Below are 57,671 nucleotides of genomic sequence, written 5' to 3'. Positions count from 1 at the left end.
AGAAGATAAAGCAATGGACAGAGACGCCAAAGTTTTTAGCGCTGCAGTAGCTATTGGAGTATGCGTTGGTTTGGCTGCATCTGTATTGGCAACAACAGAGTACCGGGAAAGGGCTGGATAAGTGAAAATGAATGGGAAAGGTGGCGCTCCGAAAGAAGAACCATAGCTGATGATCCGCCAATCGTCGAGGAACCACCCAACTGTTTTCCGTGGAGAAATACCAAACGAGTAGGAGATGACCACTGACAGGCATGCTTCATGTTCTTATCAGTTTAGTGATTCTAAGAAAACGACATAGAAGAAAGAATACCCGACAAACGTAGCTTGGGGATCAGATGAAAAAGAGAGGAACGTTCTTAATAAGGATAATCCCCCCTCTTTTTTTACCGTTATTTTATTGTGGCTTTTATATAATGGAGAACTGCAGGTGCTTTGGAAACTGATATATGATTTTTCTATGGTAACAAGCATTTTGGTAGATGTTAAGGATTTCTCGCTTTAGCCAGATTCTATGGTGAATTATTTATTTAAAACGGGGGTTTGTTTTTTTATTTAGGCATAGATTTCATCAGCCAGTGAATTTATTGATTTTTCCCGCATCACAAAGATAGCTATAATGAAGTATATCGAGGATAAAAACCAGCGTTTTTGGAAGCCAACTGAAACAAAGACCAATCGACTTTGTTCAAGGTTAACGTCTAAGTAAAGGTGTCTAAAAAAGGGTGGTTTTTAGGCTTGATGATGTCAAAAAGGGGGAGGGAGAATGAAAAGAGCGAGGGGGAATTTTTGGGTCAAACTGATGATCTTCGCTGCTTTTTTTCAAGTGATCAGTGCTTCGACGATTTTAGTTTCGGCACAAGAAGAGCGTTCCGTCGATACAGAAGGCTCAGTCCAGTTCACGGGTGTCTATGAACCAGACAAACCAGAACCTTCACCACCGACCGGACCGACACAACCTGGCGGGGATGGGGGACGTTTGCCGCAGACAAATACCCGAAAAAGTTCCAGTGCCACGGCACTCGGATCATTGCTGCTATTGATCGCTGGCTATTCAACAGTGAAGAAGACACGCAGGTACCAAAAAGAACGAACAACCTCAAGAACACAAGAAAAGTTGAGTAATAGAGAATAAGGGAATGATCTTATGAGATTTTTGCGATTTGCAACGAGCACCGTACTTACCGCAACCCTTTTGACTGGTGGGATCCAAGGGACCGCCGCTGAAGTAAGAGTCGCTGAAACCGATGGGCAAGTCAGTTTTGTGCCCAATGATCGAGACCCGACGGAAGTGTTACCGCCTGATCCAGGCCCCGATGGCCCCGATGTGGAGATACCGCCGATCGGACCAGATGGACAAACAGGACCATTGACGATCGCTTATGCGCCGACTTTGGATTTTGGTACCCAAGAAATCTCCAACCGAGATGCCGTCTATTCGATGGTGGCAGAAAAGCAACAATTAGCGGATACCCAAGGGGAAGAAAACCAAGTACCGTATGTTTCCTTCGCCCAAGTACAAGATACCCGTGGGTCAAATGCTGGCTGGCGTTTGACTGTAGCACTAAGTGCGTTTGAATCAGGGACGCAACACAACGAACTGCGAGGGGCACAAATCATCTTTGCCTCACGAGAAGTTGACTACAATAGCCACAATCAAGAAAACGCACCGGACGCACATGAAGCCGGCTTGCGTTTGGATGCCAATGGTTCAGCACAAGCTGTTCTGACTGCTGATGCCGGCAAAGGGGCAGGCACTTCATCCGTCGTTTGGGGCTACCAAGATGAGTTGAATGCGCAGGTCCAAGCCCAGGCGCCGGTGGTTCGCAATGAGGCGATCCAATTGTTCGTCCCGGGAGCGACTGCTAAAGATGCAGCCTTGTATGTGGCGACTTTGACGTGGCAATTGACGACCACTACCTCGCAATCAGGAGAAACAGTTCCAACGGCGCAAGCCGATGAAACAAACTAAAAGAAAAGAAAGAAGGAATAAAAATGAAATGGATTCGATTAGCAACAGTCGCAGCACTGACCTCTACAATTTTCGCAGGCGGTGTACAAGTAGTAGCAGAGGAAGAAAATAATCAACCAAAAACACCACTTTTTGAAGTAGAGACACCAAATGAGGTTAACTTTATCGAAGGGGAAGAAGACATTGATGACGTTGAAAACCCACTTGAATACCCACCCGTTATCATTGATCCGCTTCCAGTAAAAGGTCCATTAACGATCGTTTACGTGCCAGAAAAATTCGATTTTGGTCAACAAGCCATTACTTCATCTGCAGCTGAATATTCTTTGATTGCTGAAATGCAAAACGTAGATGAAAACCATCCTCTTGCGGCCGGACTTCCAGACACAGTTCCTTACGTTTCCTTGGCACAAGTCAGTGATACACGAGGAAACAGTGCGGCAGATTGGACATTAAGTCTTGCTTTGACAGAGTTTGTCGGTCAAGATACAGGGGATATCCTTTATGGCGCCCAACTTCACTTTATTGATCCGCAGATCAAACACAATGATGGTACCGGGCCTGCTGAAGAAGCGCCTGTAGCACCAGTAACTGAAACTGGTGGCGATCGTGTGATTTTAAATGCTAATACGGATTTAGCATCGAGCATTCCAGTCATGACCGCAGGACCCAACCAAGGACAAGGACGCTCCTCTGTCTTCTGGGGAGACCAAGACAAAATGATGGAGCAGTTTAATGAAGATGATTTTAACGACACGATTCTGAATGATCGTATTCAGCTACATCTTCCATCAGCTGCGACGCCGCAACAAGACACCTATACAGCAACCTTGACCTGGACACTATCTACCACAGTTAGTGCAGATGGTGAAAATGGTGGCAATGGCGGCGATGAAGACGACAACGTTTTAAATCCAGAAGAATAATCTTCAAAGCAACGCAACAATAATGTGAAACAACTGGCAGGAGTAGACCGTTATTCCTGCCTTTTTTGGAAGGAGAAACAACAGTGATTGAACAACCAACAAACCAACGCTGGTTGCGGCTTTTGACTGCAATGATCGTGCTATGCTCATTGATTGCTTGGCCGACACCAGTACGAGCAAATGATGACATTGAATCAGAGTTGAATTTTTTTGTAACCCCGATATTCCCTGACAGTCAGATCGAAGGCGGTGCTAGCGGTTATTTTGATCTGAATTTAGGCGCAGGGGAACAAGAAGAATTGCAGCTGCGCATCCAAAATACATCGGAAGAAACCATCGAGGTCGAAGTATCCGCTCATACTGCTTTCACGAATGTCAATGGGGTAGTAGAATACGGTCGTGATGCCGAAGCTCCTGACCCGACATTGCCTGCCTCGATTGCCGAATTGATTGAAGCACCAGGGGTCATCACCTTAGAAGCCCAAGAAGAACGGATCCTTACACTGCCTCTGACGATGCCTGAGGAAGAATTTGAAGGGATTTTGGCTGGGTCGATTCGGGTAGAAGAGGTCCGCGATGCTACGGCAGCAGAGTCGGAAACAGAAGGCATCGGGATTCGTAATGAGTTTGCCTTTATTTTAGGAGTCGTCGTAAGCAATAACCGCTCGTCAACGGATCCGGGACTTGAATTGCTGGACGTTTTTGCCAGTCAAGTCAATTATCGGAACGTGATCAGTGCCAAGATTCAAAATTATACACCGACTTTCGTCAACCACATAGAAATTGATGCCGAGGTTCGTGCCAGCGGTAGCGACACCGTCTTGTATGAAACACAGCGCACAAGTATGCAGATGGCACCAAATTCGCAGATGGATTTTCCGATCCCTCTAAATGGCGAGCGTTTCCGTCCGGGAGACTATGTCCTGACTCTGACGGCCCGTTCACAAGGAGAGGAATGGCATTGGGAAGAGCCCTTCACGATTGCGGCTGCTGATGCGAGACGTTTAAATGAGGAAGACGTGACATTGGAACCAGAAACCAATTGGTGGCTGATTGGCGGAATCGCCGCACTTGTTTTGTTATTGATCATCGTTGTTGTTTTAATCATTAACAAGAAAAAAAAGGCAAAGGAAGGTGGGGATCAGTAAAATGAAAAAGAAAACACTAAAGATAGTACTATCGCTTATGGTAGGACTATTTAGTGTTTACTTGTTTTTTCCGTCTATTCGTGTGTTCTTTTTTGAACCACTACATGCATGGCAAGGAAGAGAAGGTACGTTAGGCGAGGTGTTCACTGGATCTTCTTTTGAAGAATCTTTAGAGGATCAAGAGGAGTTGGTGGTTTCTTTTCTGGAAGAAATCCAGCAAGCTTATGTTGGAGAAGTGTTTCCGATCATGTTTTTAACAAACCTCCCACTAACAAGCATCGATATCCAGCTGCCTGCAGCCACGATCATAGAAGAAACATTTTTAATGGAAGAAATAGTGATCACCCAAACCGAAGATCCCGAGCAATGGCTTCTGAACTCCGAAGTGCCGTTGACGTCGTTTAGTCTACCACTGATGATAGAATCCGTAGGTACTTATGAAATAACGGTAGCAGAGACAGTGCTTACCTTGAACGTGGAAGAAAGAAAATCCGGAGATGAGGGGGAGAGGCCCCCTATGGAAACGGACGACCACCCGAGTGGCACTAACTTAGCAGCGGATCCTGTCACATCAGATGGTTCATTTTTTGATGACATCGAGGTGGATGAAGGCAATCTTGATCTTTTGGAAGATAGGCGAAGAGAACAAGAAGTAGGCTCCTGGCTAGAATTTTTAGAAGCTGTCATGGACCCAGAGGTGAATCATATAAAGTTGATTGACAGCTTTGAATCTAGTGATAATCCGATTGAAGGTATAGCTTCAGGCGTATCAGGAAGTACAATTAATATTACGAGTGGAGAATCTTATGTCTATATCAGCCAACCGGAAATCTCAAGAACTCTTATTATTGATGGACAAGGAAAATACCAAATTGATTTTCGTGCGGTTGCTGTTGGCTTCTTGGATAGTACGATGGTACCAGAATCCCCTTGGGATATTTCGTATCAAAATATTACCCTTTATCATGGGAATTTTTACGGACCTATGAACGTTACTACTTTGGATGCTAATAATCAAGCCATATCCACCATGCGGTACCATAATGTTGAAAACATTGGGAATCAGCTTTTGCATTCCCCGGGTACAACCGCAGTGCTTTCAGGAAAGGTTACCTCACATCAAGCACGAAGCTACCGTTCGACTTTTAATGAAAATTGGCAGATCAATGCTTGGAATCAAGCAAATTTTGAAGTCCATCGACTTTTGATTAGTCCCAATGCAGAAGTAGAATTGTCGACGATCAGTTCAGGAAATTTATTTTATCATGGTTTTAATCATCCAGAACTGATTATTGGAGAGAATGCCAAAGTTTCCATGAAAGCAAACTTTGAGGGGAGTAGAGGGGAAGCCGATGGTGTGAATGTCTATTTTGGAAATAGTGGTGGGAATCTGACTGTTGGCAAGGGAGCCGAATTAAAACTTGACACTCAGATCAACGCCTCTGCGATTTCCACACTTCATGGAAACCATACCATTGATCTCTTGGAAGACAGCAAGGTGCATATCCAATCCTTAGAGAATCGAAGCCACACGAATGGATGGAATTGGAATATTCTTTCATTTCAAGGAGGCAACACCCATATCAATCTAAAGGAACGTAGCATGTTAAAAATTGATGCGGAAAATCAACCCAACTTATCGGCACATGTTGTTGGCTTCTGGGAACCTCAAAACAGTATCACTGTTGGTAAAGATGCTGTTTTAGATATTCGTTCGGACAGTCGCAATGATTCTCAAAATTTGATCTTTTTTGGAAATCTTTCGAAGTTGACGTTCAATGAGGCCCGAAAGGTCAATTTAGAACGAACGGCGCCGCTTTCTTTTAATAACGGAAGTTTGATCAACTTAAATGGAACCAATGAACTGGAAATCGAATTTCAAGGAATCAAACAATGGCAATACGGTGAGTTTGATGAGGTGCAGTCTACCCATGAGTGGATGCCTTTGATTCATATGAGTACCAACCTTACTTGGATCAATCCAACAATCAACAGTGTCGTAACTTTGGATCCAACAGTGGAACAAGGGGTACGTAGTCATTTTTCGACTCATAGCCAACGATTGCTTTTCGAGCAAGTTTCTGAAGTTGAAATAGAGTTGAATCCATTAACGGAAGATCCAACCTTATCAAATTCTCGGATCATCTCTGGAAGAGCAAATCCCAATAGCTATATTCGTTTTGAGCGGGAAGCATTTATGCCCGAACCAAATCCTTCCCTTGGTACTGTAACGGATCCAGATGGACGCAGAGAATTCTTTCACGTCCAAGCTGATGAAGAGGGAAACTTTCAGTTTGATTTATCCGAATTTCCAAACTTCCAACATTTTCGTCACGAAGAGCTAGTGACAGCCGAGGCGTTTTTGAATGGGAGATGGGGAAAGGATTCGGTGATTGTAGAGAAAATCGACATTGTGGACCCGCGGGATCCTTTTCGCCCGGATGAAACGGTCGATCCTGTGAATCCTCCTGTTTTGCCAGAAAACCAGGGATTTGTCAGCATCGACTTTATTTCTCAATTCGATTTTGGAGAAGTACCAATTCTTTCAAGTACCACTCGATATCCAGCAAAGCCGCAGGCGTTGCGGGAAGTTTATGAGGATGTGCATGAAGGGGACCGCCCCAATTATATCCAAGTATCGGATCGGAGGGTCGCTACTACTGGTTGGACACTGAGTGCTCGCTTATCTGAAGAGGGTTTTGTGGGTACGCATGATGAAAGGCAACGACTAAGAGGGGCAAGCGTTTATTTGTCAAATATCCATATGGTAACCACTGGTTCGAATGAGTCGGAGACGCCAGACTATCAAGAAGCCATTGAACTTATTGCAGGTCAAAGTAAAACCTTGGCTTCGGCTCAAGAGAATCGTGGTGGAGGGACGTGGATCCAACATTACGGCTCAAGTGAAACCATGGAAAACAGTGTGGAACTGGAAGTCCCGCTTGGTGCCAACCCCCAAGCAACTGCCTATCGCGGCACGATTTATTGGGAATTAAGCTTTGTTCCTGGACCTGAGTCATAAAAGTTTGAATAAGAAGGAAGCAGAAGCTGCTGGAAGTCGCCTGCAGCTTCTCTTCTTTCGAATGTGTGGGGAGGTGAAACGATGAGAAACAAGCCGTCTTTATTGATGAACAGTTTATTTTCAATGACGTGCAAACGGCAATTGACGATTTTGCGGCAGTTGGAATGTTGCGGTCCTTTAAGCGGGCAACAGCTGGCACATGCTTGCGGCGCTTCTCGGCGGACGATTATTTCAGACATTGAGGAACTGCGCCAACTCTTTGGGGCTTCGACGATCCTCACATCTGCCAGCAATGGCTATGAATTGGTGATCCAAGAATTGGCAGAGTATCAGGAAAAAAAGCGAGCATTGTTGGCGGATGACCCAAATCTGTTGTTTCTGCATTTCTTGTGTCAGCAAGAACCGGGGATACCTGAAAAACTGGCTGCCATCACCGGGTTAGGCAATCAAACTTTTTTGAAACAATGCCGCCAGCTTCAGACCTTGTTCGCTGCTTATGAGCTGACTTTGAATAAAAAGCAGTGGTGCCTAGAAGGGGCAGAAGGAAATATACGGTATTTTTATAAAGCCTTTTATTTTGCGGAAGAGGAACAGCCCCACCAACTCTTTGAGCAGCTGGCTGAGACGTTGACACTGCGGTATCGTCCGTCCTTGCCAATCGATCCAGTGGTTTCGCTACAGTGGATGAAGGTCTTTCTTTTGCGGGCGCAACAAGGTGGGCGCTTGGAGGAAAATTGGGAAATGGCTGACTTTTGTCGGTTGTTTCTAGAAAAAACGGGCTTTGTCATCGAAGGCTTGGAGGTCTGCAGGTCCTTGTCGCAGCAAGAACGGTGTGTCCTATTGTTTTTGATGATGGCAGATGAAGGGGTACTTTCGTTTTTATTGAAACATCCGTGGGTCGAAGAAACGGTGCCCTTTGATCCAATCGATAGCTTGCGAGAGACGTTTCCTAAGCAAGCAGAGACATTGAGAGAAGATCGCGTATTCGTGCAAGTGACGTTAGCAGTCATGTTACTGGATCGGCTCTTCCATGTGCCACCTCCTTTACAGCGGGATCGTCAAAAGCCAGCAGTGTCTGGTATTGGAAAGTCTACGGCACTTTCTAGCGCTGCTTCTCACTATTTGGTGACATTGGGGGAGACGTATTTAAACAAGCAGCAGTTAAAAAACAAACAGCTGATGATCACCTATCACTTGAGTGGAAATGAGAAAATCAAAGGCTGGATCAAGCAACGTCTGAGGGATTGGCTGGTTGCACAAGGAGTAGATGTCGTCGTCGAGGCTACGAGTGAGCTGTCGATTTTCACCGCCCGCCAGGTGTTGGTCACTGATCAACCGCTCTTTTTGCTAGAATTGGAACAGCCCATCTATCGGTTGGAACGACCGATTGAGCCAAACTCCATCGAACGCCTCGGCAAGGCAATTTTAGCTGATTTTCTTGGTTCATGTGAAGGCTCGATTCCTAGTGAAGAGCTTCCAGCAGCATCTGCTGTTCGCTAAAAGCGGTAGAGTCAACGGTAGAATCAGTCAAAGGCTACGTACGACGTAAAATTATGGTAGAGGAGCAACAGGTATCATGGGTCGATTCCAAAAGCAATGGGCACTTCGTGTGTTGGGAATAGGTTGTCTGCTACTGCTGCTGTTCTTTTTCTTTTCAAACTACAAAATTGCTCGGGTCAGCGGTGAGTCGATGGTCCCCATCATTCAAAACAACGAGTTAGTCCTTATTCAAAAGAATCAGCTGCCCCATCGCTATGATCTCGTGGCTTTTGAGCATGAAGGGCGGCTGATCGTAAAGCGAGTGATCGGGGTTCCTGGCGATTCTTATGCTCGCAGTGGCAATCGCTTGCTATTGGGTGCCTCGGGTTCCTATTATGATTTTTCCTATACTTTTACGCTGACGCAAGAAACGGCGAGGGAACTGCCAATCGGAGGCATCTTGCAACCAGGTGAGTATTTCGTCGTCGGGGATGCGATCATGCACTCGATCGATAGTCGTGAATTTGGGATGGTGACGAGCGAGGCGCTTCGTGGAATCGTCTTGAATTTATTTTAAGGGTTCAACGAGGTCAGTCAGCGTGTCGGATTGAAAATCGAGACTTATTTAGAGACCGAAAGCTGGAAAGGGGGATGTCCGTGAAGATGGTTTATGGCAGTATACTGTTGCTTTGTTTTGTGGCGATCGGGGTACTTGCTCAACGGGGATACCTCGAAATCTTTGTTCGAAGGCTTGAGCGGCAAACAAACATGACGGAGTTGGAAAAAAGAAAACTGGCTTTTTTTAAGCATAAGATTCGTAATGAACATCCGTTAGCGTTGCTAATGGTCAGTGGTCTGTTTCTTTTAAGTCTGCTGCTTTTTACCTTTCCCCATTTTTCCTTACAGACGCAAGTTCGTAGGATTGAAAAGGAAAGCCAGCAGCTGAAACAGGAAATCTTACATTTACAAAAAGAACAGATGGAAGGGATGCAACAATCGTTATCGGTGTACCCGTCTGCGGGGCTCCCTTTTGAAAGCCTTGCTTGGCAGACGCTGCTGATGGCGGATGATCGAGAAGCACGTTTTCAGCTAGAAGAAGAATTTGGGGCGCAAGTGACGCCCTTTTTAGGACCGACAGTCGTGCTGATCCATATTGATCAACCGCTGCAAGAAATCACCTTAACGAGTGCCAGTCATTTGCACTCGGTTGCCGATTTTTCCACTTGGGAGGCCAACTTGGAACGAATCATCGATGATCTATCACAGGCACAAGGCGTGCAACGGTGCCATTTCGTTTTACAAGTAGCAGATACGCCCAATACGTCATTTGAACAAACGATCGTCCGCGATGCCCAGGGACAGTGGCAAGTACTCAACCGAAAAGAGCTTGCTCAAGCTTCAGACACGGGCGCTTAGAAAGAAACAATCAAAAGAGTTATTGATGAAAGGGAGGGATTCATGGGATGAGTAAGAAGAAGGGGCGTGGGTGGTTTTCTGCTCAGACGCTATTCGATGAAATGAACCAAGTATCATTGAAAGAATTAAAAGGATTTGAAGAAACGTATGAGAAAGACAACGGATCCGCTGAGGCAGCTGTTGCCAGTGGACCAGCCAAAGAAATGATCGCCGATACCTCAAAAAAGAAGGCTACGAGTAACGATCAAGGGATAACGGATACCAGTAGTAAACCCCAAAAAGGCAAAAAGCAGGGGCAACGAAGCGGGCAGGCGCTGGCACCGTCTGCCTCAGCACAAGCAGGGCTAGAGGAACGATCGGCGCCAGAAGAATCGCCTAAGCACTCTGTGCAATCTTGGTCGTCAGAAACGGGCATGCCACATCCGACAAGCAGTAAAGGGAAGAAAAAGCGTAAAAGCACCAAAAAGCGCAATGACACCGTCAATGCGCCCTTACATGGCTATCAAGAAAAACGCTCCTTTGAAGAGTTTAGCACAGAAGCCAACAAGGAGCAGTTGGAGCTGGAGCCTGACCTACCAGCAGATATGAGCTTTGAACAAACCCATCAAGAGTTAGCATTGGCACGAACGAGAATCACAGAACTTGAAAAGCGGCTCCATGCAGAAACCTTGCATCGCTCTCAGTCGGATATCCAGCAAGTGAAAGAAAAAGCGATTTTTGAACGCTTGGATTGGGCAAGAGAAAAACAATGGTATGAAAGCAAAGCCCAAGAACAAAAACAGCTGCTGCTCCAAAAAGAAGAAGTCATCACAAATCTGGCGAACCAACTCGCTGAAAAAGAAGCACAGCTGGAGGAGCAGGCTCGAAGCCCTCAGGAAGAAGAAGCCGCTGCGCTTCGCAAAGCGGTCAATGAGCTGCAAAAAGAAAACCAAGAGTTACAAAAAGAAAATCAGCAGTTTCAAGCGGAGATGCGAGAGATCTTGCTGTTTGCTAGAAAGAAAGCAGACCGGACACTTGAAGAAGCACAGGTTGAAGCAGAACGGATGATCTACAACGCCGAAATGCGCTTGAATATCGCCCATCGTACGGCAAAAGAGATCCTTGATGAAGTGAGCGATACGAAAGAGAACATGAATACTCTCTTTGATTATTTGTATGAACAAGTCTATTCACTAGCAGACAAGCAAGTATTTGAAAAGTACCAAGAATAGGTTTGCTTCGGATCACTAGAAGCAAGCAGATAGTACTGTGAACGTTACATAACGTTAGCGATCTTCGCTTTGGGCGGTGATCGCTTGAAACTTTTCTTTGTTTCTCAACGACATTTTGATTGGGAAATGGATTTGTTCTGTACCGGCTGCGATCGCTGATTCATAATACCAGCACTTATGGTCGATCAACGCCATCGATTGCTGCAAAGCGTCTATCTGCGCTTGCAGCGCTTTTTTTTGTTCAAGAAACATTTTATGGCGTTCTTGCAGCGAGTCATCACCAAGGCGTGTCAATTGTGCATAATCTTTGATCTCTTTAATGGTCATGCCTGTTTCCTTCAGACATTCGATCAATTCCAGCATCTCAATTTCGGTATCTGAAAATAAACGGTAGCCAGATTCTTTGCGCGCTAACGTCGGCAAAAGGCCTTCTTTGTCGTAATAGCGGATGGTTGACGTGGGGATATTTAAGGCTTTCGCAACTTGGGATATCGTATAGGTCATTTTTTTCACTCCTTAACGTTGACTTTAAAGTTAACTTTAATGTTAGTATGACAGTAAGCAAAGGAAAAAGCAATGAGGAGGAAACAGAGATGACAGAAAAAAACATGAAAGCTGCTGTATTAAAAGGACCAGAAACGATCGAGGTCAAACAAGTACCTGTGCCGAAAGTGGAAGAAGGACTGATCGAGATCCAAGTTTCAGCGTGCGGCGTCTGCGGCAGTGACGTGCATATGTGGCAAGCAGGGAAAGGTTGGGGCAAAACAGGAGAGTCCGATTTTATCATGGGTCACGAGTTTTGCGGTGTCGTGACGGATGCAGGCGATAGTTCCTTTAAAATCGGCGATCGCGTTGCTTTTTGGGCAAATCTTTATTGTGGGAAATGTGATATGTGCCAAAAAGGGCAAGAGCATTTGTGTCGGGAAGTAAATGGCACCAATTATATCGGCTTTGTCTGCAATGGCGCCTATGCCGAACGGTTTGTCGGAAAAGCGTCCAATGCTTATAAATTGCCAGATACAGTTTCAGATACAGCGGCTAGCTTGATTGATCCTTTGATGGTTGCCTATCATGCCGTCCGCAAATCCAACATCAAGTTAAATGACAAAGTCTTGGTTTCTGGAAGTGGGATCATCGGGCAATTGATTGGCGAATTGGCAAAAAAAGCTGGGGCTTCTTATGTGGCGATGTCCAAAATCAACGATACAAAAATAGAGAAAGCCAAGGAATTGGGAATCTTTGACGATTACTTTGACGCCAAGGATCCAAACCGTGGGGAAGTATTGAAAGACGCGTCTGCTGGTGGGTTCGATTTGATTTTTGAAGCAGTCGGTTCCAGCAGTTCCTTAGCGACGTGCATTGAGGCTGCTCGTCCTGGTGCAACGATCGTGGCGATCGGAAATTCCGTTGCTCCCGAAATTCCTTTTTCATTAAATCGGTTGGTCTTGCAAGAAATCAAGCTCATCGGCAGCGTTTCATGCACCCGCCAAGAATTTGAACAAACGATCGACTTGATTGCTAGTGGCATGATCGATCCCACAAAATATATCACGGATGAATACCCATTGGAAAAACTGCAAGAGGTGCTAGAACGCCAAACGTTAGAAGATGATCCGTTGGTCAAAGCGGTTATGAGGTTTTAAATCCGATCCAGAGAAGAATGCCAAATGAAAATCGGGCACCGAGTATTGAACAAACATAGAATGATAGCTGATTCTGCTTAACATCTACGAGGTGTTAAGCTTTTTTATTTGAATCTGCAATAGAAAATCTGTTGCGCACAGGCAAAAGGTTGTGTGTATACATGGGTGTCAGCACTTTTCTTATTTGTCGCGTGTCGCAGTGCTATCATTTGATCCAGGAAAAGAATGGTGCTTGCCTTGCTACGGATTGAAAGAAAGCCCGCAGCAAGTTCAAAAAAGCGAAAGCGAACTTTTCTAACAATGGATGTTTCGTGCCACATCTTATGTTTTCAGAAAGAAGTTCATTTGACGTAGCGAAGAAAGGGGTTTCTGTTGTATGGTAGAATGAATAGAGCCAAGTCAGAAAAGGAAATGAGTGAAGAGATGGCATGAGGGAACTTCAGATGTCTTTTATTACAAGCCCGAGTACAAAGCGTTGGATGCAAATATTAACGATTATTGAACGAGAACAAGTTTTTAAAGTTGGGGTTCTTTCTGAGCGATTGGCTATTTCTCAGCGGACATTGGTGAAAGACATACGCTTGATCAAAGAGCATTTTGGCGAATGCATTGAATTGGTATCAAGCAATAGCGGATTTCATTTCGAAGAACGAAATCGTGTTCTTTTTAAAGAAAAAAAAGAGCAGCTATTAAATCAGGAAATTTTATTTGAGATCATTGGGAATATTTTTTATGGAGAAGTAGTTGATCTGAATGAATTGGCCTATCGATACAATTATGCGGAAACAACTTTACGGCGGTTTATTGCACGTGTGCAACCAGCCTTAAAAGAGTATGGACTTTCTCTAAGTTTCACACCGGTTACTTTGGTAGGCGATGAAGCAAGTATTCGTAAATTCTTTTTTGATTTTTACTATGTAGGTGAGCCTACCCCTTATACGATCAGACCACCAGAAGGTCTGCATCATATGATTCTCAAGGGACTTTCTGATAAATTGGGAAAATATGAAGTAGGGACTGGTTTGACGATCTCAGCTTTTTATTCGTTGCTGTATATAACGATTGTACGGGCGCAAAAAGAGCACTATGTTTCGATTCCTGAATGGGCAAAAGAGCTTGTCTATCAAGAAAATGATTTTAAATTGCTTGAGATTCTAAAAGAAGTTATTTTCAAAGAGTATGGGGTATCTTTACCCAAAGAAGAACTTGCTTGGCTTCACTACATGATTATATGTACGCGAACAATCAATCAATACGATCGAGAAAAAACTTTTCTAGCTCGATTTAATTTCTGGCCAGAAGTAAAGCCAATCGCAAAAGCATATTTTGCTGGTGTGGAATTTAAGGGCTGGGATCAGTCACTGCTAGAAGATTATTTAACCTCCTTTCTGGTGTCTAGAAAACTCAATGAAGTGATTTGTCCATCTTTGAACAAGCGACAAGCTGAAGAAGTCACCTCAATAAAAACATACCATCAAGAGTCCTACTACAAAAATAAAGCATTTTTGGAAAAGTACAAAGAAGAGTTAGCTTTTGCAACAGAATTTATGGAAGATATTGCTATCAGTTTTACAACGGTAAGTGACTTACTGCTCGACTATTATCAACCAAAAAAAAATATTTTATTTCTTATAGAAGGGGACTCAATGGTCGTTCAAATGATTCGACTACAAGCAATTCGGCTCTTTGCAAACAAGTATCAAGTCATTTTTCTTTCATTGCACGAATTAACAGGAGAACGATTAAAAGCGGACCAGAAGGTTTTGATCGTCACAAATTATCGCCCCTATGTCCTGGATTATGGTTTGACGGATGATTATATCTTGTTAAGTAGCATACCAACGAAGAAAGACTGGGAGCGAGTGATTTATCGATTACATCCTCAAACTAAAAAGTGCCCTCTGTGAAGTGATCCAAGTGAAGCAATAGGGAATGGGAAGTTAGGGAGTATTTTTAAGAATAGATTGACCGCTCTTGTCATTCAGCCAAGTGCGGTTTTTTTATCCTTTATTTATCTAACGTTTCAATCGCCTGATGAATCGCTAGCAAATCAGGGACGGTGATTTGCGCATTGATCAACAGGACGGGTCCTTTTTCAAAGGTTTCAGACAATGGAGTGGTGCTTAGACAGAGATCGTAGTCGTCGTCGACAAACTGATCACGAATATCAAGGTTGTAGAACCCTTGAAATGGCGCTTTGATCAGTTCTCTGATGGTCAGTGAAATCGCCAGCGGCAAGTCTGTTTCCAGTTTGATCTTGATTTTTTGCTGAAAATCAGCTGGCGGCAAAATCAACGTCCACGCCGTAGCGACATAAAGAGAAAAGCCACTGCGTTTCAGCGGATCTGCTTGGTAGAACGAAGTTTTCGTCACTAGCTTTTCGGCTTGCTTTTGTAAATCAGGAAAATGTTCGGTTAAAAACTGTGCAGTATTATAGCCAGCTAATGTATGGTCGACTGGCCCAAACAATTCGATCGTTAAAAGCCCATTCAAGAGGGTATTCACGATCCTACTTTTGCAAGGACGGGTCAACTTGGATTTTGGTGCGAAAGCGGTCATCGACAAGAGCAGTTTTTGGATGCTGGTCGTTGGTTTTTTTGGGGAAAACGCAGCGTCCAGTTGCGCATCGGCAAACGTTCGATCGAGATTGGATGCCAGCCATAGAAAACAAAAGCGGCATTCATTTGCATCAAGAAGGAAGTGTTCCGCTAGTTCTGACGATAAATGGCTGTAAATAGCGGTCTCTTCATCAATCAGAGGGTGAAACAGGGAAAGATCTGACCCAATCAAGGGCGGTTTGATCGCCACTGCTTCTGGCGAAATCCGTTGTCCTTTGCGAAACCGCAAAATAGTGACGGCCAAAATGTACGTGGTCATTTTCAATTCGATCGGGTTAAAGGGAATCTGGTTGTTTTGGTAAAAGTCTTGAGCGATGGTTTCGCATTTTTTCTGGGAAAGACCAGTAAAGGGCCAATGCAGACCAGCAAATGTTCGCCAAAAGAAGACCATCATAAAGTAGCGGATACGGGCTTCACTGCCTACGAGCCGAACGGTCCCTTTTTGCTTTTGCAGCTGAAATCCCAATGGAGCAAGCAGTTTTTGCAACGCATAGATTCGTTTGCGAACGGTTGATTCGGAGAAGTAATGATCAGCGGCGAATTGGATCAAATTGATCTCATTTTGCAGCAAAAGAGTTTCCAGCAAATAAAAAAAGGGATTCGCTTCCAGCAACTGCCGACTCAATCGCTTGTAGTCTCGCTTGGTTCCAATAAATGATAACCCCAAGCCGTGTTTGGCAACCAAAAGCGGTGAGGGATCGTCTTGCAAGGAAAGCGAGCGTTTGCTTAAAGTATCGAAGCTTTTTTGGATGGAGCGGCGATCCAAAGCCAACGCTTGACTGATCTCTTCAATGGGAACAAAACGTTTTTGAAGATACAAAAACCGCAGCAAGTCGATATCTCTCTTGAGGGTGTGTCCAAAAAATGGATAAAAGCGTTCCATAATCCAAGCTCCATTCTAAAGGTTTCTCTATGTACTCGATTCTTTTATGATAGCACAAAAAACGTGATTTTTTTGCAAATGAAATCGGCATTTTTTTGTCTCCTTTTCGCAGCAAAACCTTCTATACTGTTTTCTGATAAAGACTCGCTTTCCTCCTCAAGGATTTTTGTGAGGAAAGCAGTGCGGAAATAAAGGAGCGAAAGCGATGAAACACAAAAGAGGTTGGCAAAAGCATGCAGGGATTTTTTTCCTGTTGTTGATGGGGTTTCTTATAGGCAGTCTGACTGTAAACAGTGAAACCACCACGTATGATTTTGACTATCAAACCGATGCGACCGGGCAGTATTTGACAAATGGAACGGCGCAAGGAGATACGTACAATTACAAGTATGGACAGGCGCCGGGGGTTGCTTTTGATGAAGAGAACTATGTCAATTATGCAGATGAAGCGTATCTGAAAAAGAGTGTCAAAGAAGCAGCGGGTCAAGGACTATTTGATGTAACGTTAGCTGTCAAAGGCAACCAGACCAGTACCCCTGTTGATCTGGTCATGGTGATCGATTATTCTTCCTCTATGACGGGAGAAAAATTGACCAACGCCTTGTTGGGGCTGCAGCAGTTTGGAAATGAATTGGCTGATTCGCTGGCGAATGGTTCCATTCGGATCGGGATCGTTGCCTACAATCGGGAAATCTACACCACCAATGGTTTTTCTACCGATATCGCCTACTTAGAACAATTTCTGCGGGAGACGGCCGAAACCCATTCTGGCACCTTCATGCAAAAGGGCTTGCTGGCAGGGCAACAGCTATTACTGGAAGAAAGTCGACCAGAAGCGGAAAAGCTGTTTATCCATATTGGTGATGACAGTGCCAATCGTAGTTATTTGCCAGCAGATGATGCAACAGTTTATCAAAATACTGGCGCAATCCGTGATTACAATGGCTATCACACGGAAAGCTATGTCGAGTCATTTCAAACATCGGCTACTGCTTACCATACGACAAGTAAAAATCCGTCAGATTCGCAAGCCATTCCTGTTAGCAGTACGGTGGTGACAGACGAGACTCTTGGCACGATCGTTGCGCTTAAAAAATCTGGGTTTACCTATTATTCGGTAGCAACGGCGCCTTCCGCACGAGGGGAGTACATTGGGCGTAATCTGGCGTCTGCACCAAGCAATTACTTAACGACGGATGAAAACCTGAGTGGATTGGGTTCAGCATTGACGGAGATCGCCAATCATATCGATAAAACGATCCCTGATGGAACGATCACGGATCCGATGGGCGAGGGCATTCTTTTGCAAGGATCTGGCAAGTTTGATGCCGATCAGTATCAGTTAGTCGGGTGGCGCAAAAATGCGCAAGGAGAGTGGGTCGAGGCGCAGGAAGTTGCAACTGGAGTAACCGTTTCTGAAAAGAATCAGACCATTACGGTCAGTGGGGTAGCTTTAGGTGAAAATGAAAAACTGACGCTGACCTACCAAGTTCGTCTGAATACGGAAGCCCCAGATTTTAAAGGAGAGAAGTGGGTGTTGTGCAATGGCCGTACGACCTTAACCCCAGCAAGCGGTGATGAAGCATTAGATTTCCCAATTCCTTCCATCAAAGCACCCAGTGTTTCCCTTGCGGTTCTTAAAAAGTGGGTCAATGTTTCAGCAGATGAGATTCCCGACCAAATCGATTATCAAGTCAAAAGAACCACCACTACGGCAGCAGACAGTTGGCAGCAGTCAGACCGTTTGACCCTTGAAAAAGCCAATGATTTTCGAGCATCATTTACAAAGGTACCCGTTGCTGGTCAAATGGCAGATTTACCAAAATACAACAATCAAGGGGAAGACTTCGTGTATTGGGTTGAGGAAGTCAATGTCCCCGACGGCTTCGAAAGCAGTGTGACGACTGAGGGAGATACCCTTGTAATCACCAATACAAAAAAAGAAACCGAACCAAGCACGACGGAACCAAGTACGACGGAACCAAGCATCACGGAGCCAAGTACCACCGAACCAAGCACGACGGAACCAAGTACATCGGAATCAAGTACCACAGAATCAAGCACGACGGAGCCAAGTACGTCGGAATCAAGTACCACAGAATCAAGCACGACGGAACCAAGCACCACAGAACCAAGTACGACGGAGCCAAGTACCACAGAACCAAGCACGACGGAGCCAAGTACCACAGAACCAAGCACGACGGAGCCAAGTACCACAGAACCAAGTACGACGGAGCCAAGTACCACAGAACCAAGCACGACGGAACCAAGTACCACGGAGCCAAGTACAACGGAACCAAGTACAACGGAACCAAGTACAACGGAGCCAAGTACGTCGGAATCAAGTACCACAGAATCAAGCACGACGGAACCAAGCACCACAGAACCAAGTACGACGGAGCCAAGTACCACAGAACCAAGCACGATGGAACCAAGTACCACGGAGTCAAGTACGACGGAACCAAGCACGACGGAGTCAAGTACGTCGGAATCAAGCACGACGGAACCAAGTACCACGGAGCCAAGTACGACGGAACCAAGTACGACGACCACAAACAGTGACGGTGCCACGCTAGTAAATCCCCATGAGAGCCAGTCTACTGAAACAAGTGCTAGTAGCGAAACCACGAAATCTTCCAGTCAAGAAAAAGCAAAGGCTCTTCCTCAAACGAATGAGCAACGAGCTGCATGGCTGGTGATTCTAGGCGCAATCATGGTAGGCGGTGTGTTTACAAGCGTACTGAAAAGGAAATAGGAGTTAGCTCTAACTTATAATTCTATAAAGTCAGCTAGACAAGTGTCTAGCTGTTTTTTTGTGCCTTAGGCAGTTGAAATTGGCGCTGTTACTAAAAAAGCTGTGGCTTATTTGTGAGTATAACTAGAAATTGATAAAGGAGAAACAATAAACAAAAACGTAGCGGAACTATTTAAAATAACATTTAATATTTACCTTTGAGAGCTTGCGAAATAGATGAATATTGATAGAAACTCAATATTTTTGCACCCTCGTGTGCAAATGCTGGATAAAAAATAGGTGGTAATTTTGTTAGAATCAAACAAGAAACATTGCAACGTTTCGAAGGCAGCGCTTAAGGAGGGACCTACGATTTGATAAATAATTTATAGGAAATTTGCTAAAGGAGATTAAGCCCGTGAACAGTCTTACATTCCAATTGGTAACGAACTCAGTGAATCGAAGAAGCCTGATACTATTGGCGTACATGGAAAACGAACAGATTTTGAGTGTCAAGCAGCTCTCAGAAAAAGCGAGTATTTCTCGGCGGACGATCTTAACGGACTTAAAAGCACTACGCACATTTTTTGGTGATACGATCTCTCTTGAAGGGACCCATCACGGGATGAAGTTAGTGATCAAGGATCATGGTGAGTACTATAAAAAACGACGCTCTTTCTATGAGCGAGAACCACTGATTTTATTAGTACAAGCTTTTTATGCGGGACAAACGTTTCCTTTTCTAGCTTGGATACGAGCCATGCATATTTCAGAATCAACGGCAAACCGACTCTTAAAAAAATTGCAGCTGATTCTTGATGAATACGGTTTGGTGGTAACCAAAGCACCGATTGGGCTGGTGGGAGAAGAAATCAATCAGCGAAAGTTCTTCTGGGATTTTTATTGCGAAACGCACTATTTTGAGTTGCCAGTCATTGATCATCAGCTCCAAGAAACGCTTTTAAAAAGAATTGAACAAAACGTGGGGATCGTTTCAAGAAAGAAGCTCCTCAATATTATTCGATTGTCTTTTCAGCGTGCCACTTTTGGAACCTTGATCGTTGATCCTGAGGTCCTAGCAGTGATCCAGCAAGATCCGCTTTTTCTGACGATCAAGGAAACACTTCAAGAAAGTAGTAGTCTTCAACCCATCGCAAAAAAACGGCTCCTTCAGGAAGCGTGTTTTATTTACCTAATGCTCTATGCGCAGTGGGCGCTTCGGGGGAAAACGAGGATTCCCCTCAATACCTTTTCAAAAACGAGTAAGCGATTCGTTGAACTTTTTGTTGCTTTTTTTGAACAGCACAATTCTTACCTTGACGAACCTTGTGCAATTCAACAGGTCGTTGAAGATTTTTTAGTACGACAATATGCAAAAGTTGGTTTAGCACCTATCTACCTAAAAAATCCGGATAGTACGAATCAATTTGTGTTTTCTTTGCCTTTTGATCTGTATGAACCTTTGATTAGGTTTATGGAAGTGAATGAGATTCCGCAATGTTTCAAAAATCAATTTTTGACGGACTTTTGTTGTTCCTTCGTTCTTTATCTTTTTGGCAATCAATTGATTCGGGTTTCGCAAAAAATCGTGGTGTTGCTTGCCAATAATTATGTGATCGATGAATGGGTCTATAGTATTTTTGAACATCATTTTAGTGGTCGAATGGCTGTGCTCTATGAAGAGCAATTAACATCGGAACAGATCAACCAACTTGACTGTGATATTTTGATCACCAATATCATCCCATTTGATTACTCCATAGAAAAGCAACCGCAGGTCTTTTTTTTGCCTAAATACATTGGGTATAAAGAAGCGATTAAAATGGTTGTCTCCATCCTAAATGAAGGATTGGAGGACTTCGTCTGTGTCTGAAGTATGTTTTTTGGAAGAGAAAAAGGAGCGAGAGGAAAATGAGGGAGAATACATGGCGCTTCGTAAATTGAGGTATTTTATTGTACCAATGTTGCTGTTAAGTTGTCTGCTAGTCGCTGATTTCGTAGAAGCCAAAGAAGTGTCCACCGCTAGAACAGAAGGGGTCATCCGTTTTGTTGGTGGCCAGGAACCTGAAAAGCCAGAGCCCAAACCGCCGACAGGGGAATGGCGAGCACCTGAAGAAGATTCGTCTGATAGCGCAAAAAATGATCGTTTTCCGCAAACGAACAGTCACCAACGACTACTTATTTGCTGGATAGGTCTGCTGCTCGTCATCTTGAGTGTGGTTGTTTACTTGAAACGATGCGCAGGACGATCCGCTAACGAGAAAAATGGCCTTTAGGCAATACGGTCGCGCGCTTGTTTTAGGATAAGGCAGTTGTGGATTTTGAAGAAAAGGAAAGATTAGTAAGTCATCTGGCAACCAATTCTAGCGAAAAAAGGTTTATGCATCGATCAATAGTAATAATCGTAGATTCTTTCTACGAATAATAATAGGAAAAGGAGTAATTTTTTATGAAACGTATTTATTTAGCAACAATCAGTATCATGAGTATCGCTGTGTTATCTGGGGGAGTGACCGCAGCAGCAACACCCATCCTGCAAGGAAATACCGAAAATGAAGTAGATTTCATCCCTGGAGAAGAGGAAGAGATCGATGTTGAATTACCTGAAAAAGAGCCAGAGGTAGAAATTGATCCGATCGATCCAGAGGTAACCGGTCCATTCACTTTGGTGCATGTGCCAAAGCGCTTCGATTTTGGGACCCAAGTGATCAGCACAGGCCCTGGAAAATCCGCCATGCTTGCGGAGCTAGAACGACTGTCTGATGGGTCAGGAACCGCGCCATATGTCTCTTTTGCTCAAGTATTGGATACCCGTGGTGGACATAGCGGTTGGACGTTAAATGTCGATTTGGATCAATTTACAAGTACAGATGCCACTTTGAATCATAAATTACGTGGGGCTTATATCGAATTTCAAAATCCGCAGATTCGTTCGAATGCATTAGATCCGGCTACTTTCCCAACGGCACCTAGCGATCAATTTAACCATCAAACCATCGACGTTGGGACGGAAGGCAACACCTTGATGTCTGCAGCTCCTGGCCAAGGGGCGGGTCTTTCAACGGTTCAATGGGGTGATCAAACCCTGCTAAATCAACAGCATGCAGCTGGGGAAGAGGATATTCTCAATGAAGCGATTTGGCTCCATATACCGACAGGAGCGAATCCGCAAGCAACTGCTTATACGGCTACTCTGACTTGGCATTTAAGTGCCATTCCTGGGAATTAAGGGATAAGTTTTTTGGAAGAACACAGCAAAGAAGCCAGTCTTTTAGCTTGGCTCAAAAGCACGAATAAGGGCACATGGATTTAACGGATCATTTTACCAGTAAGCGTGATAGCGAATAATCAGCGTGTTGCGACTAAGGAAAAACGAATCGGGAAGTGGGCAAGGGATATAGGGAATAGGCAGGAGACGAGTCGTTCCTGCCTATTTTGAAAGGAATGATTCATTATGAAGACACAAAGCAAGAGATCAATCAAAAATAGGCTAGTAGCTGGGTTTGTTTTACTGGTGATGGTACTCGTTGGATTGCCGATGACAGGTTGGGCAGAAACACAATCAGAATTGCCATTTCATGTGGTTCCTAATTTACCGAAAAGCCAATTACCAGATGGGAATAGTGGTTATTTTGATCTAGAACTAGCGCCAGGGACCGATGATGTTCTAGGAGTGACGATTCAAAATCGCGCGGAAAAGGAAATCACGATCGAAATATCCGCACATACGGCGTTCACTAACGGAAATGGCATCGTGGAATATGGCAAAGATGCCGCAGAACCTGATCCGACTTTGCCTTATTCGATAGCTGATCTAATCGAATCACCTGGAGAGATCATTTTATCAGCCAAGGAAAAAAAGACGATCGAGTTACCCATACATATGCCTGAAGAAGCCTTTGCTGGTAGTCTAGTCGGCGGTTTACGTATTCGAGAGGTCATCGCAGAAACGACTGGATCAGAGGAAGAAGGTGTCGCGATCCAAAATCGGTTTGCTTATATTCTAGGCGTCGTTGTCCGCAATGAAGCGTCTATTATTGAACCAGAGCTTGCGTTATTGGATGTGTTTGCCGGTCAGGTCAATTATCGCAATGCGTTTCGGGCAACGCTGCAAAATCCGTTGCCGCGTTTTATCAATCGCCTAGAGGTAGAGGCAGCTGTTCGACGAGCGGATCAGGAAGACGTTTTATATGAGGCGCAGCGTGAAGGGATGCAAATGGCGCCCAATTCACACTTTCATTTTCCCGTTTCATTGCAGGGGGATCGTTTTTACAGCGGAGAATATGTAATGAGCCTAACCGCTCGAGCTGAAGGCGAGGAGTGGACCTGGGATTATCCGTTCACTGTGGAAGCAGACACAGCACGACAGTTGAATCGTGAGGATGTCACCATTGAAGAGGAGCAAAACTGGTGGTTGATCAGCGCATTAGGACTAGTGATCTTCCTTCTTGGAATAATCATTTGGCTGTTATGGAAGAACAAAAAGCCGACCATGGATACGTAAGAAGTAAAGGAGAGCATGGAATGAAAAAGCAAAACTTGAAGTATTGGATTCGCTTGCTGCTTGTTTTTATGGGATTACGCTTGATGAGTGTCCCTCTCATCGTTGTTTTTGCTGAAACCGAGCCGCCTTACCTTGCACAAACGCTAACGGATGAGGGCGTTCTTGAGGAGTTTGCCGCAGAAACCTCTGAGCCTGAAGGGACGGTGCAGTTCAAAGAGCCTAAATTTGCTGGTAAGGTAGGCCAACCGCTTACGATCGATTTGGTCAGCGACCAAGCAGTGGCAGAAATCTTCCTAGAATTACCAGCAGAAGTCAAGCTGATGACTGATGTATTGGCTCCCGGACAAACAGCAGTAAAACAAAGCGATCAAGGCTGGCAGATCAAAGCAAGTCAAGCGCAGCAGACATTTTCTGTCTTGGTCGTTGCTGAACGTCCTGGAAGTTTTGTTGTAGCCAGTACAGGGAGTGAAGCGATCGTTGAAATAGCTGCCGCAGAGACAGAAAATGAGGAAACACCAAAAGACATGGAAAACGAGTCCCAAAAATCGCCAGAGAAGGACAGTGATCCTGCTGAACAAGCAGCAGACGACGAAAGTTTGCAGCAAGCGTCGTTGCTGAACGTCCTGGAAGTTTTGTTGTAGCCAGTACAGGGAGTGAAGCGATCGTTGAAATAGCTGCCGCAGAGACAGAAAATGAGGAAACACCAAAAGACATGGAAAACGAGTCCCAAAAATCGCCAGAGAAGGACAGTGATCCTGCTGAACAAGCAGCAGACGACGAAAGTTTGCAGCAAGCGTCAGAAGTGCAGGCGGCTAGTGCGATCGTACCAGCGCCTTTGATGGTGGCACAGCTTTTGTAGCGAACATGGCGGAGTTTAGTAGTGCTTTACAAGATCCAGCCGTATCCATTCTTTCCTTACAAGCGGACCTTGTCCAATCTACTTCCAGCATAATGACCATCGATCGTCCGATAATGATTCAAGGAAATGGCCATACATTGACCTTCACTAACAATAGTGCCTATTTTCAATTATTAGCCGTTAACGAAGAAACGATTTTTCGTATCGAAAATCTCACGTACCAAAAAACAGGCAACACCGCTTTGATTCAGACCACCAATGCGTTGAGCCGAAACTGGGTCGTTGAATTAGAGGGAGTGGAAGAAGCCTCGGAGAATCGGTCGCCTTTTATTTTAGCACGAGAAGCGAAGGTTCACTTTACTGGTGGGATCAATCGCTTTGAAGCAATGACGATGGCTTCCGATACCTTGTTCAATCTGAAAGAAGTGGAGGTAGGAAATCAAGCACAAGTGATTATTGATAAGCCGAATATGTGGATTTTTTATACAGCACCAGATATTCAAGATCCTAAGTTGTTGATCGATGAGGGTGCGCAAGTGAGCATTATTACGCGACTAGGTGATGCGAATACAATCGATTTACGTGGCGATAATGGTCAGATGGTACTCAATCATGGTGCTCGTTTAACTATTCGCAGTCCAGGAACGACTGCTGCTCCGACCAATGGTAATAATAATGCCGTTATTCTGTCTGGGAGAAATCCTCGCTTTATCGCAGCAGAGAATTCAGTTTTTTCAATCGAGGTTACAGAAAGAAAACGCGGGCTTGTTCTGACTGGAGAGCAGCCAGAATTGACGATCCAATCGGGTGCAAATGTAACGATAAACACAATGAATGCGAGCGCCATCCTCTTAAATGGCTTCTTTCCCACTGTTACGATCGCAGGAGATGAAACGCAAGTGCGGGTAAACAATGAGACGGCAACAGATGCCAATGCGATCGAACTATTAGGCGATGACAGCAATTTTTATCTGATTGATGGAGGTACGCTCATTGTAGAAAGTCAAGGAGTAGCGACGGACACTTCTGAAGAACAAAATATTGCACTACTCATGAAGGGCGCTGATCCAAGAATGATAGTGGGGGAAGCTGCCTTATTGCAAATTGAAACGACACAAAAAAGGCGTGGCATATATCTGACTGGAGAGAATCCTGAGTTGACGGTCCAGAACGGTTCAAAAGTACGCTTGACAGCCGAAAATGCAAATGCTTTACGAGTCAACGGAAAAAATGCCGACGTCACCATTAGTGGCGAAGACACACATGTACGGATTTTTAGTGAGATTGCAGCGGCAGAAGGAGCAGCAGCTTTTGTTTTAACGACACCGTCGAATGCGGCAGAAGCTGGCGTTCTTACTTTGAGTCAATCAGCAATTTTAGAGGTTGAAAGCATCACTGCTAGTGCGATCAATATCACCAGTCTCAACTTTACCTTTGAAGTGCAAAGCGATGGACAACTAATAGCTAGCAGTCATGAGGCTGACGGTGACCATGCTGTGATTCGCTTTTTATACTTCGGTATGGTGACGTTTCATGTGACGGATGGTGGAATAGTAACTGTTCATAAAAAAGGGGGCAGCGCACCCTTGATCCGAATTCCTAGTGGAGGAAATTCTTTTGAGATCACTGAAGGCGGCATCGTTGATCTTTATAATCCAGGAAATGGCAACGCGCATGATGGGAATGTTGCTGGAGGAAACCAAGGGATTTTTTATGCCAGAGGTATCCATGATAACGGGACAGAGAATAATTTTTCAATCGTAGGTGTCGATAGTAAATTTATGTGTGTAGCAGATAGTGGTCCGGGGATCGACATGCACACCTACTTCAATTCAACGATTTACGTTGAACAAGGATATTTCCAAGTGGAAGGGCGGACAAGTACCCCGGATGGTGGGGTGTTTCGTTCAGGCAAACTATCTGTCTTCTTGAATGATCCAGTCTTTTTTGATTTTCGTAACGATCGGCTTGATGGAGGAAACATCTTTAGTGTTTCTAATCTTTCAACATTAACGGCGACGAATAGTGACTTAGCTGTCTGGAAAAATGGGTCAAATCTTTTAGGAGATCCCGATCTAAATTTCCCAACCCTTGATTTTGCTTTTTCAGGAGCTGATTTTGGCATGTTAGGTTTGACGAATAAGCCCGAGATATTGAATACGGAGACCTTTGGCAATCAGGGACTGACAGCGTACTCTCGCGTAAGTTCAAACAATGCGCGTTGGGCGATCGTTGATGAGTTGCGAGTGCCGACGAATGCGGACAAAAAAATTCATGGGCGAGTCAGCTTGCCTGTTGGGTTTGACGGGACTCGACCAGCTTGGGACGATGAAGCGAAAGTGACCGTTGAAATTGAAACAGCAGATGGTCAGAAGGAAGAAGTCACTGCAAAAACCGTCGGACATACAGAAGAAACACCAGGGATCAGTATCTACGGAGAAGAGGCGCAAGGAGGAATTTTTGAGATTCCTCTTGAGGCTCCCTTGGAAGCAGGAACCATCGTCCGAGTCATCGCCGTCGAATTAACCAGCGGCGAACTGACAGAAGGTGCCCAGCATCAAATACGGACCGAGTCTGTGCAGGTTTTCCCCATTTTGCCGCCAACGCCCGCAGCTTTTGCTTCCTACGTTCTTCTTGAAGAAACAAACGAGATCCATGGCCACACGGAAGACACAAAGGTTGAGCTAAGTGCTACCCATAATGGTATCTGGTTTGATACAGAGGCGGTGGTTATCGATGAAGAGGGAACGTTTACGATTGATGTAAGTGATCGGCAGTTAAAAGCAGGGGATGAGCTCCAAGTCTTTCTGAAAGATTCTGCTGGTTCGGCAAAAGAAGCTGGAGTGATCAATCCGCCGTCAACGAATGACGAACAGGGCAATCAGAATCCAGCTTCAGAACTCGTTTTTCGGGATGCTGTGTTTCCCGCTGCAACTACCCTGCGAATCGCCCAGACTGGCCCACTGCCACCGGTTGATCCATTGGAACCGGATGTAGAGGTGAACCCAGAAAATCCACCGATCATTCCTGAAGACCAAGGATTACTTAGTCTTGATTTTGTTTCTCAGTTCCGATTTGGTCAAGCGCCGATCCGCAGTACCAAAGGAACGTATCACGCATTGCCTCAGCAAATGATTGCTGCTGAAGGGACAAGCGAAACTAAGGAACGTCCAAATTATGTACAGATCACGGATCAGCGTCAGGATACAGAAGAGACGAGTTGGCGTCTATCTGCGACTCTTAATTCGCAGGGCTTTCGGAATGAAGACAATGAGCCTTTGATCGGTGCTCAAATCAGCTTAGCCAATCAACGGCTTATGACGACTTCAGAAAATTCCAATGCTAGTATGCCAGAGCTTTCAACGATGAAGGATAGGGTAACATTGGCGCCAGGCGAAGCGCAGCCTCTACTAACTGGCGATAGTCAGAGTACGGGAACATGGGTCTATCGTTTTGGTGATCAAGAGACGGCAGCCACCAGTGTCACCTTAGAAGTACCTGCTGGTGCAAATCCCAAGTTGGGACGGTACCGTGCAACGATTGAATGGTCGTTAAGTAGTGTGCCAGAGTGAAGAACAAATACTACTCGTCAATAGAAACGAATTGAAAAGACGTGTGCGGCGTTCAAGTGCCGCACACGTCTTTTCAATTATAGAAGGAGTTTTTTTCGGTGTTTTGCAACGCAAAATTATGGATGATTTTTGGGTTGATGATTTTCAAGAAATTGTTCCAATCATCTGCATCTGGGATCGATTTTATTAGGAGGCATTCAACATCCAGAATATACTCTTCCAAATACTCTGCGTAATTCGTCACGACTAGATCAATCTTGTTTCGTTCCACATAATCCAAAGAAAACTCACTGGAATCAGGGAATTGTAAAACATGATATCGACCAAAATATTTTACAGCAAAAGCATTGATGTGAAGGCAAATATGCGCATCCCCTTCTAAAAGAAAGGCGATCCGGCGTGGGTTGCCCCAGTATTTTTCTTTTAATCCTTCAAAGTACAAAGTGAAGCGGGCACTGATTGCTGGCAGAGCGGTCGCTTCAAAGAGAGGCTGTCTAAAAAGAAACCGTGTATTTTCCTCATACTCTTTAGGGTATTGTGTTTGTGCGTAATTGGAAATTTCTTCCATGCTTTGATTGTAGGTAGGGGATATCAGCTGCTTTATTTTTTCCGTAATAAAGAAAGAATGGAGAAAAACAAAATCTCGGGACTGATCATGATCGGAAATCTGCTGGAGCTGGCAAAAATTGGCAGTCAGTTCTTTTAGCTCAGGCCAATGGTCAAAGCGGGTAACAAATGATATTTCCCTGAGATAGTTGTTTATCCCACGGTTACTTGCTAGTAGAGCGAAAAGATAGACCAGCTCCTCTGACGGTAAAGACAAGGAAAAAGCGGTTTGGAGTCGTTGATTGAGGGGCTGGATTTCTTGGAAGAGTTCATCTGCCAAGACGATCTTTTTTAATTGTTCGGAGACAACGACAGTTTCTCCCGCTTGATGACGCTCAAGGATAATATACAACCAATAACTGATATACCAAAATGAAGCTGTATTATTGGTTTTGCCGCGTATATTGCGAAAAAAATCTAAGACGATATTTTGCACAGCAATGGTTGGACGTACCGTATGAGGCGTAGCATCCGACTCATAATAAAAGGCATGGAAAAATTTGCGAATATCCGCTTCTGATCCGATCAGACGGAAATTCTTATGATCAACAGATAACTGAAAGGGCTTCAGGGCTTTTTCAAAAAGTGTCAAATAGCGTAAAAGGGAACTCTCAGAAAGATAAAAATAGTCTGCCCATTCGGAAACTGTCCGATATTCTCCCTTAAACAGATGCTCAAGAATAACGAATAACGGTTCATTTTGAAGGAGCGCTCGTTTTCGTTCCAGATATTCTTTCGGTAGTAATTCATGAAGAGAATAGCCATTCGACGTGGATTCGATCATTAGCGTACTTCCAAAGTAGCTCCGTAGCCCCTCCATATCATAAATGATCGTGCGCCTCGAACTCTGGACAGCTTTTGACAACTCACGATTCGAAAGGGTCTTATGCCGTTCCAAAAGATTCAATAGTTTCAACCAACGATTGGTGGTCGTAGAAGTAATAAACGTCATCTGAAAATTTTTCATTCGTAACACTCCCATACGGTCTGTTTGATGGATCATCGCTCACGTCTGATTATGGAATATGGATACGGGCAAGGCAAGGGAAAGGTTTTTAGATTCAAATTATTGAAATGGGCGCAGAGTATAAGGAGAATTTCACCAATTCAACTTTGCTTTCCCTAGCTTTCATTGTATATTTAGGTGAAAGCGTATTTAGGAGGTAGCACGAATGGAAAATAAAGGAACCTCAGTCAGAAGTCTTTTGTTGCGCTATTTAAATAATCAGAAAAAACAAGACAATAATTACTTTATTGCACAGGCGATTCTAAGAAGTTTTTCGAAAATCCCTAAGATGACCATTTATGAACTCGCAGAAGAATGCTTTGTGTCGACTGCAGCGATTTCGCGATTCATTCGAATTTTGGCTTTTTCATCTTATACGGAATTCAAACAAGCGGTTGAAAAAGAGATCGATATCGTCAGCGATTATTCCAAAAAAGTGATCCAGCCCGTGGAACAAAGGGAGGAATTTCTGGACGAATTCACCTCAAATCTTTTGATCAATTTGAGGTACGCCAAAGAACATCTCTCGATTTCAGAACTTGAAACAGTGGTCTCTGCGATCCATGAAACAGAAAACGTTGCTGTGTTTGGCTTAGAATTTGCTGCTTTTATGGGACAGCATTTGCAAAGCAAATTAGCAAGCATGGATAAAATTATTCGGATTGGTTTTACAGTGGAAGAGCAATTAAAAATTGTGGAAGAAAGCTCGCCAGATAGCTTGGTTTTGATTTTTTCGATGGAGGGTGGTTTCTTTTACTTTAGTGAAAAAGTGATTGCAGCCTTGAAGAAAAAGGGAATCAAAATTATCGTCTTTACGTTTAAGCATTCTCCAATCATTGAGCGAAGTGCAGACCAAATTATCCTCTGTGGAGAGATCAACGAAAACACCGAAGGACGGATTGCTATTCTATATATGATGGAGTTATTGATTTATATGTATATGAAAAAGTTCTATTTGCCTCGATAGTTTCATATTTTGAAACAAGACCTTTGGATTTGAAACCAGAGGTCTTGTTTTGTTGTCGTTAGAATTAATTCTGAATGGTATCGTTTTCTTATAAGGGAAAGGTGGAAGGAACAATGGTCAAAAAAGATTTTTATTGGGGGGCATCAACCTCAGCATTTCAAGTAGAAGGAGGCTTTGGTGAAGGTGGAAAAGGGATTGCAACAACAGATGTGCGTCACGTACCGGAGGGAATTGCAGATTCGAAGATCGCGTCCGATCACTATCATCATCTAAGCGAAGACATTGAATTAATGGCAGACTTAGGGATCGATCTCTATCGTTTTTCGTTCAATTGGACACGTGTCATGGGGAATGGTGATCAGCCGAATCAAGAAGGCATCGATTTTTATAATCGTTTGATTGATGGGTGTCTTGAAAAAGGAATCACACCTTTTCCTACTCTCTATCATTTTGAAATGCCGCAAGCATTAGTAACCAAATTTGGCGGATGGAAATCAAGAAAATGTATTGATTACTTTGTTGCTTATGCAAAAGTTTGCTTTCAGCATTTCGGTGATCGCGTCAAGCTGTGGGGAACGATCAACGAGCAATTGATCGTCACAGCAGCTTCTGATTTAAATGGCAATCACGAAACGGATGCAGATGAAAAAATGAAGCAGATGTATCAAATGAGTTATAATATGTCGCTAGCTGAGAAAAAGACAATTCAAGTTTTTCGAAAAATCGTAAGAGATGGTCAAATTGGTCCCGTGTGCTCTATGCAAGTTGTTTATCCTGAAACACCTTCGCCAAGGAACATCTTAGCAGCTAAGAACGCCGAAGACTTTTTACAAAATTGTTTTCTCGACATGTCAGTATTCGGCGAGTACCCGAAAAGCTACTGCAATTATTTGAATGAAAAAGGTTGGTATCCAGAAACGGAACCAGCTGATCGAGAAATTTTGAAGAAGAATAAACCAGATCTTATAGGGATAAACTATTACTGTAGTACCTGTATTCGTGCCGTTGAACCGGGAGAAGATACAAGCAAACTACCACCATTTTATCGAAATGAGCGATTTACCTTAGGGAACAATCCTTATTTAACGAAGACGAAATGGATGGAATTTGGTATTGACCCTGAAGGATTATATATAGGTATGCGGTCGATTTACGAAAAATATCATTTACCAATGATGGTAACTGAAAACGGTTTAGCGTATTCTGATAGTATTGAAGACGGGCAAATTCACGATGTCTATCGTATTGATTACTTGGAACAGCATATTAAGCAATGTGAGCGTTTTATGGAGGAAGGATATCCTTTATTGGGTTATAGTCCTTGGTCACTACTTGATTTGGTTAGTTCACACCAAGGGTTTAAAAAGCGATATGGTTTGATTTTTGTTGATCGCACAGATGAAGATCCGAAAGAATGTCGACGAATTCCCAAAGACAGTTACTATTGGTACCAAAATAAAATAAAAAACACTAAAAAGGGGTAAGAAAAATGAATGCATTTATCCACTTTATGGAAAAAAGATTTATTCCCGTTGCGAATAAAATTTCTTCGAATCGCTATTTAAAAAGTGTGAGTACAGGTTCGATGTCATTACTAGGCGTTATTATGTTAGGTGCCATCTTTACAGTTATTTCTAGTTTAAGCTGGGAACCGTATCAAAACTTTCTATCAGTGACCAACATTGGAACAGTGATGAATTATATTACAGCTTACACAATTGATTTATTAGGTTTGTATATGGCATTTAGTATTGCCTACTGTGGATCAGGAATATTCGGGATCAAAGAACAAGCTTTGGGGACGGGGTTCATCTCATTGGTATGTTTCCTGTTATTAACGCCACTCACTGAAAATCCCGAAGCAAGAGCTTCATTTTTAAGTACCAATTATTTAGGCGCGCGCGGGGTCTTCGTGGCAATTTTCGTTTCACTGATCACGATTCAACTGATGAAATTGTTTGTGGAAAAAAATATTACGATCAAAATGCCTGATGGGGTGCCAGAAATGGTGACCAAGTCATTTACTTCTTTAATTCCAGCAGTTGTGATTGCGTCACTTTTTGGAATTGTTAAATTTGGCTTTAGTGTAACTAGTTATAATTCGGCGACAGATTTTGTTTATACATTGCTTCAAGAACCATTGCAGCGATTGACGGGTTCCTTAACTGCCTTTTTGATTCTTATTTTGATCTCGAATCTCTTATGGTTTTTCGGGATCCATGGTTCAATGACCGTATTGCCGATTCTCATGCCGATTTTCTTGGGTTATCTTGCAGACAATAGTGCTGCTGTGGCGGCGGGAGAAGCAGTCCCTCATGCCATTAATTTTGGATTATACGATTTGGCATGTTTAGGGGGCAGCGGTGCAACGATTGGTTTAGTGACTGACATGTTTTTATTTTCCAAGAGTAAGCGCTACAAATCATTTTCAAAAATCGTATTTCCAAGCGGTCTTTTTGGTGTAAATGAACCAGTTGTCTTTGGAATGCCGGTAATGTTGAATGTGATGCTTTTGATTCCGTTCTTATTGACGCCATTAGTGATCACTTCTCTTGGGTACGCATTGATTTCCATGGGAATCATTACCGCACCGATTGGCATCCTAGGGGCGGGCTCGTTACCTCCGCTGATCCACGGCATCGTTCAAGGGAGCCTCTCTTTTGGTATCTATCAACTATTTGCAGTTGCTATTTCTATGGCTATCTATTACCCGTTCTTTAAAACCTTAGATAATCAAGCAGTTCAAGAAGAACGTTTAGCACAAGAACAAGCTGGATAAGAAACTCGCACAGGATTTACAGTTAACCATAATAACAACAAACGAGCGCAAGAGTGAAGTGATTCTTGCGCTCGTCGTCTGTGAAACTATCGATTGGAGGACAACTCAGTGAGAGAGACAAGAGAAACACTTTTCAAATTTACAGAGACAAGGAAAAAACAAATTCAGAAGATCGTAGAAAACATGTCAGTTATGGAAAAAATTGGTCAGCTTTTTTTCGTGATTGGACAATCAGGTTCTGTAAAGGAATTGACGGCTTTTATTAAGAAATACCAACCGGGAGGAATGATGTATCGCCCCGACAATGCTGAAAAATTGAAGGATCAGCTAAGAGCAGTCCAAGATGCTAGCACAATACCGTTATTTCTTTCAGCAAATTTAGAGTCAGGTGGGAATGGTATTCTTACGGAAGGGACATGGGTCGGTAATCCTATGCAGATCGCCGCTACAGATTGCACCGAAAATGCCTATTACTTAGGAAAAATTGCTGGGCTGGAAGCGGCTCGAATTGGTATTAATATGGCTTTTTCACCGATTGTCGATATTGATTATAACTTCAAGAACCCAATCACGAATACTCGCACATTTGGAAGTGATCAAAAACGAATTATTCGCATGGCTCAAGCGCAGATAGACGGTTTTTCTGAGAGTAACATCATTCCAGTGATCAAGCATTTTCCTGGGGACGGTGTTGATGAAAGGGATCAACATTTACTGAGTTCGATCAATTCACTCTCCGCGAATGAGTGGATGGAATCGTATGGGACTATTTATCGCCAGTTTATTGAAAAAAACGTCAGCTGTATCATGGTGGGACACATTTATCAGCCTGCGTGGGAGCGAAAACTTTCACCAACGATCAGAGAAACCGAATTGATGCCTGCTTCTTGCTCGAAACTTCTAGTTAACGGGTTACTAAGAGATACACTGGGCTTCAATGGTTTGGCTATCACTGATGCAACACCAATGGTCGGTTACACGACGATCATGCCTCATAGAGAGCGACTCGTTGCTTCAATCAATGCAGGAATCGATATGTTGCTTTTTAATAAAAATATTGATGAAGATTATGAAGTAATCACATCTGCTGTAAAAGAGGGAAGCATTCGTATGGAACGTTTGGATGAAGCAGTCGCACGAATTTTAGCAGTCAAAATGTACCATGGTTTATTGACTGAAGTAAGGGAAGAGACAGTCAATAGTACTCCTAAAAGTGTCATCGATCGTACTGAATATCAGTGGGTAACGAAAAAAATTGCTGATGAGTCGATTACATTGGTCAAAGACAGAGAAAAACACTTACCACTCACCCCACAACGATACCCTCGAATCCGTCTCGTTATTTTGGGTGATTCTGACGACGGTGGATTTAAAGAGGGAGGACGAGTGGGTCCGCTTTTTAAAGCTGGATTAGAAGCTGCTGGATTTGAAGTCAACCTTTTCGATAATCAACAATTGGATTTCCAAGAGGTTTTCGAGGCAGGGGTTGAGGATCTTAGAAATAAATTTGATTTGGCATTGTATGTTGCTAATGTTGAGACCGCCAGCAATCAGACAACAGTTCGTTTGGATTGGAATCATTTGATGGCCGCAAATGCTCCCTGGTATGAAAAGGATCTCCCTACCATTTTTGTTTCTACTGCCAATCCCTATCACTTATTTGACATCCCTTATGTTTCAACTTTTATCAATGCGTATACAGGAAATCCAGAAACAGTGGAGGCTATAATCCAGAAATTGCTAGGGAAAGAACCGTTTAAAGGTAAGAGCCCGATCGATCCATTTTGTGGGGACTTTTTAGCTAGAGCAAAATAACTTTTATAAGAAGGAGGAGAAAAAATGAGACAAAATCGATTACTGAATGATGGCTGGCAATTTCACTTAGGTGAGATAGAAGAGCCAATGAAAACAGTCAGAAAAGCCGCAGCTATCGGTGGCTTGGCAGCTCCGCTTGAAAATGAAGCGGGGGATACTGTTTTGATAGGTGCTGGTGGAGAACATTTTCTACGGCTGATTGCTCAAGGTGATCGTGAAAAAGGCTTGAGAATGTTGGCGAACACTGCTTTGGAAAGTGAACTTGACGAAGATTGGGTATCTGTTGATCTCCCTCATGATTGGAAAAATGAACTTCCGTATGTTAATGATCCCGATTTACTGATGAGTGGATCAAAGCCAGATGGCATTGCCTATTACCGTAAGACTTTTGCGTTAACTCTAGATGAAGTGAACGAAAAGCAAGTGACTCTCCACTTTATGGGCGTCATGCGTATGGCATCTGTCTGGTTTAATGGTGTATTTCTAGGTGATCATTACAGTGGATACTCTGATTTTTCTTTTGATGTCTCTGAACTGATACGCATCGGCTCAGAGGGAGTGAATGTGGTGTTGATCAAAGTGGATACGACGAAAGGCGCGGAAGGCTGGTGGTATGAGGGAGCAGGTATATATAAGGATGTATATTTAGAAATAAAACCAAAGCTTCAGATTGTGGCAGAAGCATCGTTTATCGAAACAACTGAAATAAACCAGCAGGAAGCGCTCCTTAAAATCACCATTGGTCTTGCTAACCATCATTTTGAGAAAAAACAAAAGATAACGATCAAAAGTCTGGTGGCTGATCAACAAAATATCCATGAGTGTAACGTAGATCCTTTGGCGACAACAGAATGGAGTTATTGTCAAAAAATCTGCGCGCCTCAGCTATGGTCTCTCGAGAATCCACATCTATACCAAGCTACTTTTCAACTATTTGATGGCGAGAACCAAATCGATGACTATCAGCTTTTTTTTGGTATTAGGACAGTCGCATATACTACGAAAGGTTTTCTGCTTAATGGGGAACGTAAAGAATTAAGAGGGGTCTGTGAGCATCAAGATTTTGGTGGTCTAGGTGTCGCATTACCAAAAGATATTTTACGGTATAAGCTGTTGAAAATGAAAGAAATGGGGGGAAACGCCTATCGCAGTGCACATCACTTTGCTTCTAAAGACCTCCTTGAATTATGTGATGAGTTAGGTATCATCGTTATGAACGAGAACCGCATCTTGGAATCTAGTGAGTGGCGGACAAATGAGCTGGCAAAAATGGTGAAGCAAACACGTAATCATCCTTCTCTTTGTTTTTGGTCCCTTTGTAATGAAGAGGTGATTGGTCATACGCCGCTTGCTTACCGAATGGCACAAAAATTAGCAGCTGTGATCCGAACCCATACTTCGCAAAGTCTTATTGTTTCAGCGGAATTACTTAATCCTGCTGGTCAGGTGGATGCTTCTTATATGCGTATTTTTGATGTGAACGGGGTCAATTATCCTGAGTCTGCTGTAAATGGGACAGGTTTAGTTGCTGTAAAGGAAAAGTATCCGCTATTTTCATATCTTAGTACGGAAAGTGCTTCTTACTTTTCGACAAGAGGGGTCTATCAAGATAACAGCGAAAAATGTCATACTTCAAACTTTGGTTCTCTTTATTCTATGGTCTTACCTGGGAAACGAAAGCCTGAAGAGCCAGGAACCGGTGGTACGGCTAAACCGACAGAAGTACTGCGTTACTTAGAAGAACATGCCTATATGGGAGGTGTCTTCTTGTGGACATTTATGGATTACTACGGTGAGCCAGCACCGTTTCGCTGGCCTGGGATCAGTTCTCAATTTGGAATTACAGATACGGTCGGATTTGAAAAGGATTCTTTTTATTATTATCAATCAAGGTGGACTGAAACACCAATGGTTCATGTGTTTCCTCACTGGAACAAAGAAGGGTTAACAATTGACCAAGGGGTTACGGAGGTGAGGATTTTTTCTAATTGTCATACTGTTGAGTTGTTTCTGAACGGGAAGAGTTTTGGAAAGAAAAAAAATGATAAAGATGGCCTATCTTGGCATATTCCTTATGAACCAGGTTGTTTAAAAGCCATTGGTGTCAAAGAGGAACAAACAATTGAAGCAACTCGAAAAACAAGTGGTCCGACTGATTCTGTCACAGTTAAAGAACGATTCTGTGGAGCGGACTACTCTCTATTTGAGATCCAAGGAATCGATTCAGAAGGGATCGAGGTGCCAACTGCAGACGAACTTGTAGCGGTTTTGGTAAAAAATGGCACAATCCTCGGACTTGCTAATGGCGATCCCGCAGATCTAGACGGGTATAATTGCCAAGAGAAAAAACTTTTTTCAGGAAAATTAATGGCAATCATAAAAAAAGAACCAGGAAAAGTACCGCTTATCCAAGCAGCACTAAAAAAAGTTGAGTAAAAGAGAAGCAATTGAAGGTAATAGTAGTTAGCCTTGGTGCTCACAGATTTTTACGGAAAAAGAAAAAAGCCGACCCACAACCTCGACAGTTTATAAAGTCATTGGTTGGTGGTTCGGCTTTTTCATCAAGCTGTTGCAAACTGGCTGTTATATAATTGGGCGTAAAGGGAATCTTGTGCCAATAATTCTATATGGGAGCCTTTTTCGACGACGGAGCCGTCTTTCATCACTAGGATCAAGTCAGCGTTTTTGATAGTAGAAAGACGATGGGCGATGATAAAGCTGGTTCGTCCTTGGGTCAAACGATCCATCGCCGTTTGGATCATTTGTTCCGTCCGCGTGTCGACACTGGAGGTGGCTTCGTCGAGGATCAGGATCGTTGGGTCTGCTAAAATCGCCCGGGCGATCGTCAATAATTGTTGTTGTCCTTGTGACAGTTCGCTTTCGGAGCCAATGACGGTATCGTAACCGTTGGGCAGGGTCCGCACGAAGTGGTCGCATTGGGCGGCTTTCGCGGCAGTCAAGATGTCTTCCCGAGTGGCATCGGGATTGCCATAAGCGATATTTTCAGCAATGGTTCCTTGGAACAGCCATGTATCCTGCAGCACCATACCGAATTTTTTCCGTACTGCCGGTGCCGAAAAGGACATCATGTCTTGATCGTCCAGCAAGATCTTCCCACCATTCAATGGATAAAAGCGCATCAAAAGATTGATCATGGTGGTTTTTCCAGCACCTGTTGGTCCGACGATCGCGACCGTTTGTTTTGGTTTGACGGAAAATTCGACGTTTTCCATCAAGAATTTGTCCTTGTTGTAGCCAAAGGAAACGTGTTGGAAATCGATTTTTCCTTTGATGGTTTGTGGAACTGGCAGTTGTTGGGTCGCAGTTTCTTCTTCAGGATAATCAAGGATCTCAAAAATTCGTTCGAGAGATGCTAAGGCACTTTGCAAGGTGTTCATAATATAAGAGGCTTGCGTGATCGGTTCAGACACTTGGTTGATGTATTGTAGATAGGCTTGTACGAGACCAATGGATAATTGCCCTTGCAATACCATCAGACCACCAACGACGGCGCTTAAGATAAAGCCGATTTGATTGATAAAGCGCACGAATGGATTGATAGCTGCACTGACGAACTGTGCTTTTCGAAAGGCTTTAAATTGGGCTTCACTCAATTCCGCCATTTCCGCTTCAACGGCAACTTGTTGGTTGTAGGATTTGATCAGCGGATTTGCGGTATAAAACTCTTCCGCACGACTGCTAACTGCACCTAATGTTTCTTGGTTTTTGGTAAAGTAGCTCAAGTTTTTTCGTGCGAGAACGGTGGTCACAAAAGCACTCAAAAGCAAAATCAGGACCACGCCGATCGTCAGCAATGGGCTGAGATATAGCATGGCGATCAAGCCGAAGGTAATGCTGATGGTTGCGGTGATCAACTGCATCAAACCGACTTGCAAGACTTCAGATACTTTATCTAAATCGAGAATCACTCGGCTTAAAATATCGCCAGTATGATGTTTGTCGTAAAAACTGATAGGCAGGCGATTGAATTTGTCACTGATTTGTTTGCGTAAAGTCAAGGTCAGGGTTTCACTGACACTGGCCATCGTATACTCTTGCAGCAAGGAAAAGAGACTAATCAAAAGCCACGTTCCCGCTAAAAGGACGACTGGACCTAAAATACTTTGCCAAAAATCACTGATCTGCCAGCCTTCTTGTTGAAACAAGGCAATCAGATTATCCAGTCCACGCCCCAAGATCAAAGGGGCGATGGACATCAGTAAGGAAAAGAACAAGGCGGAAGCGATAATCAGTAGAAAGCGGGCTTTTTGTTCCATCAGCAAACGCAGCAAGCGTCGGCTTGTATGTTTCATGTTTTTTGGTGTATCCATTGTTTGTTTACTCATCCTTCATTCCTCCCATTCCTTGAGATGAGGCAAACTCTTGATAAGTTTGGCAATTGCGTAATAATTCTTCGTGGGTTCCTTTACCGACCATTTTGCCGTTATCCAAGACAATGATTTGATCGGCATTTTTGACGGTCGATACCCGCTGAGCCACGATAATGACGGCGGCATCTTTCGTGTATTCTTTCAATGCACGCCGCAAATTGGCGTCTGTTTGATAATCCAAAGCAGAAAAGCTGTCGTCAAAGAAGTAGATTTCTGCTGGCTTTGTTAGCGCTCGGGCAATACTCAATCGTTGCTTTTGACCGCCAGAGAAATTGCTGCCTTTTTGAGCAACTGGACTTTCATAACCTTCAGGCAAGCCTTCAATAAATGACTTGGCTTGAGCAACTTCAGCGGCTTTTGCCATCGCCTCATGGGTTGCCGGACGATTGCCGAAACGCAGGGTTTCTTGAATCGTGCCGCTAAGCAACAGCGCTTTTTGCGGGACATAACTAATTTGGTCCCGTAATTCGGCTTGTGAGATCTCTTTGATGTTGCGGCCAAAAAGCGTGATCGAACCAGCAGTCACATCTTTGAAACGCAACAGCGCTTTGGCAATGGTGCTTTTGCCAGAGCCAGTTCCGCCAACGATCGCTGTCGTTTTGCCTCGGTGGATCTCAAAACTGATATCTTCTAAGACAGGTTCTTCGGCGCCTTCATACGTAAACTGCACCTGATTGAAAGCGGCGATCGTTTCTGACACGGCGGTCTTGTTTAAGGTTTGGTCACCGTCGATCAAATCAATTGGTTCTTCCAAAACTTCTGTGATCCGTTGCAAGGAAGTCAAGCCTTTAGGCACCATCACGATCACCATCGCTGCCATAGTCAAAAACCAGAGACTCAGGATCGTGTATTCGATGATGGCAGTAATACTACCAATAGCAAGGTGGCCCTGCAGACTTTGATAGCCGCCGTAGACAAGGATAGTCGAAATCGAGAGTCCCATTACTAAATTGACCGTCGGATTCAAGACAGCAAAGAGGCGATTGACTTGGATCATGGTTTTCGCATATTCCGTCAGTGTTTGATCTGTCCGTTCTTTTTCGTAAGCAGCTTTGTCGAATGCTCGAATCACCCGAGCGCCAGTAAAGGTTTCTCGTAAGATCCGCATCATGTTATCGACTAGTTTTTGCGTGATTTGTGATAATGGGATCGCTTTGCGAATCACTCCATAAGCGATCATTGAAAAACATAGGATCGCTACGATTGGGACCCAAATCATCCGTAAAGAGACGGTGCCGGTTAGAAAAATTGAAGCAGCGACGATCATTGGGGCTGGCAAAATCATTTGCAGCGCCATCATCAAAATTTGTTGGATGTTGTTGATGTCGCTGGTGGTACGTGCCAGCAAAGTGGGCGTACCATAGCCATCAACAGCGGATACAGAGAGTTCTTGTGTTTTTTTGAAAAGGCGCATCCGCAAAAAATGCCCGAATTTTCCTGAAAGGTGGGCAGATAAATAACTACCGCCTACAGAGACGATCACGGTGCCGATGGCAATGGCAAACATCCACCAGCCATTGTGCCAAATGGCTGTCGTGTCGACTTTCAAGATCCCTTCATCAATGATTTTAGCCAAAAAATACGGCAACAGGAGTGTGCCGAAGGATTGGACCAGCATCAAAAGAAATAAACTGAAAAAGAAGCGTCGTTCTTCTTTATAAAATAACTGTAATTGTTTCATGATTTCCCTCCAAAAATGTCGTTCTATGGTAGAATAAACTGTAACGTTACGTTACAGTCAAGCAAGGAGTGAAATTTTTTTGAAAAAACAATTGACCATCAGTGAGATGTCCGCTTATGCTGGCGTGAGTCGGCGCACATTGATTTATTACGATCAGATCGATTTGTTCAAACCGCAATCGATTGGTGAAAACGGCTATCGCTACTACGGCTTTGAACAATGCCTTGAGTTAGACGTGATTTTGCTCTTGCGTTCTTTAGACATGCCCTTGCAAGACATTCGACAATTTTTGAAAAACCGCAACCCTGAATACACGCAAAAGGAACTTGTGGAACGGCGAGGAGAAGTTCGTGCCAAAATCGCTGCGCTACAAGAATTGGAACGAACCTTCGATCGCTACATCCAGCGCTATGAAAAAGTACAGAAAGCCGATTTTGAGACCTTTTCGATAGCGCACCACGAAGCAGAGGCGTTTATCGTTTCTGAAGAGATCGCTGGCGATGATCCAGAATCTGCTTATCAAGTGTACGCCCGTTTTTATCCGCTAGTGGATTATAAAGATGCCTTCAGTGGCTACCCCATCGGCTTTTTAAGTGCCGGAACGACATTAGAGGATCAGACTTTTCACGCATCGCCTTATCGGGCATTGATCTTGATTCCCCAAGATCGGCTGCATCTCTATCCTGAAAAGCTGATTATCACACGTCCCGCTGGTACATATGTGTCTGGGTTTGTCAGTGAGGGAGAGGAACAAATTGCTGCTTTTACCCATCGCATCCAAGCCTTTCTAAAAGAGAATCATTTAAAGATCGATGGCGATGTTTGGGAATTGTTATGGCAAGATGAAGTCTTTACCGCCCAAAAAGAATTGCAGATATTTGAAGTGATGGTTCCAGTGAAGCCCGAGTAATGGACGAGGCACGCGTATCTGTAGAAACCGAAAATCAAGATACGCAATCGCAATGGTTGTTGCGGGCATTTCAATGGAAGCAAAATGGAAGCAAAGGAGATGGACGAAGCCAGATCGTATCCCTACAAAGAGCCCTGTGAAGCGTTGAAATTCCCATTTTCCTTTTTTCTCGTTATACTTGAAAGAACAGATGAGAAAAAAGGGGAAATTTTAATGAAAAAAGAAACAGGATTACGCTCGCTTTATGCGTTGATTGGTGTCGCCATTTTAGGATTCGGGGCGGCATTGCTGCGGGTCGGCGGAGTAGGGCTAGACCCATACACAGCTGCCAATATCGGTGTCGGCGAGCTACTAGGGTTATCCCTTGGGGTCTATCAATTGATGATCAATATCGCTGTCCTAGTATTGATTTTTATCTTTGGCCGTCGCCATATCGGCATCGGGACGGTCATCAATATGGTGCTGACAGGATTTTTCATCGACTTTTATACCAACGTTTTTGATTGGTTATCCGTCGGTCCCAATAACTGGTGGCAGCAAGGCTTGTTCTTGTTGATCGGGATTATCTTCTTTACCTTCGGTGCTTCGTTTTATATGTCAGCGAATTTGGGCAGCGCCCCCTATGACGCGATTGCCCCAACCATCGTCGATCAGACGAAAGCCAACTATCGAGTGGTGCGGGTGATTCAAGACGTTGCCTTTGCCTTGATTGGGCTCTTCACAGGCGGACCTATTGGAATCGGAACCTTCATCAGTGCCTTTTTAGTGGGCCCACTGATCAAATTCTGGGACAACCGTGTCTCTCAGCCATTCATCGAAAGCAGTGTCAAGAAAGCGATTTTTAAATAAAAAAGGTCTGCAGCAAAGAGAAGTCGAAGCGATTTAGTCGCCCACTTCACTCAGCTGCAGTTTTTTTTCCATTTGATCAAGGAATTCTTGCATAATTGCTTCTCAGTCGCTAGAATAAAAAAGCCGAGGAGGGGTAAGTATGCAATTACCAACACCATTTATTGAAAAATACCAACGGTTGCTAGGAGAAGAAGCACCAGCTTTTTTTACCGCTTTAACCGATAATCAGCCAGTCAAAGGCTTTCGCTTGAATGTTGCTAAGCCGCACGCACAAGCGATGCTGGCAAAATATGGACCAGCCGCTGTACCCGCCCCCTATGCAGAAGCTGCTTATATTGGCGAAGTCAAAGGCCTTTCGCTGCTCCATCAAGCTGGCTATGTCTACAGCCAAGAACCTAGTGCGATGATCGTAGCAACGATCGCAGCCGCTCAACCAGGGGAGCGGGTCTTAGATTTATGTGCGGCACCAGGGGGCAAAACAACGCAGCTGGCAAGCCAATTACAAGGAAAAGGGCTGCTTGTAGCAAATGAGATTTTCCCCAAGCGTGCCAAAATCCTATCAGAAAATGTGGAGCGTTGGGGCTTTCCGAATGTAGTCGTCACCAATCAGGCACCGCAAGAATTGAGCCGCCATTTTCCTCAGTTTTTTGACAAGATCGTAGTGGACGCCCCATGTTCTGGTGAAGGGATGTTTCGTAAAGATCCCGTCGCCTTAGAAGAATGGCAAGCAGAAACACCTGATCAGTGTGCGATCAGGCAAAAAGACATTTTGGCACAAGCCGTTACGATGCTAAAACCGGGGGGGCAGCTGATCTATTCCACCTGTACCTTTGCCCCAGAAGAAAACGAAGCGATGATGGCTTGGTTAATGGAGGAGTATCCCTTCACGATCGAAGCGATCGACTTGGACAATGTATCTCATGGGCGCAGGGAGTGGGGAGCTGCACCTGGGATTGAGAAAACCATCCGCTTATGGCCGCATTTAAACCAAGGAGAAGGTCATTTCGCTGCGAAATTGACCTCGCTAGCAGAAGCAGCGCCAGTGAAAAAGAAGAAAAAAGGCAAAGGAGCGACAGCCAAGAGTCCATTGGATGCAGCGACTCAAAAGTTGTGGCAAGCCTTTCGCAAGGAGTTTCCTTTTTTACAGGCACTGAATGCGACGCCTCAGCTGCTAGGAGAAAACCTCTGGCTCGTTCCTGAAGAAATGCCTTCTTTAAAAGGGATCAAGTTTATGCGCCCAGGTTTGCACGTCGGCGTCGTTAAGAAGAATCGGATCGAGCCAAGTTATGCGTTGGCATTGGCGATCCATGCAGAAGAAGGGGCACCGACAGTGCCGATCACTTTGCCGCAATGGCAGCAGTATGTGGCAGGTGAAACCTTGAGCGTGCCAGGAAATGCTGGATGGGTGATTTTGACAGTCGATGAGATCCCAGTCGGTTTTGGAAAACAAGTCCAAGGAACCGTAAAAAACTTCTTTCCTAAAGGATTAAGATTCAAAGCGATTTAAACGAAATAGTGTTTTTATTTCAGTCCTCGTGCTATGATGGAAGTAGCAAAATAAGGGAGCTGATCGATATGAAAACATCATCAAAAGTAACGATTGGATTAAGCATTGCAGCGATCGCTGGGATCACTACTGCCGTCGTTGTATCAGACAAAGTATTCAATAAAGTACGCTTCGCTTGCAACCGACACAAAGTAAAGAAATTTGTCGATGACAAATTCAACGGCAATGAAAAATTGCTGGATGTCGTAGACGGCTTGTCTGACAATGAATTGGATTCGTTGTTAGGTGTGATGAAAAAAGTCAATGAAGGCCGCAACAAAATCTCTGTTTACGGAGACAATATCAAAGATTCGACAGAACATGTCAAAGACAAGTTGACGAGCTTTGTTGATTCCGTCTTTTAAGCCAATCATTCCATTTGAAACTCGCAGGGACATCGGTCTTTGCGAGTTTTTCTCGTCTTTCTAAGCGTTTTTCGTTATACTAACAAGGAAATGCACGAAATGGTGCGAGGTAGAGGAGTGAAAGTGAAGTCGTGGAAAAAACAAGTACCTTGACTGCCGAGGAAAAAGCCTTCTTTATGGAAGAAGCAATCAAAGAAGCCCGAAAAGCAGAAGGGTTGGCAGAAGTACCGATCGGTGCTGTCGTCGTCTTGGATGATAAAATCATTGGTCGTGGACACAATCTACGAGAAACGCAGCAGCAAGCCGCAGCGCATGCGGAGATGTTTGCGATCGAAGAAGCCTGTCGCACTGTCGGAAGTTGGCGCTTAGAACAAGCGCAGCTGTTTGTGACCTTGGAACCATGCCCGATGTGCAGTGGGGCGATGTTATTGGCACGGGTGGAAGAAGTGTATTTTGGTGCCTACGATCCCAAAGGCGGCACTGCTGGTACATTGATGAATTTATTGGAAGATGAGCGCTTCAACCATTGGTCCTATGTGGAAGGCGGCATTTTAGAAGAAGCATGCGGCCAGCTGCTAACAGATTTTTTCCGAGCATTACGAGAAAAGAAAAAACAAAAAAAGGCTGGCAATCTCTAACGAAATACGTTATACTAAGTTTTGCCGAAAGGCTAGGACAATGGAGGTCTTGTGAAGCGTGTCAGATCCGGAAGGAAGCAGCACTAAGCAGGATTCTCCATGTGTCTGATTGAAAAACTGCTTGTTATTGAAGAAAGCAGTAGTACTAATTGAATCGATGATCATTCAACCCTGAGACAGACTGTCTTAGGGTTTTTTATTGTCTGAAAGTCTTTAGTTGAGTCTTCTCTTTGATAAATTTTCATGATCAATTTTTAGCCAATCTAGTAAAAAGTGAATCACGATTGTTTGATTGTAGGTGAAGAATTGCTGATTAGCTAGTTACTTTTTTACGACTTTCTTGTGTATTTTCGAAGGTAATCAGAAGTTGATCGTTTTAAAGTATCAAATTTATTTTCGTCATATTTCGCAATGTTCACCAGAAATGCAATCGTTTGATTTTGTTCGAAAAAAGTTTCATAGTGGTTAAGCTTGAAAAAAACATCCGTTGCCATGAAAGCCGTTCGTTTATTGGCATTATGAAAGGGATGTTTTTTGATTAAGTTGATTAGAAGGATTGCAGCTTTTTCCTCCATTGAGGGGTATAATTCTTTTGAAAAAACGATTTGTTGCGGTTGTTTTACAGCCATGGCTAATCCAGATGGATCACGCAAGCTGATCTCTTCATTTGGTGTTTGACTTTTGATAAGCACGACATTCATTTTTATGATTTGTTTTTCTGATAAGTAGATTGTCAATGATTTGCGAGCTCCTTATACATCTCTTCATATTGAGAAAAAGATTGATCGATTAAACGATTGATTTCGAGTTCCTGCTCAGAAGGTAATGACTTTTTTGTGATTGCAGCAGCTAATTTGTCTTCATCAACAAATACGTAATCATTTTCTTGAATTCCTATTTTTTCTAATAATTCTTTCGATAATGTTAAAACAACTGAATTTCCGCTTTTTCTAATTTTTCGTTCTTGAATACTCACTTTACTTCTCCTCCTTATATCGTATATACAGTATATACGATAAACGAGAATTACTCAATAATTGTAAGATCGTATGTTAGTACTATATATTTTGAATCGTATTTGCTTGGAACAAAATCATTCCAACAATTGAGCAAAACATGGCCGTACTTTTTGACAAATGTCTGTCTATTTATTCCATTCTTTTCCAAGCATTCCAATGGTTTCCCAGAGATTTTATGCTATGCTTATTTTGTAGAGACTTCCGTCGCCTTTCTACTGGCAACCCTTGATGCCAAGAGAAATGGATAGTGATTTCAGGCGACGTATTTGAAAAGAGGCGCACAATGGAAAAAATTACGATTATCCATACGAACGATCTGCATTCCCACCTAGAACATTGGCCGAAGATGCGGCGTTATTTGGATCAAAGAAAACGAGAAGCGGATACCACCGAAGAGACAGTGATCGCAGTCGACTTAGGCGACTTTGTCGATCGCTGGCATCCTTTGACAGAAGCAACTGACGGCAAGGCGAATGTCGATTTGATGAATCAAGGACATTACGATGCGGTGACGATTGGGAACAATGAAGGGGTCGGTAATCCCAAAGAGGTCTTGCAGCATTTGTATGACCAAGCAGAATTTCCTGTCATTTTAGGCAATTTATTTGATAAACAGGATTTACGTCCGCCGAAGTGGGCACAAGAATACAAAATCATGGAAAGCAATCAAGGAGCCAAAATCGGCCTGATCGCATTTACAGCACCGTTTCCGCTGACATATGCCCCCAACGGTTGGGATATTCGCGAACCCTTGGAGATTTTGCCTTCATTGGTGCAGCATTTGCGTCCCGAGGTCGATTTGCTGGTCTTGATGAGCCATCTAGGCATCAATGCTGACCGCCAGATTGCGAAGGATTTTCCAGAACTAGATGTTATATTAGGTTCCCACACGCACCATTTGTTTGAAAAGGGCGAAGTCATCAATGGGGTTCAAATTGGTGCAGCTGGCAAGTTTGGTTTTAACATTGGCGAAGTCGAAGTGGTCTTAGATGATCACCATCGCCCAATCAAGCATCGCGCCCGTGTGATTCCGACTGATTCGCTGGTGGCTTTTCCGCAAGATGAGGAAGAGATTGCCGAATATCTATCGATCGGTCATCGCTTGTTGCGGGCAAATCAGGTGGCAGAAATTCCAGCAGCGTTTACGAGGGATTGGCAAAGTCAACATTCCTTGGTTCGGGAGGCACTTTTGGCATTATGTGCCAAAGGACAAACGGAGGCCGCCATCTTAAATACGGGGCTATTTTTAGATGATTTGCCGCAAGGGCGGGTCGATCAAGATCAGCTGCACACGATTTTGCCCCATCCGATGCATTTGATTCGGGTGACGCTGCAAGGCGCGGATGTCATTCGATTGGTCTTAGAGATGGAAAAAAATCGCAACTTTTTGCGCAATTTCCCAATTATGGGAATGGGTTTTCGAGGGAAGATTTTTGGTGAACTGGTTTATGAAGGCATCCGCTTTGATGAAAAAAACCACCAAGTATTGTGGAAACAAGAGCCCGTCGATCCTGCTCAAAGCTACACGTTGACCCTTGTGGATCACTACTTGTTTATTCCGTTTTTCCCGACGATCGAGATTGCTGGAACCGTTGAGTTTCTTTTTCCAGACTTTATTCGCACAGTGGTCGGAGATTACCTGAGTCAGAAATACCCCATTCAGTAGTTCGTCACTTCTCCAGCTGGTTTTTGAGAGAAAACCGCGACTATCATTGGGGAATAAAACAAGGTATAATAAACAGCAGGTGGTGAAAAAATGACCGAAAAACAAACGATCACAGATGAAATGACATCTGTACTAGAAGAAATTATTGAAGAACCAGCGAAACAACCGCAAAAAGGCGAGTTGGTGACTTTGTTAAATGATGAAGAATTAATGATTGGCAATCGACAATACAAACTGGTCATGGATTATCGTGAAGGCTTCAATCCAGAAAAGCTTGGCGAGCGTTACAGTGAAGTGTTGGCACGTTATGACTATATCGTAGGGGATTGGGGTTATGAGCAGCTGCGTTTGAAAGGCTTTTTTGAAAAGGATAACCGCAAAGCATTACCCGATCAGCGTATCGACATGCTGGAAGACTATTTGTATGAGTATTGCAACTTCGGTTGTGCCTATTTTGTGATCCAACGAGTTGGCGGCAAGAAAGAAAAAAGTACCTCCCGAAGACGTAAGAAAAAGCCAGCTCAAACGAATCAAAATCAAACTACACAACAAAACGCCCATATAGAAGAAAAGCGTGAAGCAATTCCGCAGAAGAAAAGCAAACCAACGATTAAAAATCGTAAACCAAAAGAAAAAAACGTCAAAAAAACCGAAACAACTACGGTGAAAAAAGGCAAAAAAGAGTTTACGATTCGACAAAGGGAAGAATAAGATGAAATATAAAGGCTATTTGATTGATCTAGACGGCACGATTTATTTAGGAAAAGAGCCGATCCCTGCTGGGAAACGCTTCGTAGAATCCTTACAAGAAAAAGGACTGCCCTATTTATTTGTGACCAACAATACGACCCGCAGTCCCGAAGTCGTGGCACAGCGATTGGCGGATGAATTTTCGATTCACGTGGCACCAGAAACGATTTATACCGCAAGCTTGGCGACGATCGATTTTATGAAAGATCATGGCAAAGGCCGCAAAGTATTTGTGATCGGCGAAGCGGGGTTGATCGATTTGATCTTAGCTGCTGGGTTTGAGTGGGAGGAAACCAACCCAGATTATGTCGTGGTTGGCTTAGACAACCACGTGACCTATGAAAAATTTGTTTTAGCAACGTTAGCGATCCAAAAAGGAGCAACCTTTATCGGGACCAATCCCGACAAAAATATCCCGACGGAAAGAGGTTTATTACCTGGTGCAGGTTCACTGATCGCAATGGTGGAGACTGCCACCCAAACGCAACCGATTTTTATTGGCAAACCAGAAGCCATCATTATGGAAAAAGCGGTGGCACACATCGGCTTATCAAAAGATGAGGTCTTGATGGTGGGAGACAATTACGAAACCGATATTCGCTCGGGGATCCAAAACGGGATCGATTCTTTGCTCGTATTATCTGGCTTTACCCCGAAAGCGGCAGTTCCGACATTACCAGTAGCACCAACCTATGTGGTGGATTCTTTAGATGAGTGGGATTTTGAACAATGAAAAAACAAGTGTGGCTTGAACGCTTAGGATTTGTCTGCTTGTTTTTGTTTTTGGTCAGTCTAGCGATCACCCTAACGATCAATTTTCGACCGTTATATTGGTTTGATGTCGATCACTTGAATCTGCTGGATTATACCTCGCTATCAAGAGAAGAGTTGTTGAAGAACTATGGCTTATTGCTAGATTTTCTAAACAATCCCTTTGCAAGTACGCTCGCCTTGCCAGATTTTCCAATGTCTGAAGCTGGCGCTGGGCATTTTTACGATGTGAAACAGTTGTTTCTATTAAATTATGCCGTGATGATCGTCACTTTGCTGCCGAGTATCTGGTTCGTCAATCGGTTACGGCAAAAACAACAGCAATGGCGCTTGATTCGTCCCTTTCAATGGGGGATGATTTTGCCGCTGATTTTCGGGTTTTTGATGGCTGTCGGCTTTGACCGCTTTTTCGTTACGTTCCATGAGATTTTCTTCAGTAACGACGATTGGCTCTTTAATCCAGCCACCGATCCGATCATCAACGTGCTGCCAGAAACGTTTTTCATGCATTGCTTTATTCTCTTTTTCGTCTTGATTGAAGTCTTCTTTTTTGCCTTCTATTGGTGGGGCAAACGAGGCTTGAAAAAAACAGCGTAATGAAAAAAAGACCAACGATCCCCTTCCTTTGAGGGAGGCGAATCGTCGGTCTTTTTTTTATTGCGTAATGTAATGAGATTTACTTGGGTGTTGATGGGCTAAGCGACTTGCGGCAGAAGCTGCGATGGCACCTACGATATCATCTAAAAAGGTGTGAACGCGGGGACCGTCGTGCTTGTTCAGTTCTTTCAAAATACCCGGTTTGACTTTATCAATGTATCCGTAGTTAGTAAAGCCGATCGAGCCGTACACGTTGACGATGGATAGAGCGAGGATCTCATCGATCCCATAAAGCCCTTCGTCTTCTTTAACGATTTCTTGCAGTGGATGCAGCAGTTGATTTTCTTCTGCCAAAATATCCAATTGGACCCCCGTTAAAATCGTGTTGTGGACTTCCCGCTTGCTTAAGACAGCGTTGACGCTTTCGATACACATCTCCAAGGTGATGCCTTCAATGTAATCTTTTTGCAAGAACATCACCAGTTCACCGATGTCTTGCAGCGAGACACCGCGGTCGGCCAACAATTCTCTTGCTTTGTCTTCAAGTGTTTTGCTTTCTAATACCATATAGTTCCCCTCCATGTAAATATAGTTTATTCAAAAGTCAACATGCGACTGATGGATTGCGATCATAAGTAGTGCCCTATTCCAGTTGCAGGCCATGCCATTTGGGTGTTAATCCCTTCTAACATCCACTGAAGCACAAGTGTTGGCTAGTTCTGCTTTGGCTGCCACTGCCCAAGGATGGGGGACCACCAAGTCACCAGCAAAAAGCCAGTCCATATAATACCCAGCGGCGGCTTCCAAGGAATCATCGAGACGGTCTAATAAGCCGATTAAGAAAGGCGCTTGATCTTTACGATCCCATTTGATTTTGTCGGCTAAAAAACGAGTAGATCGAGACGACGATAATGGGCCTTTAAGGTGGTATGACAGCTGATGGCGGACAGAATGTCTGGATCAGACACCTGAAAAACCGTTTTTGCCAACAAAGCGGATTGCTGCTGATGCAGCAAAAAAGGTGCTTGCCGCTCCGCATCTAAGATCGGTTCGCCTACCGCTATCTGCAAGGCGATTCGCTGGTCATGAGGGATGACGACGCTGACATCGTGCAGCAGTGCTGCCAAGTAAGCTTTCTCCGCATTGACTTGAAACCGTTCTGCCAATCGTTTGGCTTCTTGGGCAACGGCTAGATTGTGGACCGCCGTTTCGGCATGATCGAAGGCTTCCAGATACTGAACCATTTGCTCAGTGAGGGTCTCTCCCTGTAAAGGGAGAGTATAGGCGGCAAGTTGACGTTGACCAGCTTGTTTCATGTCAGCTACTCCTTAAAAAGACTTGTACTATGGGCAGGTTGTGTCCGCGTTTTGGGATCAATGTAGTGGAGCGCATTGTTCACCGCAGTTGGGGCTTCCCCGAAACCAGTAGCGATCAGGTCGACTTTTCCATCGTATAAAACGACATCCCCACAGCCATAGATCCCAGGAACAGACGTGCTCATATCTGAAGAGACGAAGACTCCTTGGCGGCTGCTTTTCATGCCCCAATCCTTGATGTTCAATGTGGAAGAAAAACCGTAATTGACGATCAAAGCATCCAATGAAAGGCTGACTGTTTCATCACCTTTGACTTGCTGCAACGAGACACCAGTCAAACGTTGCTCTCCTTGGATTTCTTGGATCACATAAGGAGTCAAAATGTTGACGGCAGAAGCCTGTAATTTACTGACGCTATGTTCATGGGCACGAAATTCAGGACGGCGATGGATCAAGTAGACTTCACTAGCGATCGGCTCCAGCATCAATGCCCAATCGATGGCAGAATCGCCGCCACCGGCGATCGCTACTTTGCGTCCAGCATACTTCATCAAATCGGTGACAAAATAGTCTAAGCCGTATCCTTCAAACCGCTCGCTTTCTGGCAAAGTCAGTTTGCGCGGCTGGAAGGAGCCGTTTCCTAAAGCCAAAATCACGGCTTTCGAGTAATGGATTCCTTTGTCGGTGGTGACTTCGATATAGTCTTCTTGTTTTTCGACCGACAAGACGGTTTCTTCTAAACAATATTGGTGATTGAAGGTCGTCAACTGTTTTTCCAGGTTTTGGACAAGATCGCCCGCTTTGATTTTCGGATAACCTGGGATATCGTAGATGTATTTTTCTGGGTATAAAGTAGCAAGCTGACCGCCTAATTGCGGCAAGCTGTCGATGATCTTGGTTTTGGCGTTACGCATACCGGCATAGAAAGCAGAAAACATTCCGCTAGGTCCCGCGCCGATAATCGTTATATCAAAAATATCCATGTTATTCCTCTTTTCTAACCACGTTGGGGTGAAGCGTGTTCGTAGTGTACGAATAGCTTCATTATAGCAAAAATTATCCAAACTAGCATTTTTTCAATTTTCTGCTATCATGGATTTATGAGAGAGAAGGAGGAGTTAATGTGTCTGAATTTCCACAGTTAGCATTAGAAAAACAAACTGGCCATAAAGCAGTCATCAAAACCAATCGTGGGGATGTAGTTGTACAATTGTTCCCAGAATTGGCACCAAAAACAGTGAAAAACTTCGTTGAATTAGCGAAAAAAGGGTATTACGATGGGATCATCTTCCACCGTGTCATTCCTGATTTTATGATTCAAGGCGGCGATCCAACTGGTACAGGGATGGGCGGCGAAAGCATCTATGGCGGCAGCTTTGAAGATGAATTTTCAAAAGAATTGTTCAATCTTCGTGGCGCTTTATCCATGGCAAACGCTGGTCCGAATACTAACGGCAGCCAGTTTTTCATCGTAAACAATCAAAATGTTCCTAGCAACATGTTAGGTCAATTAGAAGGTGCTGGTTATCCAGCTGAAATCATCGAAGCGTATCAAGCAGGTGGTACTCCTTGGTTAGATTTCCGTCACACAGTCTTTGGTCATGTGATCGAAGGAATGTCAGTCGTTGATGAAATCGCTGGCGTGCAACGAGGACCACAAGATCGTCCAGTGCATGATGTAGTGATCGAAACGATCGAAATCAGCGAATAAAACAAAAGAACCCAAAAGCAGTTTCAAAGGTCATCCTCAAGGAGATCGTTGAAATGGCAGCTTTAGGGTTCTTTTTTTCATAAGAAAGAGTTAACCGATCGGTTGGTCTTTAAACGCGGCGGCGATTTGATTGAGTGCTTTTTCTAATAGCTCTTTAGGACAGGCAAAGTTCAACCGCATATGGTGACTGCCGCGAGGACCAAAGATACTTCCTTGATTCAATACGACATTGGCTTCTTTGATCAGTTTGCGCTGCAGCTGATTGTCTGTTAGGCCATAGGCAGAAAAATCCAGCCAGATCAAGTAAGTACCTTCGGGTTTTTGAAAGGTCACTGCTGGGAGTTGTTCAGTCAAAAAGTCGCAGACAAAGGTGCGATTTGCTTCTAAATAGGACAAAAGTTCTTCTAACCATGCTTCAGATTCACGATACGCTGCTTCAGTAGCGACCAACCCAAACGTATTGATTTCCCCTTGAACGTTGCGTTCTTGTGTTTTTGCAAATTGGCTGCGCAAGGTTTTGTCTTTGATGAATACCATCGAATTTTTGATCCCAGCTAAATTAAAGGTCTTGGTTGCTGAGGTCAAGATGATCGAAAAATCGGCAAAGCTTGGCTCGACTGTTTGGAAAGAGACAAATTGATTTGGTGCAAAAACGATGTCTTGATGGATCTCATCACTGACAACGATCACCTGGTGCTTTTGACAAATACGGCCGATCGTCAGCAGTTCTTCTTTTGACCACACGCGACCGCCAGGATTATGAGGATTACATAGAAGAAACAATTTTACCTTCTTTTCGATGATGGTTTGTTCCATCGCCTCAAAATCGATGACGAAGTGGCCATCTTTTTCCAATAATGGTTCTTGAATTAAGGTCCGCTGATTATTTTTGACAACATGGGCAAAGGGATGGTAGACCGGATCGTGGATCAATACGGCATCTTCTTCTTGCGTATAACTTTGGATCGCCAGTGCAATACTAGGGACGACACCGCTGTTAAAAAGGATCGCTTCCTTATTGATGGTATAACCATGACGTCTTTGCTGCCAATCGATGATGGATTCAAGCAGCGAATCAGGGATGGTGGAATAGCCATAGATCCCTTGGGCAACTGCTTTTTCTAACGCTTTTTTCACAGGTTCTGGTGCTAGAAAATCCATGTCGGCTACCCAAAGTGGCAACAAGTTTTCTTCCTTATAGGTTTTTGCAATGGTGTCCCATTTGACGCTATTGGTATTTAAGCGCGGATGAACTTTGTCAAAATTGATCATGCGTTTCCCTCCTATATTGTGCAACGTTGTTTCTGATGCTTCAAATCTACCACTAGTTCAAGTATAATGAAAGTGGAAAAGAGAGGAAAGACTATGAATTATCAAATCGGGAACATTATAGAAGGAACAGTCACTGGGATTCAACCCTATGGTGCATTTGTTTCGTTAGATAAGGAAACACAGGGATTGATCCATGTTTCAGAGATCCAATCTGGGTTTACCAAGAATATCCATGAAGTCTTACAGATCGGGCAAAAGATCCGTGTACAAATCATTGATATTGACGAATACAGCCAAAAGATCAGTTTGTCCCGCCGTACATTGGAAACGAGTTTTGTTCAGCCCCCCTTTAAGCGTAAACGCTACTTTACAAATAAGAATAAGCGGATCGGTTTTCGTACGATTGGAGAAGCTTTACCAGTGTGGGTGAAAGAGGCCAAAGAAATGTTAGAAAAAGAAAACAGCAGCAGATAATCGTGCATATTTTCTGAAAATGTGCTAAAATTAGTTTACAAACAGATGAATAACTGAGGTGGGTATTTTGGGATCCAAAAAAGTAGCGGGTACAGTTATGATGCACTTAGCAAATGGTTCGAAACGATTTTTGATGCAAATACACGAAGGCACTGCGGAATTAGCGTCAACGGATTTTTCTGAAGATAAAACCGGCTTGGCTACGATCTTACAATTGTTTAAAGACCGTATCCACCTTGATGTGACAGCGATCGAACTCGTTGAACTCACAAATGGCAATATTGATACGCAAAACATTCCTTTATTTGTTTTTGAAACACAAGAAGCAGGACAAACGCAACAGCTGCCAGAAGGGTATGCGTGGGAAGAGCCCAATATCTTTCGTAAGATCATTGAAGACTACGAGATTGAAGGCGTTCCGTTCTTTTAGCACCTGAATATTAGCGAAAAAACTGAAGACCGTTACGACGGTCTTTTTTTATTGAAAACTTTTTGTAAATAAAATGAAATATTTCCTTGACCTGAGTCAAGAAGAATGGTAAATTAGTCAACGTTGGCAATTGAGCCAGCGGGTCAAAACAACAGTTGAAAAAACTTCAAAAAAAGACTTGACCAAAAATGAAACAGATGATATTATAACGAAGTCGCAATAATAAAACAGTTAATCAATGTTGATACATCAACAAAATTAATTGAAAAAAGTTGTTGACAAATAACAAATCATTTGTTATTCTAATTAAGTCGCTGAGACAGCCGCTACGAAGTTGAAAAGCAACGAGCGAAAAAAAACTTTTTAAAAAAGAGTTGACAATTAAATGTCACTCTGATATGATATAAAAGTTGCTAACACAGCACGGTAGACCTTTGAAAACTGAACAAAGCAAGCAAACGAACCAATGTGTAGGACGTTTCAATTTATTGAAACAAATACATGCAAGCAATAGCTAGCAAAGTTAATTTTTATGAGCTTAATGACCGTATGGTCATTCAAACAAATCATTATGAGAGTTTGATCCTGGCTCAGGACGAACGCTGGCGGCGTGCCTAATACATGCAAGTCGAACGCTTTTTCTTTCACCGGAGCTTGCTCCACCGAAAGAAAAAGAGTGGCGAACGGGTGAGTAACACGTGGGTAACCTGCCCATCAGAAGGGGATAACACTTGGAAACAGGTGCTAATACCGTATAACACTATTTTCCGCATGGAAGAAAGTTGAAAGGCGCTTTTGCGTCACTGATGGATGGACCCGCGGTGCATTAGCTAGTTGGTGAGGTAACGGCTCACCAAGGCAACGATGCATAGCCGACCTGAGAGGGTGATCGGCCACACTGGGACTGAGACACGGCCCAGACTCCTACGGGAGGCAGCAGTAGGGAATCTTCGGCAATGGACGAAAGTCTGACCGAGCAACGCCGCGTGAGTGAAGAAGGTTTTCGGATCGTAAAACTCTGTTGTTAGAGAAGAACAAGGATGAGAGTAAAATGTTCATCCCTTGACGGTATCTAACCAGAAAGCCACGGCTAACTACGTGCCAGCAGCCGCGGTAATACGTAGGTGGCAAGCGTTGTCCGGATTTATTGGGCGTAAAGCGAGCGCAGGCGGTTTCTTAAGTCTGATGTGAAAGCCCCCGGCTCAACCGGGGAGGGTCATTGGAAACTGGGAGACTTGAGTGCAGAAGAGGAGAGTGGAATTCCATGTGTAGCGGTGAAATGCGTAGATATATGGAGGAACACCAGTGGCGAAGGCGGCTCTCTGGTCTGTAACTGACGCTGAGGCTCGAAAGCGTGGGGAGCGAACAGGATTAGATACCCTGGTAGTCCACGCCGTAAACGATGAGTGCTAAGTGTTGGAGGGTTTCCGCCCTTCAGTGCTGCAGCAAACGCATTAAGCACTCCGCCTGGGGAGTACGACCGCAAGGTTGAAACTCAAAGGAATTGACGGGGGCCCGCACAAGCGGTGGAGCATGTGGTTTAATTCGAAGCAACGCGAAGAACCTTACCAGGTCTTGACATCCTTTGACCACTCTAGAGATAGAGCTTCCCCTTCGGGGGCAAAGTGACAGGTGGTGCATGGTTGTCGTCAGCTCGTGTCGTGAGATGTTGGGTTAAGTCCCGCAACGAGCGCAACCCTTATTGTTAGTTGCCATCATTTAGTTGGGCACTCTAGCGAGACTGCCGGTGACAAACCGGAGGAAGGTGGGGATGACGTCAAATCATCATGCCCCTTATGACCTGGGCTACACACGTGCTACAATGGGAAGTACAACGAGTTGCGAAGTCGCGAGGCTAAGCTAATCTCTTAAAGCTTCTCTCAGTTCGGATTGTAGGCTGCAACTCGCCTACATGAAGCCGGAATCGCTAGTAATCGCGGATCAGCACGCCGCGGTGAATACGTTCCCGGGCCTTGTACACACCGCCCGTCACACCACGAGAGTTTGTAACACCCGAAGTCGGTGAGGTAACCTTTTTGGAGCCAGCCGCCTAAGGTGGGATAGATGATTGGGGTGAAGTCGTAACAAGGTAGCCGTATCGGAAGGTGCGGCTGGATCACCTCCTTTC

Annotated in this window: 47 protein-coding genes, 1 rRNA gene and 1 other RNA gene; 38 read left to right on the top strand and 11 right to left on the bottom strand. The window is 44.0% G+C overall.

All coding sequences use genetic code 11. From position 1 onward, the window contains the following. Positions 1 to 763: 763 nt before the first annotated feature. From P0G38_RS14240 to P0G38_RS14200, 9 genes are all read left to right on the top strand, one after another. Complete coding sequence (locus P0G38_RS14240) at positions 764 to 1,132, top strand: LPXTG cell wall anchor domain-containing protein (protein ID WP_008378002.1); 369 nt, start codon at positions 764 to 766, stop codon at positions 1,130 to 1,132. A gap of 12 nt (positions 1,133 to 1,144) precedes the next feature. Next, the gene (locus P0G38_RS14235) at positions 1,145 to 1,969 is read left to right on the top strand and encodes a WxL domain-containing protein (protein ID WP_275852343.1); all 825 of its coding nucleotides are present in this window, start codon (positions 1,145 to 1,147) and stop codon (positions 1,967 to 1,969) included. 23 nt (positions 1,970 to 1,992) lie between these two features. Continuing rightward, positions 1,993 to 2,895 (top strand): WxL domain-containing protein, encoded by a 903-nt coding sequence (locus P0G38_RS14230; RefSeq protein WP_151196452.1) that lies wholly within the window; start codon positions 1,993 to 1,995, stop codon positions 2,893 to 2,895. Positions 2,896 to 2,978: 83 nt separating this feature from the next. Beyond that, positions 2,979 to 4,043, top strand: a complete 1,065-nt coding sequence (locus tag P0G38_RS14225; RefSeq protein WP_275852333.1) for a WxLIP family cell surface protein — start codon at positions 2,979 to 2,981, stop codon at positions 4,041 to 4,043. Position 4,044: 1 nt separating this feature from the next. Further along, positions 4,045 to 7,065, top strand: coding sequence for a WxL domain-containing protein (locus P0G38_RS14220; RefSeq protein ID WP_275852328.1), 3,021 nt, complete (start codon positions 4,045 to 4,047; stop codon positions 7,063 to 7,065). Positions 7,066 to 7,146: 81 nt separating this feature from the next. Then, a complete protein-coding gene (locus P0G38_RS14215; protein ID WP_275852325.1) occupies positions 7,147 to 8,565 on the top strand; it encodes an HTH domain-containing protein in 1,419 nt (472 codons plus the stop codon). Between the two features lie 76 nt (positions 8,566 to 8,641). Further along, positions 8,642 to 9,121 carry a signal peptidase I gene (lepB, locus tag P0G38_RS14210; RefSeq protein WP_015509011.1) on the top strand — a complete coding sequence of 160 codons (480 nt, stop codon included), beginning with the start codon at positions 8,642 to 8,644 and terminating at the stop codon, positions 9,119 to 9,121. 74 nt (positions 9,122 to 9,195) lie between these two features. Then, the gene (locus P0G38_RS14205) at positions 9,196 to 9,960 is read left to right on the top strand and encodes a hypothetical protein (protein WP_275852319.1); all 765 of its coding nucleotides are present in this window, start codon (positions 9,196 to 9,198) and stop codon (positions 9,958 to 9,960) included. A 47-nt stretch (positions 9,961 to 10,007) separates the two neighbouring features. Beyond that, on the top strand, positions 10,008 to 11,171 hold the full coding sequence (locus tag P0G38_RS14200; protein WP_275852316.1) for a hypothetical protein: 1,164 nt from the start codon (positions 10,008 to 10,010) through the stop codon (positions 11,169 to 11,171). Positions 11,172 to 11,225: 54 nt separating this feature from the next. Here P0G38_RS14200 and P0G38_RS14195 read toward each other — a convergent pair whose 3' ends face one another. Continuing rightward, positions 11,226 to 11,675, bottom strand: a complete 450-nt coding sequence (locus tag P0G38_RS14195) for a MerR family transcriptional regulator (protein WP_008378019.1) — start codon at positions 11,673 to 11,675, stop codon at positions 11,226 to 11,228. Between the two features lie 89 nt (positions 11,676 to 11,764). Between P0G38_RS14195 and P0G38_RS14190 the strand changes: the two genes are divergently transcribed. Both P0G38_RS14190 and P0G38_RS14185 read left to right on the top strand, forming a co-directional pair. Then, positions 11,765 to 12,814 (top strand): zinc-dependent alcohol dehydrogenase, encoded by a 1,050-nt coding sequence (locus tag P0G38_RS14190; protein WP_275852311.1) that lies wholly within the window; start codon positions 11,765 to 11,767, stop codon positions 12,812 to 12,814. A gap of 428 nt (positions 12,815 to 13,242) precedes the next feature. After that, entirely contained in the window at positions 13,243 to 14,721 is a 1,479-nt protein-coding gene (locus P0G38_RS14185; protein ID WP_275852307.1) for an AcpB/EbpR/MafR family transcriptional regulator, read from the top strand. 100 nt (positions 14,722 to 14,821) lie between these two features. Here the strand turns inward: P0G38_RS14185 and P0G38_RS14180 are convergent, their stop codons facing one another. Next, positions 14,822 to 16,315 (bottom strand): AcpB/EbpR/MafR family transcriptional regulator, encoded by a 1,494-nt coding sequence (locus tag P0G38_RS14180; protein ID WP_275852304.1) that lies wholly within the window; start codon positions 16,313 to 16,315, stop codon positions 14,822 to 14,824. Between the two features lie 205 nt (positions 16,316 to 16,520). Here P0G38_RS14180 and P0G38_RS14175 point away from each other — a divergent pair, with 205 nt between their 5' ends. The 8 genes from P0G38_RS14175 to P0G38_RS14140 all read left to right on the top strand — a co-directional run bounded on the left by P0G38_RS14175 (position 16,521) and on the right by P0G38_RS14140 (position 27,984). Next, the gene (locus tag P0G38_RS14175; protein WP_275852301.1) at positions 16,521 to 19,070 is read left to right on the top strand and encodes a VWA domain-containing protein; all 2,550 of its coding nucleotides are present in this window, start codon (positions 16,521 to 16,523) and stop codon (positions 19,068 to 19,070) included. 397 nt (positions 19,071 to 19,467) lie between these two features. Then, a complete protein-coding gene (locus tag P0G38_RS14170; protein WP_275852298.1) occupies positions 19,468 to 20,922 on the top strand; it encodes a helix-turn-helix domain-containing protein in 1,455 nt (484 codons plus the stop codon). Next, positions 20,915 to 21,325: a cell wall protein gene (locus P0G38_RS14165; protein ID WP_275852295.1), complete on the top strand. Its 411-nt coding sequence runs from the start codon at positions 20,915 to 20,917 to the stop codon at positions 21,323 to 21,325. Before P0G38_RS14170 ends, P0G38_RS14165 begins: the two co-directional genes overlap by 8 nt. A gap of 173 nt (positions 21,326 to 21,498) precedes the next feature. Continuing rightward, a complete protein-coding gene (locus P0G38_RS14160; protein ID WP_275852292.1) occupies positions 21,499 to 22,278 on the top strand; it encodes a WxL domain-containing protein in 780 nt (259 codons plus the stop codon). Positions 22,279 to 22,503: 225 nt separating this feature from the next. Next, positions 22,504 to 23,553 (top strand): WxLIP family cell surface protein, encoded by a 1,050-nt coding sequence (locus P0G38_RS14155; RefSeq protein ID WP_275852289.1) that lies wholly within the window; start codon positions 22,504 to 22,506, stop codon positions 23,551 to 23,553. Positions 23,554 to 23,573: 20 nt separating this feature from the next. Then, positions 23,574 to 24,194, top strand: a complete 621-nt coding sequence (locus tag P0G38_RS14150; RefSeq protein WP_275852286.1) for a hypothetical protein — start codon at positions 23,574 to 23,576, stop codon at positions 24,192 to 24,194. Between the two features lie 71 nt (positions 24,195 to 24,265). Beyond that, complete coding sequence (locus tag P0G38_RS14145; protein ID WP_275852283.1) at positions 24,266 to 24,412, top strand: hypothetical protein; 147 nt, start codon at positions 24,266 to 24,268, stop codon at positions 24,410 to 24,412. A gap of 5 nt (positions 24,413 to 24,417) precedes the next feature. Continuing rightward, a complete protein-coding gene (locus tag P0G38_RS14140; RefSeq protein WP_275852280.1) occupies positions 24,418 to 27,984 on the top strand; it encodes a WxL domain-containing protein in 3,567 nt (1,188 codons plus the stop codon). 73 nt (positions 27,985 to 28,057) lie between these two features. Here P0G38_RS14140 and P0G38_RS14135 read toward each other — a convergent pair whose 3' ends face one another. Then, entirely contained in the window at positions 28,058 to 29,557 is a 1,500-nt protein-coding gene (locus tag P0G38_RS14135; protein ID WP_275852277.1) for an AcpB/EbpR/MafR family transcriptional regulator, read from the bottom strand. A 205-nt stretch (positions 29,558 to 29,762) separates the two neighbouring features. On the opposite strand from P0G38_RS14135, the gene P0G38_RS14130 reads away from it, so the two are divergent. The 5 genes from P0G38_RS14130 to P0G38_RS14110 all read left to right on the top strand — a co-directional run bounded on the left by P0G38_RS14130 (position 29,763) and on the right by P0G38_RS14110 (position 37,593). Then, the gene (locus tag P0G38_RS14130; protein ID WP_275852274.1) at positions 29,763 to 30,563 is read left to right on the top strand and encodes a MurR/RpiR family transcriptional regulator; all 801 of its coding nucleotides are present in this window, start codon (positions 29,763 to 29,765) and stop codon (positions 30,561 to 30,563) included. Between the two features lie 113 nt (positions 30,564 to 30,676). Then, the gene (locus P0G38_RS14125) at positions 30,677 to 32,047 is read left to right on the top strand and encodes a glycoside hydrolase family 1 protein (RefSeq protein ID WP_275852271.1); all 1,371 of its coding nucleotides are present in this window, start codon (positions 30,677 to 30,679) and stop codon (positions 32,045 to 32,047) included. Positions 32,048 to 32,052: 5 nt separating this feature from the next. Continuing rightward, a complete protein-coding gene (locus P0G38_RS14120; protein WP_275852268.1) occupies positions 32,053 to 33,342 on the top strand; it encodes a PTS sugar transporter subunit IIC in 1,290 nt (429 codons plus the stop codon). 108 nt (positions 33,343 to 33,450) lie between these two features. After that, positions 33,451 to 35,157 (top strand): glycoside hydrolase family 3 protein, encoded by a 1,707-nt coding sequence (locus tag P0G38_RS14115; RefSeq protein ID WP_275852265.1) that lies wholly within the window; start codon positions 33,451 to 33,453, stop codon positions 35,155 to 35,157. A 24-nt stretch (positions 35,158 to 35,181) separates the two neighbouring features. Continuing rightward, positions 35,182 to 37,593 (top strand): glycoside hydrolase family 2 TIM barrel-domain containing protein, encoded by a 2,412-nt coding sequence (locus P0G38_RS14110; RefSeq protein ID WP_275852261.1) that lies wholly within the window; start codon positions 35,182 to 35,184, stop codon positions 37,591 to 37,593. Between the two features lie 125 nt (positions 37,594 to 37,718). On the opposite strand, the gene P0G38_RS14105 is transcribed toward P0G38_RS14110, so the two are convergent. After that, a complete protein-coding gene (locus P0G38_RS14105) occupies positions 37,719 to 39,503 on the bottom strand; it encodes an ABC transporter ATP-binding protein (RefSeq protein WP_275852258.1) in 1,785 nt (594 codons plus the stop codon). Continuing rightward, entirely contained in the window at positions 39,496 to 41,229 is a 1,734-nt protein-coding gene (locus P0G38_RS14100) for an ABC transporter ATP-binding protein (protein ID WP_275852255.1), read from the bottom strand. Before P0G38_RS14100 ends, P0G38_RS14105 begins: the two co-directional genes overlap by 8 nt. Before the next feature lie 106 nt (positions 41,230 to 41,335). Between P0G38_RS14100 and P0G38_RS14095 the strand changes: the two genes are divergently transcribed. The 6 genes from P0G38_RS14095 to ffs all read left to right on the top strand — a co-directional run bounded on the left by P0G38_RS14095 (position 41,336) and on the right by ffs (position 45,653). Further along, complete coding sequence (locus P0G38_RS14095) at positions 41,336 to 42,139, top strand: MerR family transcriptional regulator (protein ID WP_275855268.1); 804 nt, start codon at positions 41,336 to 41,338, stop codon at positions 42,137 to 42,139. 213 nt (positions 42,140 to 42,352) lie between these two features. Next, entirely contained in the window at positions 42,353 to 42,988 is a 636-nt protein-coding gene (locus tag P0G38_RS14090; RefSeq protein WP_010748831.1) for a YczE/YyaS/YitT family protein, read from the top strand. A 139-nt stretch (positions 42,989 to 43,127) separates the two neighbouring features. Continuing rightward, entirely contained in the window at positions 43,128 to 44,495 is a 1,368-nt protein-coding gene (locus tag P0G38_RS14085) for an RsmB/NOP family class I SAM-dependent RNA methyltransferase (protein ID WP_275852251.1), read from the top strand. Between the two features lie 68 nt (positions 44,496 to 44,563). Further along, positions 44,564 to 44,899, top strand: coding sequence for a hypothetical protein (locus tag P0G38_RS14080; RefSeq protein ID WP_005227636.1), 336 nt, complete (start codon positions 44,564 to 44,566; stop codon positions 44,897 to 44,899). Positions 44,900 to 45,030: 131 nt separating this feature from the next. Next, the gene (gene tadA, locus P0G38_RS14075; protein WP_010748833.1) at positions 45,031 to 45,537 is read left to right on the top strand and encodes a tRNA adenosine(34) deaminase TadA; all 507 of its coding nucleotides are present in this window, start codon (positions 45,031 to 45,033) and stop codon (positions 45,535 to 45,537) included. A 29-nt stretch (positions 45,538 to 45,566) separates the two neighbouring features. Then, an RNA gene (gene ffs / locus P0G38_RS14070) (signal recognition particle sRNA small type) lies at positions 45,567 to 45,653 on the top strand. Positions 45,654 to 45,866: 213 nt separating this feature from the next. Here the strand turns inward: ffs and P0G38_RS14065 are convergent. Beyond that, entirely contained in the window at positions 45,867 to 46,274 is a 408-nt protein-coding gene (locus P0G38_RS14065) for a type II toxin-antitoxin system death-on-curing family toxin (protein ID WP_275852245.1), read from the bottom strand. Beyond that, on the bottom strand, positions 46,271 to 46,513 hold the full coding sequence (locus P0G38_RS14060) for an AbrB/MazE/SpoVT family DNA-binding domain-containing protein (protein ID WP_005227642.1): 243 nt from the start codon (positions 46,511 to 46,513) through the stop codon (positions 46,271 to 46,273). The genes P0G38_RS14065 and P0G38_RS14060 overlap by 4 nt, the downstream gene beginning before the upstream one ends. 326 nt (positions 46,514 to 46,839) lie before the next feature. On the opposite strand from P0G38_RS14060, the gene P0G38_RS14055 reads away from it, so the two are divergent. The 4 genes from P0G38_RS14055 to P0G38_RS14040 all read left to right on the top strand — a co-directional run bounded on the left by P0G38_RS14055 (position 46,840) and on the right by P0G38_RS14040 (position 50,340). After that, positions 46,840 to 48,222, top strand: a complete 1,383-nt coding sequence (locus P0G38_RS14055; RefSeq protein ID WP_275852241.1) for a bifunctional metallophosphatase/5'-nucleotidase — start codon at positions 46,840 to 46,842, stop codon at positions 48,220 to 48,222. 90 nt (positions 48,223 to 48,312) lie between these two features. Further along, positions 48,313 to 48,933, top strand: a complete 621-nt coding sequence (locus tag P0G38_RS14050) for a YutD family protein (protein ID WP_275852238.1) — start codon at positions 48,313 to 48,315, stop codon at positions 48,931 to 48,933. Position 48,934: 1 nt separating this feature from the next. Beyond that, a complete protein-coding gene (locus P0G38_RS14045) occupies positions 48,935 to 49,705 on the top strand; it encodes a TIGR01457 family HAD-type hydrolase (RefSeq protein ID WP_275852235.1) in 771 nt (256 codons plus the stop codon). Next, entirely contained in the window at positions 49,702 to 50,340 is a 639-nt protein-coding gene (locus P0G38_RS14040) for a TIGR01906 family membrane protein (RefSeq protein ID WP_015509030.1), read from the top strand. Before P0G38_RS14045 ends, P0G38_RS14040 begins: the two co-directional genes overlap by 4 nt. A 57-nt stretch (positions 50,341 to 50,397) precedes the next feature. On the opposite strand, the gene P0G38_RS14035 is transcribed toward P0G38_RS14040, so the two are convergent. The 3 genes from P0G38_RS14035 to P0G38_RS14025 all read right to left on the bottom strand — a co-directional run bounded on the left by P0G38_RS14035 (position 50,398) and on the right by P0G38_RS14025 (position 52,639). Beyond that, positions 50,398 to 50,907, bottom strand: a complete 510-nt coding sequence (locus tag P0G38_RS14035) for a phosphatidylglycerophosphatase A family protein (RefSeq protein WP_005227653.1) — start codon at positions 50,905 to 50,907, stop codon at positions 50,398 to 50,400. A 314-nt stretch (positions 50,908 to 51,221) separates the two neighbouring features. Further along, positions 51,222 to 51,656, bottom strand: coding sequence for an HD domain-containing protein (locus P0G38_RS14030; RefSeq protein WP_275852228.1), 435 nt, complete (start codon positions 51,654 to 51,656; stop codon positions 51,222 to 51,224). A 5-nt stretch (positions 51,657 to 51,661) separates the two neighbouring features. Beyond that, positions 51,662 to 52,639 (bottom strand): NAD(P)/FAD-dependent oxidoreductase, encoded by a 978-nt coding sequence (locus tag P0G38_RS14025; RefSeq protein WP_010748839.1) that lies wholly within the window; start codon positions 52,637 to 52,639, stop codon positions 51,662 to 51,664. Between the two features lie 140 nt (positions 52,640 to 52,779). Between P0G38_RS14025 and P0G38_RS14020 the strand changes: the two genes are divergently transcribed. Beyond that, the gene (locus P0G38_RS14020; RefSeq protein ID WP_005227659.1) at positions 52,780 to 53,367 is read left to right on the top strand and encodes a peptidylprolyl isomerase; all 588 of its coding nucleotides are present in this window, start codon (positions 52,780 to 52,782) and stop codon (positions 53,365 to 53,367) included. A gap of 90 nt (positions 53,368 to 53,457) precedes the next feature. Here the strand turns inward: P0G38_RS14020 and P0G38_RS14015 are convergent, their stop codons facing one another. Beyond that, positions 53,458 to 54,639, bottom strand: a complete 1,182-nt coding sequence (locus P0G38_RS14015; protein ID WP_275852221.1) for a MalY/PatB family protein — start codon at positions 54,637 to 54,639, stop codon at positions 53,458 to 53,460. 93 nt (positions 54,640 to 54,732) lie between these two features. Here P0G38_RS14015 and P0G38_RS14010 point away from each other — a divergent pair, with 93 nt between their 5' ends. The 3 genes from P0G38_RS14010 (at position 54,733) to P0G38_RS14000 (ending at position 57,670) form a co-directional block, all read left to right on the top strand. Continuing rightward, the gene (locus tag P0G38_RS14010) at positions 54,733 to 55,113 is read left to right on the top strand and encodes a CvfD/Ygs/GSP13 family RNA-binding post-transcriptional regulator (protein ID WP_005227662.1); all 381 of its coding nucleotides are present in this window, start codon (positions 54,733 to 54,735) and stop codon (positions 55,111 to 55,113) included. A gap of 67 nt (positions 55,114 to 55,180) precedes the next feature. After that, entirely contained in the window at positions 55,181 to 55,543 is a 363-nt protein-coding gene (locus P0G38_RS14005; RefSeq protein ID WP_005227664.1) for a hypothetical protein, read from the top strand. Positions 55,544 to 56,110: 567 nt separating this feature from the next. Then, positions 56,111 to 57,670 (top strand): 16S ribosomal RNA (locus P0G38_RS14000). The last annotated feature ends 1 nt before the right edge of the window (position 57,671 follow it).

Source organism: Enterococcus casseliflavus (assembly GCF_029215545.1).
Taxonomy (GTDB): Bacteria; Bacillota; Bacilli; order Lactobacillales; family Enterococcaceae; genus Enterococcus_D; species Enterococcus_D casseliflavus.
This window is presented reverse-complemented; position numbering and strand designations above follow the sequence as displayed.

What these genes read in the sequence shown, in the direction of transcription:
- P0G38_RS14180 (WP_275852304.1), bottom strand. Translation starts at nt 16,315, where the DNA reads ATGGAACGCTTTTATCCATTTTTTGGACACACCCTCAAGAGAGATATC.
- P0G38_RS14095 (WP_275855268.1), top strand. Translation starts at nt 41,336, where the DNA reads ATGTCCGCTTATGCTGGCGTGAGTCGGCGCACATTGATTTATTACGAT.
- P0G38_RS14085 (WP_275852251.1), top strand. Translation starts at nt 43,128, where the DNA reads ATGCAATTACCAACACCATTTATTGAAAAATACCAACGGTTGCTAGGA.
- P0G38_RS14200 (WP_275852316.1), top strand. Translation starts at nt 10,008, where the DNA reads ATGAGTAAGAAGAAGGGGCGTGGGTGGTTTTCTGCTCAGACGCTATTC.
- P0G38_RS14040 (WP_015509030.1), top strand. Translation starts at nt 49,702, where the DNA reads ATGAAAAAACAAGTGTGGCTTGAACGCTTAGGATTTGTCTGCTTGTTT.
- P0G38_RS14130 (WP_275852274.1), top strand. Translation starts at nt 29,763, where the DNA reads ATGGAAAATAAAGGAACCTCAGTCAGAAGTCTTTTGTTGCGCTATTTA.
- P0G38_RS14010 (WP_005227662.1), top strand. Translation starts at nt 54,733, where the DNA reads ATGAATTATCAAATCGGGAACATTATAGAAGGAACAGTCACTGGGATT.
- P0G38_RS14045 (WP_275852235.1), top strand. Translation starts at nt 48,935, where the DNA reads ATGAAATATAAAGGCTATTTGATTGATCTAGACGGCACGATTTATTTA.
- P0G38_RS14015 (WP_275852221.1), bottom strand. Translation starts at nt 54,639, where the DNA reads ATGATCAATTTTGACAAAGTTCATCCGCGCTTAAATACCAATAGCGTC.
- P0G38_RS14080 (WP_005227636.1), top strand. Translation starts at nt 44,564, where the DNA reads ATGAAAACATCATCAAAAGTAACGATTGGATTAAGCATTGCAGCGATC.
- P0G38_RS14055 (WP_275852241.1), top strand. Translation starts at nt 46,840, where the DNA reads ATGGAAAAAATTACGATTATCCATACGAACGATCTGCATTCCCACCTA.
- P0G38_RS14195 (WP_008378019.1), bottom strand. Translation starts at nt 11,675, where the DNA reads ATGACCTATACGATATCCCAAGTTGCGAAAGCCTTAAATATCCCCACG.
- P0G38_RS14025 (WP_010748839.1), bottom strand. Translation starts at nt 52,639, where the DNA reads ATGGATATTTTTGATATAACGATTATCGGCGCGGGACCTAGCGGAATG.
- P0G38_RS14100 (WP_275852255.1), bottom strand. Translation starts at nt 41,229, where the DNA reads ATGAAACAATTACAGTTATTTTATAAAGAAGAACGACGCTTCTTTTTC.
- P0G38_RS14205 (WP_275852319.1), top strand. Translation starts at nt 9,196, where the DNA reads ATGTCCGTGAAGATGGTTTATGGCAGTATACTGTTGCTTTGTTTTGTG.
- P0G38_RS14105 (WP_275852258.1), bottom strand. Translation starts at nt 39,503, where the DNA reads ATGAGTAAACAAACAATGGATACACCAAAAAACATGAAACATACAAGC.
- P0G38_RS14240 (WP_008378002.1), top strand. Translation starts at nt 764, where the DNA reads ATGAAAAGAGCGAGGGGGAATTTTTGGGTCAAACTGATGATCTTCGCT.
- P0G38_RS14220 (WP_275852328.1), top strand. Translation starts at nt 4,045, where the DNA reads ATGAAAAAGAAAACACTAAAGATAGTACTATCGCTTATGGTAGGACTA.
- P0G38_RS14030 (WP_275852228.1), bottom strand. Translation starts at nt 51,656, where the DNA reads ATGAAACAAGCTGGTCAACGTCAACTTGCCGCCTATACTCTCCCTTTA.
- P0G38_RS14155 (WP_275852289.1), top strand. Translation starts at nt 22,504, where the DNA reads ATGAAGACACAAAGCAAGAGATCAATCAAAAATAGGCTAGTAGCTGGG.
- P0G38_RS14230 (WP_151196452.1), top strand. Translation starts at nt 1,993, where the DNA reads ATGAAATGGATTCGATTAGCAACAGTCGCAGCACTGACCTCTACAATT.
- P0G38_RS14145 (WP_275852283.1), top strand. Translation starts at nt 24,266, where the DNA reads ATGGAAAACGAGTCCCAAAAATCGCCAGAGAAGGACAGTGATCCTGCT.
- P0G38_RS14185 (WP_275852307.1), top strand. Translation starts at nt 13,243, where the DNA reads ATGAGGGAACTTCAGATGTCTTTTATTACAAGCCCGAGTACAAAGCGT.
- lepB (WP_015509011.1), top strand. Translation starts at nt 8,642, where the DNA reads ATGGGTCGATTCCAAAAGCAATGGGCACTTCGTGTGTTGGGAATAGGT.
- P0G38_RS14150 (WP_275852286.1), top strand. Translation starts at nt 23,574, where the DNA reads ATGAAAAAGCAAAACTTGAAGTATTGGATTCGCTTGCTGCTTGTTTTT.
- P0G38_RS14110 (WP_275852261.1), top strand. Translation starts at nt 35,182, where the DNA reads ATGAGACAAAATCGATTACTGAATGATGGCTGGCAATTTCACTTAGGT.
- P0G38_RS14125 (WP_275852271.1), top strand. Translation starts at nt 30,677, where the DNA reads ATGGTCAAAAAAGATTTTTATTGGGGGGCATCAACCTCAGCATTTCAA.
- P0G38_RS14090 (WP_010748831.1), top strand. Translation starts at nt 42,353, where the DNA reads ATGAAAAAAGAAACAGGATTACGCTCGCTTTATGCGTTGATTGGTGTC.
- P0G38_RS14160 (WP_275852292.1), top strand. Translation starts at nt 21,499, where the DNA reads ATGAAACGTATTTATTTAGCAACAATCAGTATCATGAGTATCGCTGTG.
- P0G38_RS14235 (WP_275852343.1), top strand. Translation starts at nt 1,145, where the DNA reads ATGAGATTTTTGCGATTTGCAACGAGCACCGTACTTACCGCAACCCTT.
- P0G38_RS14215 (WP_275852325.1), top strand. Translation starts at nt 7,147, where the DNA reads ATGAGAAACAAGCCGTCTTTATTGATGAACAGTTTATTTTCAATGACG.
- P0G38_RS14190 (WP_275852311.1), top strand. Translation starts at nt 11,765, where the DNA reads ATGACAGAAAAAAACATGAAAGCTGCTGTATTAAAAGGACCAGAAACG.
- P0G38_RS14050 (WP_275852238.1), top strand. Translation starts at nt 48,313, where the DNA reads ATGACCGAAAAACAAACGATCACAGATGAAATGACATCTGTACTAGAA.
- P0G38_RS14120 (WP_275852268.1), top strand. Translation starts at nt 32,053, where the DNA reads ATGAATGCATTTATCCACTTTATGGAAAAAAGATTTATTCCCGTTGCG.
- P0G38_RS14175 (WP_275852301.1), top strand. Translation starts at nt 16,521, where the DNA reads ATGAAACACAAAAGAGGTTGGCAAAAGCATGCAGGGATTTTTTTCCTG.
- P0G38_RS14135 (WP_275852277.1), bottom strand. Translation starts at nt 29,557, where the DNA reads ATGAAAAATTTTCAGATGACGTTTATTACTTCTACGACCACCAATCGT.
- P0G38_RS14140 (WP_275852280.1), top strand. Translation starts at nt 24,418, where the DNA reads ATGGCGGAGTTTAGTAGTGCTTTACAAGATCCAGCCGTATCCATTCTT.
- P0G38_RS14035 (WP_005227653.1), bottom strand. Translation starts at nt 50,907, where the DNA reads ATGGTATTAGAAAGCAAAACACTTGAAGACAAAGCAAGAGAATTGTTG.